This is a genomic window from Streptomyces sp. WAC03905 (assembly GCF_057371075.1).
In genome coordinates this window covers 2,330,001-2,387,671 of record NZ_JBXYDZ010000003.1, presented here as the reverse complement: position 1 = coordinate 2,387,671, position 57,671 = coordinate 2,330,001, and the positions used below count along the sequence as shown (strand labels likewise).

The 57,671-nt window shown below is 72.9% G+C and carries 45 protein-coding genes (1 of these 45 only partly in view); 33 read left to right on the top strand and 12 right to left on the bottom strand.

Annotated elements, in window-relative coordinates; translation table 11 throughout:
* Positions 1-271 carry the beginning of a 4-aminobutyrate--2-oxoglutarate transaminase gene (gene gabT, locus AC2RP6_RS13010; RefSeq protein WP_030651090.1) on the bottom strand. The gene continues 1,076 nt to the left of window position 1, outside the view, so only the first 271 of its 1,347 coding nucleotides appear in the window; its start codon is at positions 269-271; its stop codon lies off the left edge, out of view.
* A 213-nt stretch (positions 272-484) separates the two neighbouring features.
* Here gabT and AC2RP6_RS13005 point away from each other — a divergent pair, with 213 nt between their 5' ends.
* From AC2RP6_RS13005 to AC2RP6_RS12955, 11 genes are all read left to right on the top strand, one after another.
* On the top strand, positions 485-2,578 hold the full coding sequence (locus AC2RP6_RS13005) for an ATP-binding protein (protein WP_486446387.1): 2,094 nt from the start codon (positions 485-487) through the stop codon (positions 2,576-2,578).
* A 128-nt stretch (positions 2,579-2,706) separates the two neighbouring features.
* Positions 2,707-4,287 (top strand): PucR family transcriptional regulator, encoded by a 1,581-nt coding sequence (locus tag AC2RP6_RS13000; RefSeq protein ID WP_486446386.1) that lies wholly within the window; start codon positions 2,707-2,709, stop codon positions 4,285-4,287.
* Positions 4,288-4,428: 141 nt separating this feature from the next.
* Entirely contained in the window at positions 4,429-5,874 is a 1,446-nt protein-coding gene (locus AC2RP6_RS12995; protein WP_486446385.1) for an aldehyde dehydrogenase family protein, read from the top strand.
* Between the two features lie 209 nt (positions 5,875-6,083).
* On the top strand, positions 6,084-8,042 hold the full coding sequence (locus tag AC2RP6_RS12990; RefSeq protein ID WP_486446384.1) for an acyl-CoA dehydrogenase family protein: 1,959 nt from the start codon (positions 6,084-6,086) through the stop codon (positions 8,040-8,042).
* 94 nt (positions 8,043-8,136) lie between these two features.
* The gene (locus AC2RP6_RS12985; protein WP_486446383.1) at positions 8,137-9,465 is read left to right on the top strand and encodes a hypothetical protein; all 1,329 of its coding nucleotides are present in this window, start codon (positions 8,137-8,139) and stop codon (positions 9,463-9,465) included.
* 21 nt (positions 9,466-9,486) lie between these two features.
* Positions 9,487-10,740, top strand: a complete 1,254-nt coding sequence (dxr, locus tag AC2RP6_RS12980) for a 1-deoxy-D-xylulose-5-phosphate reductoisomerase (RefSeq protein WP_486446382.1) — start codon at positions 9,487-9,489, stop codon at positions 10,738-10,740.
* Entirely contained in the window at positions 10,737-12,038 is a 1,302-nt protein-coding gene (locus AC2RP6_RS12975) for a M50 family metallopeptidase (RefSeq protein WP_486446381.1), read from the top strand. The genes dxr and AC2RP6_RS12975 overlap by 4 nt, the downstream gene beginning before the upstream one ends.
* A gap of 176 nt (positions 12,039-12,214) precedes the next feature.
* The gene (gene ispG, locus AC2RP6_RS12970) at positions 12,215-13,372 is read left to right on the top strand and encodes a flavodoxin-dependent (E)-4-hydroxy-3-methylbut-2-enyl-diphosphate synthase (RefSeq protein WP_467278670.1); all 1,158 of its coding nucleotides are present in this window, start codon (positions 12,215-12,217) and stop codon (positions 13,370-13,372) included.
* Positions 13,373-13,656: 284 nt separating this feature from the next.
* Positions 13,657-14,502, top strand: a complete 846-nt coding sequence (locus AC2RP6_RS12965; protein WP_486446380.1) for a GNAT family N-acetyltransferase — start codon at positions 13,657-13,659, stop codon at positions 14,500-14,502.
* Positions 14,503-14,564: 62 nt separating this feature from the next.
* A complete protein-coding gene (locus tag AC2RP6_RS12960) occupies positions 14,565-15,107 on the top strand; it encodes a GNAT family N-acetyltransferase (RefSeq protein ID WP_486446379.1) in 543 nt (180 codons plus the stop codon).
* Between the two features lie 42 nt (positions 15,108-15,149).
* On the top strand, positions 15,150-16,865 hold the full coding sequence (locus tag AC2RP6_RS12955) for a proline--tRNA ligase (RefSeq protein ID WP_486446378.1): 1,716 nt from the start codon (positions 15,150-15,152) through the stop codon (positions 16,863-16,865).
* Positions 16,866-16,891: 26 nt separating this feature from the next.
* Here AC2RP6_RS12955 and AC2RP6_RS12950 read toward each other — a convergent pair whose 3' ends face one another.
* From AC2RP6_RS12950 to AC2RP6_RS12935, 4 genes are read right to left on the bottom strand one after another with little or no spacing between them, the layout of a single operon-like run.
* Positions 16,892-17,860 carry a slipin family protein gene (locus AC2RP6_RS12950; RefSeq protein ID WP_486446377.1) on the bottom strand — a complete coding sequence of 323 codons (969 nt, stop codon included), beginning with the start codon at positions 17,858-17,860 and terminating at the stop codon, positions 16,892-16,894.
* A gap of 42 nt (positions 17,861-17,902) precedes the next feature.
* Entirely contained in the window at positions 17,903-18,805 is a 903-nt protein-coding gene (locus AC2RP6_RS12945; RefSeq protein ID WP_486446376.1) for an aminoglycoside phosphotransferase family protein, read from the bottom strand.
* A 31-nt stretch (positions 18,806-18,836) separates the two neighbouring features.
* Entirely contained in the window at positions 18,837-19,280 is a 444-nt protein-coding gene (locus tag AC2RP6_RS12940) for a ferritin-like domain-containing protein (protein WP_486446375.1), read from the bottom strand.
* The gene (locus tag AC2RP6_RS12935) at positions 19,277-19,822 is read right to left on the bottom strand and encodes a hypothetical protein (protein ID WP_486446374.1); all 546 of its coding nucleotides are present in this window, start codon (positions 19,820-19,822) and stop codon (positions 19,277-19,279) included. Before AC2RP6_RS12935 ends, AC2RP6_RS12940 begins: the two co-directional genes overlap by 4 nt.
* Positions 19,823-19,979: 157 nt before the next feature.
* Between AC2RP6_RS12935 and rimP the strand changes: the two genes are divergently transcribed.
* From rimP to AC2RP6_RS12890, 9 genes are all read left to right on the top strand, one after another.
* Positions 19,980-20,492, top strand: a complete 513-nt coding sequence (gene rimP, locus AC2RP6_RS12930; RefSeq protein WP_486446373.1) for a ribosome maturation factor RimP — start codon at positions 19,980-19,982, stop codon at positions 20,490-20,492.
* A 2-nt stretch (positions 20,493-20,494) separates the two neighbouring features.
* Positions 20,495-21,505: a transcription termination factor NusA gene (nusA, locus tag AC2RP6_RS12925; protein WP_486446372.1), complete on the top strand. Its 1,011-nt coding sequence runs from the start codon at positions 20,495-20,497 to the stop codon at positions 21,503-21,505.
* Between the two features lie 147 nt (positions 21,506-21,652).
* Positions 21,653-21,940 (top strand): YlxR family protein, encoded by a 288-nt coding sequence (locus AC2RP6_RS12920; protein ID WP_486446371.1) that lies wholly within the window; start codon positions 21,653-21,655, stop codon positions 21,938-21,940.
* 149 nt (positions 21,941-22,089) lie between these two features.
* Entirely contained in the window at positions 22,090-25,194 is a 3,105-nt protein-coding gene (infB, locus tag AC2RP6_RS12915; protein WP_486446370.1) for a translation initiation factor IF-2, read from the top strand.
* Positions 25,195-25,379: 185 nt separating this feature from the next.
* Entirely contained in the window at positions 25,380-25,673 is a 294-nt protein-coding gene (locus AC2RP6_RS12910; RefSeq protein WP_030651158.1) for a DUF503 domain-containing protein, read from the top strand.
* 34 nt (positions 25,674-25,707) lie between these two features.
* Positions 25,708-26,166, top strand: a complete 459-nt coding sequence (rbfA, locus tag AC2RP6_RS12905) for a 30S ribosome-binding factor RbfA (RefSeq protein ID WP_486446369.1) — start codon at positions 25,708-25,710, stop codon at positions 26,164-26,166.
* Positions 26,163-27,071, top strand: a complete 909-nt coding sequence (truB, locus tag AC2RP6_RS12900) for a tRNA pseudouridine(55) synthase TruB (protein WP_486446368.1) — start codon at positions 26,163-26,165, stop codon at positions 27,069-27,071. Before rbfA ends, truB begins: the two co-directional genes overlap by 4 nt.
* A gap of 224 nt (positions 27,072-27,295) precedes the next feature.
* Positions 27,296-30,991 carry a serine protease gene (locus tag AC2RP6_RS12895; protein WP_486446367.1) on the top strand — a complete coding sequence of 1,232 codons (3,696 nt, stop codon included), beginning with the start codon at positions 27,296-27,298 and terminating at the stop codon, positions 30,989-30,991.
* Positions 30,992-31,128: 137 nt separating this feature from the next.
* Positions 31,129-32,085, top strand: coding sequence for a bifunctional riboflavin kinase/FAD synthetase (locus tag AC2RP6_RS12890; RefSeq protein ID WP_486446366.1), 957 nt, complete (start codon positions 31,129-31,131; stop codon positions 32,083-32,085).
* A 103-nt stretch (positions 32,086-32,188) separates the two neighbouring features.
* Here the strand turns inward: AC2RP6_RS12890 and AC2RP6_RS12885 are convergent, their stop codons facing one another.
* The 3 genes from AC2RP6_RS12885 to eccE form a co-directional block, all read right to left on the bottom strand.
* The gene (locus tag AC2RP6_RS12885) at positions 32,189-34,585 is read right to left on the bottom strand and encodes an SCO5717 family growth-regulating ATPase (RefSeq protein WP_486446365.1); all 2,397 of its coding nucleotides are present in this window, start codon (positions 34,583-34,585) and stop codon (positions 32,189-32,191) included.
* Positions 34,586-34,710: 125 nt separating this feature from the next.
* On the bottom strand, positions 34,711-35,409 hold the full coding sequence (locus AC2RP6_RS12880; protein ID WP_486446364.1) for a hypothetical protein: 699 nt from the start codon (positions 35,407-35,409) through the stop codon (positions 34,711-34,713).
* Complete coding sequence (gene eccE / locus AC2RP6_RS12875; protein WP_486446363.1) at positions 35,406-36,680, bottom strand: type VII secretion protein EccE; 1,275 nt, start codon at positions 36,678-36,680, stop codon at positions 35,406-35,408. Before eccE ends, AC2RP6_RS12880 begins: the two co-directional genes overlap by 4 nt.
* A 258-nt stretch (positions 36,681-36,938) precedes the next feature.
* Here eccE and eccB point away from each other — a divergent pair, with 258 nt between their 5' ends.
* From eccB to AC2RP6_RS12855, 4 genes are all read left to right on the top strand, one after another.
* Positions 36,939-38,516, top strand: a complete 1,578-nt coding sequence (gene eccB, locus AC2RP6_RS12870) for a type VII secretion protein EccB (protein ID WP_486446362.1) — start codon at positions 36,939-36,941, stop codon at positions 38,514-38,516.
* An 11-nt stretch (positions 38,517-38,527) separates the two neighbouring features.
* On the top strand, positions 38,528-39,778 hold the full coding sequence (gene mycP, locus AC2RP6_RS12865) for a type VII secretion-associated serine protease mycosin (RefSeq protein ID WP_486446361.1): 1,251 nt from the start codon (positions 38,528-38,530) through the stop codon (positions 39,776-39,778).
* 213 nt (positions 39,779-39,991) lie between these two features.
* Positions 39,992-40,339 (top strand): WXG100 family type VII secretion target, encoded by a 348-nt coding sequence (locus AC2RP6_RS12860; RefSeq protein ID WP_387117245.1) that lies wholly within the window; start codon positions 39,992-39,994, stop codon positions 40,337-40,339.
* A 45-nt stretch (positions 40,340-40,384) separates the two neighbouring features.
* Complete coding sequence (locus AC2RP6_RS12855; RefSeq protein WP_486446360.1) at positions 40,385-40,690, top strand: WXG100 family type VII secretion target; 306 nt, start codon at positions 40,385-40,387, stop codon at positions 40,688-40,690.
* Positions 40,691-40,778: 88 nt separating this feature from the next.
* Here AC2RP6_RS12855 and AC2RP6_RS12850 read toward each other — a convergent pair whose 3' ends face one another.
* Together AC2RP6_RS12850 and eccCa are read right to left on the bottom strand one after the other, a co-directional pair.
* Entirely contained in the window at positions 40,779-41,024 is a 246-nt protein-coding gene (locus AC2RP6_RS12850; protein ID WP_189973222.1) for a DUF397 domain-containing protein, read from the bottom strand.
* Between the two features lie 214 nt (positions 41,025-41,238).
* Entirely contained in the window at positions 41,239-45,195 is a 3,957-nt protein-coding gene (gene eccCa, locus AC2RP6_RS12845; RefSeq protein ID WP_486446359.1) for a type VII secretion protein EccCa, read from the bottom strand.
* Between the two features lie 196 nt (positions 45,196-45,391).
* On the opposite strand from eccCa, the gene eccD reads away from it, so the two are divergent.
* From eccD to AC2RP6_RS12815, 6 genes are all read left to right on the top strand, one after another.
* Complete coding sequence (eccD, locus tag AC2RP6_RS12840; protein ID WP_486446358.1) at positions 45,392-46,909, top strand: type VII secretion integral membrane protein EccD; 1,518 nt, start codon at positions 45,392-45,394, stop codon at positions 46,907-46,909.
* A 182-nt stretch (positions 46,910-47,091) separates the two neighbouring features.
* Positions 47,092-47,379, top strand: a complete 288-nt coding sequence (gene rpsO / locus AC2RP6_RS12835) for a 30S ribosomal protein S15 (protein ID WP_030011220.1) — start codon at positions 47,092-47,094, stop codon at positions 47,377-47,379.
* 307 nt (positions 47,380-47,686) lie between these two features.
* On the top strand, positions 47,687-49,915 hold the full coding sequence (locus AC2RP6_RS12830) for a polyribonucleotide nucleotidyltransferase (RefSeq protein WP_486450316.1): 2,229 nt from the start codon (positions 47,687-47,689) through the stop codon (positions 49,913-49,915).
* Positions 49,912-51,291 (top strand): M16 family metallopeptidase, encoded by a 1,380-nt coding sequence (locus tag AC2RP6_RS12825; RefSeq protein WP_486446357.1) that lies wholly within the window; start codon positions 49,912-49,914, stop codon positions 51,289-51,291. Before AC2RP6_RS12830 ends, AC2RP6_RS12825 begins: the two co-directional genes overlap by 4 nt.
* 26 nt (positions 51,292-51,317) lie before the next feature.
* Entirely contained in the window at positions 51,318-52,070 is a 753-nt protein-coding gene (gene dapB, locus AC2RP6_RS12820) for a 4-hydroxy-tetrahydrodipicolinate reductase (protein ID WP_486446356.1), read from the top strand.
* A gap of 15 nt (positions 52,071-52,085) precedes the next feature.
* The gene (locus AC2RP6_RS12815) at positions 52,086-52,538 is read left to right on the top strand and encodes a hypothetical protein (protein WP_486446355.1); all 453 of its coding nucleotides are present in this window, start codon (positions 52,086-52,088) and stop codon (positions 52,536-52,538) included.
* Between the two features lie 51 nt (positions 52,539-52,589).
* On the opposite strand, the gene AC2RP6_RS12810 is transcribed toward AC2RP6_RS12815, so the two are convergent.
* Together AC2RP6_RS12810 and AC2RP6_RS12805 are read right to left on the bottom strand one after the other, a co-directional pair.
* The gene (locus AC2RP6_RS12810; RefSeq protein WP_486446354.1) at positions 52,590-53,159 is read right to left on the bottom strand and encodes a hypothetical protein; all 570 of its coding nucleotides are present in this window, start codon (positions 53,157-53,159) and stop codon (positions 52,590-52,592) included.
* A 48-nt stretch (positions 53,160-53,207) separates the two neighbouring features.
* Positions 53,208-53,447, bottom strand: coding sequence for a hypothetical protein (locus tag AC2RP6_RS12805; RefSeq protein ID WP_030844337.1), 240 nt, complete (start codon positions 53,445-53,447; stop codon positions 53,208-53,210).
* A 257-nt stretch (positions 53,448-53,704) separates the two neighbouring features.
* Between AC2RP6_RS12805 and thyX the strand changes: the two genes are divergently transcribed.
* The 3 genes from thyX (at position 53,705) to AC2RP6_RS12790 (ending at position 57,354) form a co-directional block, all read left to right on the top strand.
* Complete coding sequence (gene thyX, locus AC2RP6_RS12800; protein ID WP_486446353.1) at positions 53,705-54,445, top strand: FAD-dependent thymidylate synthase; 741 nt, start codon at positions 53,705-53,707, stop codon at positions 54,443-54,445.
* A gap of 200 nt (positions 54,446-54,645) precedes the next feature.
* Positions 54,646-55,545, top strand: coding sequence for a 4-hydroxy-tetrahydrodipicolinate synthase (gene dapA / locus AC2RP6_RS12795; RefSeq protein WP_486446352.1), 900 nt, complete (start codon positions 54,646-54,648; stop codon positions 55,543-55,545).
* Positions 55,546-55,668: 123 nt separating this feature from the next.
* Positions 55,669-57,354 (top strand): ribonuclease J, encoded by a 1,686-nt coding sequence (locus tag AC2RP6_RS12790; RefSeq protein WP_486446351.1) that lies wholly within the window; start codon positions 55,669-55,671, stop codon positions 57,352-57,354.
* Positions 57,355-57,671: the final 317 nt, after the last annotated feature.

Here is a 57,671-nt window from a genome sequence, read left to right as displayed (position 1 = left end):
TGTGGGTGAAGTCGGCGAGCTGCGCGGAGGCGCGGCGCACGACGGCCTCGGCGGAGGCGCCGACGGAGGTCACGGCGATGCCGGAGCCGAAGTCGATCAGCTGGTTGCCGTCGACGTCCTCGATGATGCCGCCACCCGCGCGGGCCGTGAAGACGGGCAGCACGGAGCCCACGCCGCCGGCCACGGTCTGCAGACGGCGGGCCTGCAGCTCCTGCGACTTGGGGCCGGGGATCGCGGTGACGATCTTGCGCTCCTGCGGGACAGCGGTCATAGAGGGCTCCTGGGGGGTGTTTTCGGACGCACTTGTCTCTTTGTCCGCAGGCTAGGCCCGGGAGCGACGGTCCTGCATGCTCCGTTCGGTAGTGATCTCAGCGTGTCCTTGTCCGCGACGGCCATAGAGCTTCGTCATTCGCCCCCTTGCCCGCCCGCGGCCACTACATTGAGCGACGCAGCACCGCAGGCACGGTCAGGGGGCAGGGGTTTCATGGACACCGACGGCACGCACGAGACGCGCCCGGGCCGCACCGGGCACATTCCGAGGCCGACCGCCCCGCCCAAGCCGTCCCACGCGCCGACGGCCGGGCCGACCCTGGGGGACTGGCTGCGCCACCCGCGCTCGTCGGACGGACCGGGCGTGTGGACGTACGGGCACGTGCCGCGCGCCGCCGAGGAGCCCGAGGTCACCCCCACCCGCCAGCTCGTGAGCGGCGCCCTGATCGCACTGCTCGCCGGACTGCTGCTCTGGTCCCTGCTGTGGAACGGCTACCTCGGCGGCTTCTGGCTGTGGCCGCTCTACATGTTCACGCCCGACTCCTGGGCGGGGACCTTCCCCTCCGTGGTGGCCTCGTACGTCTGGTACGGCATCGTCGTCGGTGCCCTCGTCTTCGGCTTCGGACGGCTCGGGCGCTGGCCCGAGTTGCTGGGCCGGCTGCTGCGCGGCCGTGCGGCGCGGCTCCTGCACTCCGCCCTACCGGTCCCTGTCGACGGTGGGGGGGAGGACGATCCGCTGCGGTGGGGCGAGGTGCGGGGGGCCGGGATGGGGGACGTGGCCGATCGGCTGGAGGGGGAGGCCGGGAGCGGGCGGATGAACGACGTCGACTTCGCGCGCATCCGCCGCGCCTGGGAGTCCGTCCGCGTCGACCCCTCCCGCATGCGCGCCTTCGCCGACTCCGTCCGCGACAAGGGCGCCGGGGCCTGCGTGCACCCCTCCGGGGACCGGGACCTGCCCGTGCGGGCCGCCCGGCACGACCTGCTGGCCCGGCAGGTGCTCCTCGGCACCGTCGAGGACGGCGCCCGCAACCCGTACGCCCGCCGCGGCACCTCCCTCGCGCTCGACCCCGACGTGCTCGGCACCTCCCTGCTCGCCGTCGGCCCCTCCGGCACCGGCAAGACGCAGCGCCTGGTGCGGCCCGTCGTGGAGTCCCTCGCCCTCCAGGCGCTCGCCGGCCAGGCCGCCGTCGTCGCCGTCGGCGCGGCCGGGGCCCAGCTCGGCCCCGACGCCGCCTACGACGTCGTCGTCCGCATCGGCGACCCCGGCTCCGTCTACGACCTCGACCTCTACGGCGGGGCCACCGACCCCGACGAGGCCGCGACCCTGCTCGCCGAGGCCTTCGTCGGGGACGTCCACGGGATGGACGTACGCCGGGCGGCGACCGCCCTCGCCCAGCTGCTCGGGCCGTTCCGCGCCGCCTACGGCCGCTTCCCCGCCGTGCCCGAGCTGCGCGAGCTGCTCGACCAGGTCCCCGCCGCCTTCGACACCCTGCGCCGCGAGCTCGCCGCCGCCGAGGGCACCGCGCGCCACGCCATGCTGCGCGAGCTCGACGCCCGCACCCGCCAGCACGGGGCGCACGGCGACCCCGGCCCGGCCCTCGCCGACCGGGTGGCCCTGCTGGACCGGCCCGCCTTCGCCGGGTTCTTCGACACCACCGGCCAGGGACGGCCGTTCTCGCTGCGCGCGCTGGAACACCCCATCCGGGTCCGCGTCGACCTCCCCGAGCGGGGGCACGCCGACGCCTCCCGCATGCTGGCCCGGCTGCTGCTCGCCCAGTTCAACGCCGCCGCGGCCGCCCGCGCCGACCGCTCCCTCTTCGCCTTCCTCGCCCTCGACGACGCCTCCCGCACCCTGACCGCCGAGACCGTGCGCGGCGTCCGGCGCCTGCGCTCGGCGCACGCAGGCGTCCTGCTCACCCTGCGCACGCTGGACGACGTACCGGAGGAGCTGCGCACGCCCCTGCTCGGGGCGGTCGGCTGCCGGATGGCCTTCTCCGGGGTCACCACCTGGGACGGCAAGCGGTTCGCGGAGGCCTGGGGAACCGAATGGGTGGAGACCCGCGACGTCACCCACCGCACGGTCTTCGCCGACCAGCCGCTGACCCGGGCCGTCCACGCCTTTCGCAAGCTCGTCACCGGCAAGGCGGTCACCACCGACGCGGTGACCGTGCGGCAGGTGGAGCGGGAGCGGTGGTCCGCCTCGGACCTGGCGCACGCCGTGCCGCCCGGCCACGCCGTGCTGTCGCTGACCTCGGTCGCCGGCGAGCGCGCGGCCCCGCTGCTGGTCCGCCTGGCCGGAACGGCCTGACCCGCGCCCCGACCCGTACGAGGTGGCAGAATCGAGGGGAGTCGTTCGTACGACACGGCGAAATGCGTCGACGGCTGACGAATCTCCGCCGCCACCCCACCCCCTCCCGCTAAGGCCCCTGGTAACCGATGCCGCTGACCCTCGCCTCCCTCGTCCAGCACTCGGCGCTCAAGCTCAGCGTCCGGGCGGGGGAGGGCCGCCTGGACACCCCCGTGCGCTGGGCCCACGTCAGCGAGCTGGCCGACCCCGTCCCCTATATGGAGGGCGGCGAACTGCTCCTGATCACCGCGATGAAGCTGGACGCGGACGACCCGGAGGAGATGCGACGCTACGTACGCCGCCTCGCCGCGGCCGGGGTGGTCGGCATCGGCTTCGCGATCGGCGTCAACTACGAGGCCGTCCCCGACGCGCTGGTCGACGCCGCGCGGAGCGAGGACATGCCGCTGCTGGAGGTGCCGCGCCGGACGCCCTTCCTCGCGATCAGCAAGGCGGTCTCCGCCGCCCTCGCGGCCGACCAGTACCGGGCCGTCACTGCCGGCTTCGAGGCCCAGCGCGAACTGACGCGCGCCGCGCTGTCCGCCGACGGCCCCGCCGAACTGCTGGCGAGGCTCGCGGCGCACGTGCACGGCTGGGCGGCGCTCTACGACACCTCCGGAGCGGTCGTGGCGGCCGCCCCCGAATGGGCCGCGCGCCGCGCCGCCCGGCTGACCCCGGACGTGGAGCGGCTGCGGGAGCGTCCGGCGCCCGCGAGCGCCGTGGTCGGAGGCTCCGAGGACCGCGTCGAGCTGCAGTCCCTCGGCACCGGCCGACGGGCACGGGGCGCGCTCGCCGTCGGCACCGGCGCCCCGCTGGGCACGGCCGAGCGGTACGCCGTGCACTCCGCGGTCGCGCTGCTGACCCTCACCACCGAGCGCTCGCGCTCGCTGCACGACGCCGAGTCCCGGCTGGGGGCGGCGGTGCTGCGGATGCTGCTGGCGGGGGAACCCGAGCACGCCCGGGCGGTGGCGGGGGACCTGTACGGCTCGCTGCTGGACGCGCCGTTCCGGCTGGTCGTGGCCGAGCCGGCGCTGCCGGGGACGGCGCAGCCGGAGGGGCTGGCGCTGCTGGCCGACACCGTGGAGTCCGCCGCCGCCCGCACCGGGGAGGCACTGCTGGTGGTCCCCGAGCCGGGGCGGCTCGTGGTCCTCGCCTCCGACGCGGGCGCGGCCGTCCAGGCGTGCACGGACCACGCGGAGGCGCTGGAGGCCCGGCGCGGCCGGGACGCGGCCGGTCCCGAGCCGGACGAACTGGTGGTCGGGCTGTCCGCGCCCGCCGGACCCGGCGGCGTCGCGGCGGCCCTCAAGCAGGCCGACCAGGCCCTCGCCGTGGCGCGCCGGCGCGGCCGCCCGATGGTGGAGCACGAGGACATGGCGGCGGGCTCGGTCCTCCCGCTGCTCGCCGACGACGCGGTACGGGCCTTCGCGGACGGCACCCTGCGCGCGCTGCGGGAGCACGACGCGACGGGCCGCGGCGACCTGGTGGCCTCCCTCCAGGCCTGGCTCTCCCGCCACGGCCAGTGGGACGCCGCCGCCGCCGACCTCGGCGTGCACCGCCACACCCTGCGCTACCGGATGAAGCGGGTCGAGGAGATCCTCGGCCGCTCCCTGGAGGACCCGGACGTCCGCATGGAACTGTGGCTCGCCCTCAAGGCGACCTCCACCACCTCCTAGGTCCCGTCCGCCTGCGACAGTGACAAACCGGCGCGACCCCGACGGCAGGTACTACACCCCGGATAAACGCCGAATCCCCCGGGGAGTCCTACGGTGGAGGGGTCAGGACCCACCGCACACCACCGAAGGGCCGGGATTCGCATGACTTCCACCCACGCCTTCTGGCTCGCCGGCCGCCAGGCCACCGGCGAGGACAGCTTCGACGTCCACTCCCCGTGGGACGGCCGACTGGTCGGCACGGTCAGCGTGCCCACCGACGAGCAGGTCGAAGAGGCCGTGGCCGCGGCGTACGCCGTGACGGCGGAGTTCTCCGCGACCCCCGCCCACGTACGGGCCGCGGCCCTGGACCACGTGTCCAAGCGGCTCGTCGAGCGCACCGAGGAGATCGCCCGGCTGATCTCCGCCGAGAACGGCAAGCCCGTCAAGTGGGCCCGCGGTGAGGTCGGCCGTGCGGTGTCCGTGTTCCGCTTCGCCGCGGAAGAGGCCCGCCGCTTCAACGGCGGCGAGGCCCAGCGCCTCGACACCGACGCCGGCGGCGTCGGACGCCTCGCGCTGACCCGCCGCTTCGTCAAGGGCCCGGTCCTCGGCATCGCGCCGTTCAACTTCCCGCTGAACCTGTGCGCCCACAAGGTGGCCCCGGCCATCGCCGTCGGCGCGCCGATCATCCTCAAGCCGGCGCCGGCCACCCCGCTGTCCGGCCTGATCCTCGGCGAGCTGCTCGCCGAGACCGACCTCCCGGCCGGCTCCTGGTCGGTCCTGCCGGTCGCGAACGACAAGATGCCCGCCCTGGTCAAGGACGAGCGCCTCCCCGTCATCTCCTTCACCGGTTCCGACACCGTCGGCTACGCCATCCAGCAGTCGGTGCCCCACAAGCACTGCACCCTGGAGCTCGGCGGCAACGCCGCGGCCGTGGTCCTGGACGACTGGTCCTCCGAGGCCGACCTCGACTGGGCCGCGACCCGCATCGCGACCTTCTCGAACTACCAGGCCGGCCAGTCCTGCATTTCCGTGCAGCGCGTGATCGCCGACGCCTCCGTCTACGACCGCCTCGTCGAGAAGGTCGTCGCGAAGGTCCAGGCGCAGGTCACCGGCGACCCGAACGACGACGCCACCGACGTCGGCCCGCTGGTGTCCCAGGCCGCCGCCGAGCGCGTCGAGTCCTGGGTCGACGAGGCCGTGTCCGCCGGCGCCAAGCTGCTCACCGGCGGCAAGCGCGAGGGCGCGTCGTACGAGCCGACCGTCCTGGCGAACGTGCCCGACGGCGTCAAGCTCGCCACCGAGGAGGTCTTCGGTCCGGTCCTGACCCTGCTGCGGGTCGAGAACACCGACGAGGCCTTCGCCGCGGTGAACGACTCCAAGTTCGGCCTGCAGGCCGGCGTCTTCACGCGCGACGTCCAGACCGCGTTCCGCGCCCACCGCGAGCTCGAGGTCGGCGGCGTGATCATCGGTGACGCGCCGTCCTACCGCGCCGACCAGATGCCGTACGGCGGCGTCAAGCAGTCCGGTGTGGGCCGCGAGGGCGTCCGCTACGCGATGGACGACTACACCTACGAGCGGGTCCTGGTCCTGACCGGCCTCGACATCTGATCTCGTACGGCCGAAGAGCCGACGGCCGGAGCCCACTGTGCGGGGGCTCCGGCCGTCCCCCTTTTCCGGGCCGGGGGCGTCCCCCGCACCCGCGATTCCCCCGACTGGTCCGTCCCGGCTTTTCCCGCGGAGCCGGGCGGGGTACGACTCACAGGTAGCACCGGCCAGTAGGCCGGCGCACCGACTCCGGCGGCGAGGTGAGTCCCCGCATGTCCGCAACACAGCCCGTACAGCCCAGCGGCACACAGCCCAAGGTGACCGAGCGCGAGGCACGACAGGTCGCGGAAGCGGCCCGGGAACAGGACTGGCGCAAACCCAGTTTCGCCAAGGAGCTCTTCCTGGGACGGTTCAGGCTCGACCTGATCCATCCCCACCCGCTCCCCGCCGACGAGGACGTCCGCCGGGGCGAGGCCTTCCTGGCCCGGCTGCGCGAGTTCTGCGAGACCCGCATCGACGGCGCCCTCATCGAGCGCGAGGCGAAGATCCCCGACGAGACCGTGCGCGGGCTCAAGGAACTCGGCGCCCTCGGGATGAAGATCGACCCCAAGTACGGCGGTCTCGGTCTCACCCAGGTCTACTACAACAAGGCGCTCGCCCTCGTCGGCTCGGTCAGCCCGGCCATCGGAGCCCTGCTCTCCGCCCACCAGTCGATCGGTGTGCCCCAGCCGCTGAAGATGTTCGGCACGCAGGCGCAGAAGGACACCTACCTGCCGCGCTGCGCCACCACCGCCATCAGCGCCTTCCTGCTCACCGAACCCGACGTGGGCTCCGACCCGGCCCGACTGGCCACCACCGCCGTTCCCGACGGAGACGACGCCTACGTCCTCGACGGCGTGAAGCTGTGGACCACCAACGGGGTCGTCGCGGACCTGCTCGTGGTCATGGCCCGGGTACCGAAGTCGGAGAACCACCGCGGCGGGATCACCGCCTTCGTCGTCGAGGCCGACTCGCCGGGCATCACCGTCGAGCACCGCAACGCCTTCATGGGCCTGCGCGGCCTGGAGAACGGCGTCACCCGCTTCCACCGGGTGCGGGTCCCCGCCGACCAGCGGATCGGCGCCGAGGGGGCCGGTCTCAAGATCGCCCTCACCACGCTCAACACCGGCCGGCTGTCCCTGCCCGCCATGTGCGTCGGCGCCGGCAAGTGGTGTCTGAAGATCGCCCGCGAGTGGTCCGGCGTACGCGAGCAGTGGGGCCGGCCGGTCGCCCGGCACGAGGCGGTCGGCGCCAAGATCTCCTTCATCGCCGCCACCACCTTCGCCCTCGAAGCGGTCGTCGACCTCGCCTCCCAGATGGCCGACGAGGACCGCAACGACATCCGCATCGAGGCCGCTCTCGCCAAGCTCTACGGGTCCGAGATGGCCTGCCTGATGGCCGACGAACTGGTCCAGATCCGCGGCGGACGCGGTTTCGAGACCGCCGAGTCCCTGGCCGCCCGCGGCGAACGCGCCGTCCCCGCGGAGCAGATGCTCCGCGACCTGCGCATCAACCGGATCTTCGAGGGCTCCACCGAGATCATGCACCTGCTGATCGCCCGCGAGGCCGTCGACGCCCACCTCTCGGTGGCCGGCGACCTCATCGACCCCGAGAAGGACCTCGGCGACAAGGCCAGGGCCGGCGCCCGAGCCGCCGGGTTCTACGCCCGCTGGCTGCCCAAGCTCGCCACCGGCCCCGGCCACGTCCCCGGCAGCTACCGGGCCTTCCACCCCGGCGGCCACCCCGACCTCGCCACCCACCTTCGCTACGTCGAGCGCAGCGCCCGCAAACTCGCCCGGTCCACCTTCTACGCCATGTCCCGCTGGCAGGGCCGCATGGAGACCAAGCAGGGCTTCCTCGGCCGGATCGTCGACATCGGCGCCGAACTCTTCGCGATGAGCGCGGCCTGCGTCCGCGCCGAGCACCTGCGCGCCTCCGGAGAGCACGGCCGCGAGGCCTACCAGCTCGCCGACGCCTTCTGCGAGCAGTCCCGGCTGCGCGTCGAGGAACTCTTCGGCCGGCTCTGGTCCAACACCGACGACCTCGACCGCAAGGTGGTCGCCGGCGTCCTGTCCGGGACCTACGCCTGGCTGGAGGAGGGCGTCCTGGACCCGTCGGGCGACGGCCCCTGGATCGCCGACGCCGCCCCCGGCGCCTCGACCCGCAAAAACGTGCACCGCCCCATCCGCTGACCTGCGATCATCGCCGCACGTCGGACAGACGTACGAAGATGAGTGCGCGTACGGAACCGGTACGCGCACGAGCACAGCACGAGGCGGACGAACCATGCCGACGGCCGAGCAGGACCGCACCAGCAGACGGCTGGCCTGGTGCGTGGCGCACCTGCTGCGCCACGCACCGGACCACGTCGTCGTCGACATGACCCGCCGGCTCGACCGGCCGGCCCGCAAGTACCTCTGCCGGGACGAATGGCTGGCGGCCTCCACCGTCACCCTGCTGCTGCGCCACGGGGACGCGGCCGACCGGGGCTACATCGCCCGCAACCCCCGCGTCGTGGGGCGGCCCCTGCCCGGCCTGCCCGGCCCCGCCCGCTACGCCCGCCGCCGCACGCCCCCCGAACTCCTGCCCGTGCTCCGCGCCGAACTCGGCCGCGACCCCGGCGCGCACCCCCTCACCACCGCCGAGCTGCTCGGTCTGCTGCGGCGCCACGGCCGGCGCGGACCGCGGGTCCCCCTGGACGTCCTGGCACTGCCCCACGAGGCCGATCCGCGCCGGCTGCTCGCCGAGCACGTCCGCCGGCCGCTGCCCGCCGGATCCGTCGAGGCCCTGCTGCTCGCCGCCGACCTGCCGCGGGAGACCGTCGTCGGACTGCTCGCCACCACCCCGGCGGCGGCCGACGCCCGGTCCTGGCACCGGCCCGCCGTCCGCGCCGTCCGCATGGGCCGGCTCACGCACGAGGAACTCGTCACCCACCTCGCCCCCGCCCGGCACACCCTGCTCCTCGGCCACCTCCCCGCCCGCCGCGCCCTGCGCTGGACCCTGCCCGAACAGGCCGGCATGCAGACCGCCGTGATGCGGGCCCTGCGCCCGCTGGGGGACGACCCGAGGCTCTGGGCGGAGCTGCTGCGGCACGCCCCCGCCCACCGCGGGCCGCTGCCCGCCCTGGTGGCGGGCGTCGTCGACGGGACCCTGACCGCACCGGACGGTGCCAGGGAGGCGGACCCCGAGCTCGCCCGGGCCGTGCGCCACCTGGCCCCGCCCGCCGCCGAGCCCACCGGCGACGTCGAGCGCGAACTGGCCCTCGCGAGCCTCGCCGTGCCCATGGAGAGCGTCGAGGAGGACGTCCGCTGGGTGCGCGGCTGCCTCGACCGCGGCCTGCTCACCGGCATCGACGTCATCCGGCACAAGCTGCCGGCCTGCTGGGCCCTCGACGAGGACCACTGGCTCGGCGACGTGGACCACCCCGACCGCCACGACCACGCGGACGCCGTCCTCGCCGCCCACGCGGAGGCGTACCGGCTGCTCACCGTGGCCCTCGGCGAGGACCCGGAGGCGTGGTGGCGGACCGCCCGCACGCTCCCCGACTTCGCCGGGACGCTCCCGCACCTGCTCCTGAGGGTCACGGATGGGGGCTCCGTGTCGGGCCGCCCCTGACTTGCGGCAACAATGGGGGGCATGAGCGACCGTCCAGCCCCCCTCGCCGACCCGCACCTCCTCTTCGACGCCGAGGCCGGCCGCCGGGACATCGTGATCCTCGGGTCCACCGGCTCCATCGGCACCCAGGCCATCGACCTCGCCCTGCGCAACCCGGACCGGTTCCGGGTCACCGCCCTGTCCGCCGCCGGCGGCCGGGTGGCGCTGCTGGCCGAGCAGGCCCGGCTGCTGCGCGTCGAGAAGGTGGCCGTCGCCCGCGAAGACGTCGTACCGGCCCTGAAGGAGGCGCTCGGAGCCCAGTACGGCCCGGGCGAGGCGCTGCCCGAGATCCTGGCCGGGCCGGACGCCGCGACCGAACTCGCCGCCTCCGCGTGCCACACCGTCCTCAACGGCATCACCGGCTCCATCGGCCTCGCGCCGACCCTCGCCGCGCTGCGGGCCGGCCGCACCCTGGCCCTGGCCAACAAGGAGTCGCTGATCGTCGGCGGCCCGCTGGTCAAGGCCCTCGCGAAGCCCGGCCAGATCATCCCCGTGGACTCCGAGCACGCCGCGCTCTTCCAGGCGCTGGCCGCCGGAACCCGCGCCGACGTGCGCAAGCTCGTGGTCACCGCCTCCGGCGGCCCGTTCCGCGGCCGCACCCGCGCCGAGCTGGCACGCGTGACCGTCGAGGACGCGCTCGCCCACCCCACCTGGGCCATGGGCCCGGTGATCACCGTCAACTCGGCGACCCTGGTCAACAAGGGCCTGGAGGTCATCGAGGCCCACCTGCTCTACGACATCCCGTTCGAGCAGATCGAGGTGGTGGTCCACCCGCAGTCGTACGTGCACTCGATGGTGGAGTTCACCGACGGCTCCACGCTCGCCCAGGCCACCCCGCCGGACATGCGCGGCCCCATCGCGATCGGCCTGGGCTGGCCCCTGCGGATCCCGGAAGCCGCCCCCGCCTTCGACTGGACCAAGGCCTCCACCTGGGAGTTCTTCCCGCTGGACACCGAGGCGTTCCCCGCCGTGGGCATCGCCCGGCACGTGGGCGCCCTGGGCGGCACGGCCCCCGCCGTGTTCAACGCGGCGAACGAGGAGTGCGTGGAGGCGTTCCTGGCCGGTCGGCTGCCGTTCACAGCAATCATGGATACGGTCTCTGCCGTGGTCGACGAGCACGGGACGCCGGAGTCGGGAACCTCCCTGACCGTCCAGGACGTCCTTGAAGCAGAGGCCTGGGCCAGGGCCCGGGCGCGGGAGATGGCGGCTCGGGCCGCCGCGGAGGCGCGCGCATGACACTTCTGATGACGGTGCTCGGAATCGTGATCTTCGCGGTCGGCCTGCTGGTCTCCATCGCGTGGCACGAGCTGGGGCACCTCTCCACGGCCAAGCTCTTCGGCATCCGCGTGCCCCAGTACATGGTCGGCTTCGGCCCGACCGTCTGGTCGCGCCGCAGAGGCGAGACCGAGTACGGCATCAAGGCCATCCCCATGGGCGGCTACATCCGCATGATCGGGATGTTCCCGCCCGGCGAGGACGGCAAGGTCACCGCCCGGTCCACCTCGCCGTTCCGGTCGATGATCGAGGACGCCCGCTCGGCGGCCTACGAGGAGCTCCAGCCCGGCGACGAGACCCGGCTGTTCTACACGCGCAAGCCGTGGAAGCGCGTGATCGTGATGTTCGCCGGCCCGTTCATGAACCTGGTCCTGGCCGTGGCGATCTTCCTCACCACCCTGATGGCCTTCGGGCTGAACACCCAGACCACCTCGGTCGCCACCGTCTCCGACTGCGTCATCCAGCAGAGCGAGAAGCGCGACAAGTGCCGGCCCGGTGACCCGGCCGCACCCGCCCAGGCGGCGGGCCTCAAGGCCGGTGACAAGATCGTCGCCTTCAACGGCCGCCCGGTCGACGACTGGTCCGCCCTCCAGAAGGACATCCGCGCCACCGTCGGACCCGCCACGATCACCGTGGTCCGGGCCGGGGAGCGCCTCGACCTCAAGGCGAACCTGATCGAGAACAAGGTCGCCAGGACGGACGGCAGCGGCAGGTACGTCAAGGACGAGTACGTCACCGCGGGCTTCCTCGGCTTCGCGCCCGCCTCCGGTTACGTGCAGCAGTCCTTCGGCCAGTCCGTCGAGCGCATGGGCGAGATGATGGAGGCCGGCGTGCAGTCGCTGGTCGCCCTGCCGTCCAAGGTCCCGGACCTGTGGGACGCGGCCTTCAACGGGGCCGAGCGCAAGCAGGACAGCCCCATGGGCGTCGTCGGCGCGGCCCGCGTCAGCGGTGAGATCTTCACCCTCGACATCCCCGCCCAGCACCAGCTGGTGTTCTTCCTGAACCTGCTGGCCGGCTTCAACCTCTCGCTGTTCCTCTTCAACATGCTGCCGCTGCTCCCGCTCGACGGCGGGCACATCGCCGGCGCCCTCTGGGAGTCGCTGCGGCGGGGCGTGGCGCGGATCTTCCGCCGTCCCGACCCCGGCCCGTTCGACGTGGCGAAGCTGATGCCCGTCGCCTACGTGGTCGCGGGCTTGTTCATCTGCTTCACCCTGCTGGTGATGGTGGCCGACGTGGTCAACCCGATCAAGATCACCTAGCGGTCCGGGGGGCATATCCCGGACGTACCGGAGCCGGGCACGGATCGTGCCCGGCTCCCTACGTTCGGGTGGCGCACCCCCTCGGATGCACGGCCCGCCCCTTGGTTGGCGTAATCTCGAAGCCTGGAGCCCGCCGATCTCGGGACCTTGATCCACACCTTGGGGTTGCACAGCAGATGACTGCCATCTCTCTCGGAATGCCGGCCGTGCCGACGAAGCTTGCCGACCGCAGGGTCAGCCGCAAGATCCAGGTCGGCAAGGTGGCCGTCGGCGGCGACTCGCAGATCTCCGTCCAGTCGATGACCACCACCAGGACCTCCGACATCGGGGCGACGCTCCAGCAGATCGCCGAGCTCACCGCCTCCGGCTGCGACATCGTCCGCGTGGCGTGCCCCACCCAGGACGACGCCGACGCGCTCGCCGTGATCGCCAAGAAGTCGCAGATCCCGGTCATCGCCGACATCCACTTCCAGCCGAAGTACGTGTTCGCCGCGATCGACGCCGGCTGCGCCGCGGTCCGCGTCAACCCGGGCAACATCAAGCAGTTCGACGACAAGGTCAAGGAGATCGCGAAGGCCGCGAACGAGACCCGCACGCCGATCCGCATCGGTGTGAACGCCGGCTCCCTCGACGCCCGCCTGCTGAAGAAGTACGGCAAGGCCACCCCCGAGGCGCTGGTCGAGTCCGCGCTGTGGGAGGCCTCCCTCTTCGAGGAGCACGGCTTCGGCGACATCAAGATCTCGGTCAAGCACAACGACCCGGTCGTCATGGTCAACGCCTACCGCCAGCTCGCCGCCGCCTGCGACTACCCGCTGCACCTGGGCGTCACCGAGGCCGGACCCGCCTTCCAGGGCACCATCAAGTCCGCGGTCGCCTTCGGCGCCCTGCTCTCCGAGGGCATCGGCGACACCATCCGCGTCTCCCTCTCCGCCCCGCCGGCGGAGGAGGTCAAGGTCGGCATCCAGATCCTGGAGTCGCTGAACCTCAAGCCCCGCCGCCTGGAGATCGTCTCCTGCCCCTCCTGCGGCCGCGCCCAGGTCGACGTCTACAAGCTGGCCGAGGAGGTCACCGCGGGCCTGGAGGGCATGGAGGTCCCGCTGCGCGTCGCGGTCATGGGCTGCGTCGTCAACGGCCCCGGCGAGGCCCGTGAGGCCGACCTCGGCGTCGCCTCCGGCAACGGCAAGGGCCAGATCTTCGTGAAGGGCGAGGTCATCAAGACCGTCCCCGAGTCGAAGATCGTCGAGACCCTCATCGAAGAGGCCATGAAGATCGCCGCACAGATGGAGGCCGACGGCGTCACCAGCGGCGAGCCGACCGTCGCCATCGGCGTCTGAGTTTTTCGGGCTCGCCTCGCCTCCGGGGCGCCTGTTGCCGGCTCGTGCCGGCGTACGTGCTCGAAAACGCTCGTTCCTCGCGTTTCCTGCGCGCGTTCGCCGTCACTCCCCGGCGCGCCCCTTCGGCTCGCCTCGCCTCCAGCTGGGCGGCCCGCACGTGGCCCCGGCCCCGTTCCCGCAGTTCGGGAGCGGGGCCGGGGCCTTTTCGTGACCTCTGGACGCGGCATCGTCCGGCCCCGCCGGGTACAGTGCGGAGATCAGCAGACTTGCATGGTGAGGCCCCAGTGTTGACGCAGACCACCACCCGGGTCCTTGAGCCCAGTGATCTCGACGCCGCGCTCGACATCCTCGGACGCGAGCCGGTCGAGAACGCCTTCGTCACCTCCCGGGTCCAGGTCGCCGGACTCGACCCATGGCGCCTGGGCGGCGAGATGTGGGGCTGGTACGCCGACGGCGAGTTCCGTTCGCTCTGCTACGCCGGAGCCAACCTGGTGCCCGTCTGCGCCGAGCCCGACGCCGTACGGGCCTTCGCCGACCGGGCCCGCCGCACCGGCCGCCGCTGCTCCTCCATCGTCGGCCCCGCCGAGCCGACCCGACGGCTGTGGCAGCTCCTGGAGCCGAGCTGGGGCCCGGCCCGCGAGGTCCGCGCCCACCAGCCCCTCATGGTCATCGACCGCCCCTCCACCACGGTCGAGGCGGACCCGCAGGTCCGCCGGATCCGCAAGAACGAGATGGACCTGATCATGCCCGCCTGCGTGGCCATGTTCACCGAGGAGGTCGGCATCTCACCCATGGCCGGCGACGGCGGACTGCTCTACCAGGCCCGCGTCGCCGAACTCGTCGCAGGCGGCCGCTCCTTCGCCCGCGTCGATGACGGCAAGATCGTCTTCAAGGCGGAGATCGGTGCCGCCACCGCCCGCGCCTGTCAGATCCAGGGCGTCTGGGTGGCTCCCGAGTTCCGCGGCCGCGGCCACTCCGAGACCGGCATGGCCGCCGTCGTCGCCTACGCGCTGCGCGACGTGGCGCCCGTCGTCAGCCTCTACGTGAACGACTTCAACACCGCCGCGCGGGCCGCCTACCGCCGGGTCGGCTTCCGCGAGGTCGGCGCGTTCATGAGCGTGCTGTTCTGAACCGGCGGCATACTCCGGACGCGGCGTTTCGGCACACCCTTACCCCGAAGTAAGGTCGCCGCATGCTGCCTTCCGGAGTCCGTATCGGCCCCCTCGACCTCGCCGGCCGCGTGGACGAGGCCCTGCGCGTGCAGGCCGTCGCCTTCGGCCTCAGCGAGGAGGAGGTCGGCATCCGGCGCTACATCGTCCAGCGCCACATGGCCTGCAAGGGCGCCCGCGCCCTCGGCGCCTTCGCCGAGGACGGCGCGCTCACCGGATTCGTCTACGGGATGCCCAACGACCGCACCCACTGGTGGTCCACCGTCGTCGAGCCCTACCTGCGGGCCGGCGGACACGAGCACTGGCTCGACGGCTCCTTCGTCATCACCGAACTCCACGTCCACCCCGGCTTCCAGGGCCACGGTGTCGGCCGCGCCCTGATCACCACCCTCACCGACGACGCCGCCGAGCCCCGCTCGATCCTCTCCGCCATCGACACCGAGAGCCCCGCCCGAGGGCTCTACCGGACCCTCGGCTACGTCGACCTCGCCCGCCAGGTCCACTTCCCGAGCGCGAGCCTCCCGTACGCCGTCATGGGCGCCCCACTGCCCCTGACCAGGCCCTGAAATGGTTTCCGGGGTCCTCCGGCCCCCGGTAACCTCCCGGGCATGTCCACTCACCACGTACAGCGCATGTCCCGCCTCATGGCCAAGACCCTCCGCGAGGACCCGGCCGACGCCGAGACCCTCAGCCACCGGCTCCTGGTCCGGGCCGGATACGTCCGGCGCAGCTCGGCCGGCGTGTGGACGTGGCTGCCGCTCGGCAAGCGGGTCCTGGACAACGTCAGCCGCGTCGTCCGCGAGGAGATGGACGCCATCGGCGCCCAGGAGGTGCTGCTCCCGGCCCTGCTGCCGAAGGAGCCGTACGAGGTGAGCGGCCGCTGGACCGAATACGGAGACCTGCTGTTCCGGCTCAGGGACCGCAAGGGCGCGGACTACCTGCTCGGGCCGACCCACGAGGAGATCTTCACCCTGGTCGTGAAGGACCAGTGCACCTCGTACAAGGACCTGCCGGTCATGCTGTACCAGATCCAGACCAAGTACCGGGACGAGGCACGGCCCCGGTCGGGCGTGCTGCGCGGGCGCGAGTTCCAGATGAAGGACTCCTACTCCTTCGACGTCTCCGACGAGGGCCTGGAGGAGTCCTACCGGCTCCACCGCGAGGCCTACGTACGCATCTTCGAGCGGCTCGGCCTGGACCACCGCATCGTCTCGGCCGTGTCGGGGGCGATGGGCGGCTCGGCGTCGGAGGAGTTCCTGGCCCCCGCCGGGGCCGGCGAGGACACCTTCGTGGACTGCCCCTCCTGCGACTACGCCGCCAACACCGAGGCCGTGACCTTCGCGCTGACCCCCGTGTCCGCGGAGCACCCGGCCCTGGAGGAGGTGGACACCCCCGACACCCCGACGATCGAGACCCTCGCCGCGCACCTGGGGGTCCCCGCCTCGGCGACGCTGAAGAACCTCCTGGTGAAGGTCGACGGCGAGATCGTGGCCGTGGGCGTGCCCGGAGACCGCGAGGTGGACCTCGGCAAGCTGGGCGAGCACCTGGCCCCCGCGGTCGTCGAGCTCGTCACCGCCGAGGACTTCACCGGCCGGCCCGACCTCGTACGCGGCTACGTGGGCCCGCAGGGCCTGGAGAAGGTCCGCTACCTCGCCGACCCGCGGGTCGCGCCGGGCACCGCCTGGGTGACGGGCGCCAACAGGCCCGACACGCACGCCCGCAACGTGGTCTGCGGCCGGGACTTCGAGGTCGACCGGTACCTCGACGTGGTGGTCGTGGAGCCGGGCGACCCCTGCCCCTCCTGCGGCGCCGGGCTGCGGCTCGACCGCGCGATCGAGATCGGGCACATCTTCCAGCTCGGCCGCAAGTACGCGGACGCCTTCGGGCTCGACGTACTGGGCCGCGAGGGCAAGCCGGTCCGGGTCACGATGGGCTCCTACGGCATCGGCGTCTCCCGCGCGGTGGCGGCGCTGGCCGAGCAGACGGCGGACGAGCGGGGCCTGTGCTGGCCGGCGGCGGTGGCCCCGGCGGACGTCCACGTGGTCGCGGCGGGCAAGGCCGTACCGCTGGCGCTGGCCGAGCGGGCGGCGACGGCCCTGGCCGCGTCGGGCCTGCGGGTGCTGCTGGACGACAGGCCCGGGCTCTCCCCGGGCGTGAAGCTCACGGACGCGGAGCTGATCGGCGTGCCGTGGATCCTGGTGGCGGGCCGCCGCTCGGCCGACGAAGTCGTCGAACTCCAGAACCGCGCCACGGGCACCCGCGAGGAACTCCCCCTGCCGGAAGCCCTCGCCCGCCTCCGCGAGCCGGTCCCCGCCGACGCCTGAGGGCGGGCCGGGGCCCCGCGCAGCGGCTACGGCGGGGACTCGTCCGGGTGCGGGGACGGCGGCTCGGCGGCCTCCAGGGCCGGCTCCGCCGCCGGTCCGACGGCCGCCGCCCCGTCCCCCTTCGCGGCGTCGACGGCGGCCGGCGCCACCGGCCCGTCGACCTCGACCGGCCCGGGGCCTTCGGAAGCCGGGCCGGCCGAGGCCGGTTCCTCCCGCGCGGGGGCGGCCGCGGGCGGCGGGGCGGCGCGTTCCAGGAAACGCAGCAGCTCCACCGGGAACGGCAGCACCAGCGTGGAGTTCTTCTCGGCGGCGACCGCCACGACCGTGTGCAGCAGGCGCAGCTGGAGCGCCGCGGGCTGCTCGGACATGACCTCCGCCGCCTCGGCGAGCTTGTGCGAGGCCTGCAGCTCCGCGTCCGCGTTGATCACGCGGGCCCGGCGCTCGCGGTCCGCCTCCGCCTGCCGTGCCATCGACCGCTTCATCGTCTCCGGCAACGACACGTCCTTGATCTCGACCCGGTCGATCTGCACGCCCCAGCCCACCGCCGGGCTGTCGATCATCAGCTCCAGGCCCTGGTTGAGCATCTCGCGGTTGGACAACAAATCGTCCAGGTCGGACTTTCCGATGATCGACCTGAGCGAGGTCTGCGCCATCTGCGAGACGGCGAAGCGGTAGTCCTCCACCGCCACGACCGCGTTCGCCGGGTCGACGACCTTGAAGTACACGACCGCGTCGACCCGGACCGTGACGTTGTCCCGGGTGATGCCCTCCTGGGCGGGCACCGGCAGTGTCACGATCTGCATGTTGACCTTCCGGAGCCGGTCGATCACGGGAACGATCACCGTGAAGCCGGGGGGCCGGATCTCCTCCCGCAGCCTGCCGAAGCGGAACACCAGGCCGCGCTCGTACTGCTTCACCACCCGGGCGGCGGCGCCCATGTAGACCACGACGCCCACACCCGCGGCGACCACTGCTGTCAGCAGTTCCTCGACCATGACGGCCCCCTGCCGGACATACCGTTGTATTTACGGTATGCCCTACAGCCAGGCGGCGAACTCCAGGAGGAGTTCCGCTTCGCGGCGGCGTCCGGCCGTCAGGGCGCGGTGGCCCGATTCCACCGCCCGGAAGAGGGTCCAGCCGCGCAGCCGGTCCCGGTCCACCTCCAGGGCGTCGGCGAGCTTGTTCACCCGGCGCCGGGCGCCCGCCGCCCCCGCCGAGGAGGCCACCTGGTCCTCCAGCCGGTCCCGGACCAGCCGCGCCAGGTCGTAGGCCCGCTCCCCGACCAGCGGGTCGGGGCCCACGGTCAGCCACGGGGCCCGTTCGCCCGCCAGGACCTTGCCCTGCCGGAAGTTCCCGTGCAGCAGCAGGGCCTCCGGCGGGGCCGCCAGCAGTTCCTCGCGCGCCGCCAGCGCCGCCCCGGCCAGCGCCCGCACCTCCTCCGGGGCCGCCTCCAGGGCCGCGGACCGGGCCCCGGTACGCTCCGCCACGGTCTCCCAGCCGTGCCCGGCGGGAGGCGCCACCCACAGCCGGCGCAGCGTGCCGCTCGCCTCCAGCAGGGCCTTCGCCTCCGGCAGGGAACGCAGCGACACCTCCGGGTGCAGCCGCTCCAGCAGCAGGGCCCCGTCGTCCTCGTGGTGGCGGGTGTCCAGGACCCGTACGGCGCCGAAGCCGCCCCAGTGCGCCAGCGCGGCCAACTCCCGGTCGGGCCGGGCGTGCGGGGGCGCCAGTTTCAGCGCGGCCGGGGTCCCGTCCGCGTAGGCGGCGAGGACGACCAGACTGCTGCGGCCGCCCGGGGCCTGCACCCGCCGGGCCCGGAGGCCCCGCCGGGAGAGCGCGGCCTCGGTGAGCCCGGGCAACTGCCCCAGCCACTCCGTGTCCTGCGCCGTTCCCGGCATCTCGCCGAGCGCCCGTACAAGCCGCTGCGGCGGTTCGAAAGCCATGCGTGCGTGGTCCCTTTCAGCTGGTGAGGGCTCACTGTGCGCGTTCGGTGAGCCCAGGGAAGGCTACGCCGACACCGCGCCAGCGTGCCGCGCGCACGGCCGCGGCGCTCAGCGCGTCGGCCGCCTCGCGGCGCAGCGGGCCCTCCGCCGCCCGCACCAGATCGGAGTACGCGCCGGCCACCCGGTCCTCGATCACCGCGGCCAGCCGCTCGGCGTCGGCGGGGCCGCGCACCTCGAACGGCAGGGCGTACGCCGCCTCCGAGGGCCGGGGCGAGCCGCCCAGCTCGCGCACGGTCCGGGCCAGTGCGTCCCGCCTCCCCAGGTGGCTGCCGTACGCCTCCCGGGCCTCGGTGGCGCGGGCGCCGGTGGTGCGCGCGCCGATGACCCCGTACCCGTACGCGGCCGCGTGCTCGGCGGCGAGGGCCGCCTGGGCGGCCTCCAGGGCCCGTCCGGCGGGGGAGGGTTCGGGCTTCACGGCGTGGCTCCGGGGGTCGAGGTCAGCAGGTGGACGTGCACGGCGCCGCAGGCGGCGACCGAGGCCAGCAGCCGGGCCAGTTCCCCGGGCGCCCCGGCGAGGTCGATGGTCCGGGCCTCGGACAGGCTCCGCTCGGCGTCCGCGAGGGCGGTGACGGCCTCGGCGGGCTTCGCGGGCACCGGCTCGCCGCTCGCGGCGGGCGCTGCCGCCCCCGTACCGCCGGACGGAGACGCAACCGGGGACGGCCGGCCCGACACGGCGGCGGGGGACAGGGCCGTCGCGTGCGCGGCGACCGCGGCCCGCAGCGGCGCCAGCCGCGCCGCCAGGTCCGGATGGGCGGCCGCGGTGGCGTCGTAACGTTCCAGCAGTCGAGCGCTGTCACGAACGGCGGCCTCCCGCATCCGCCGTTCGAGTGAAATCGCCGGGTCGGAGGCCGCCGAGCGGTCGTCGGTGCACCCGGTCAGCAGCGCGGCGCCGGCCGCACCGGCGGCCCCGGCGAGCAGGCTCCTGCGCGAAGGTCTCGAAGGCGGAGTCCAGGGCACGGCGTCGTCCTCGGGGGTGTGGGGCGGGGCAGGGTGTGATCACGGTACCCGGGGCCCTCGTGGGAGGGCGGACGGCAACACCCTCCGACACCGGATACCCTTTGACCTGACACACGACGGAAACCACAACAGCACACGCGGCCGAGGAGTCACCCGGATGAGCACCACCCAGAGCGACAGGCTGCGCGGACTGCTGGAGCCGCTCGTCGCCGCCAAGGGCCTGGACCTCGAAGAGATCGAGCTGTCGCGGGCGGGCAAGCGCCGGATGCTGCGGATCATCGTGGACTCCGACGAGGGCGTGGAGCTGGACGCGTGTGCCGAGCTGAGCCGTGAGGTCTCCGACAAGCTCGACGACTCCGACGTGATGGGCGAGGACGAGTACGTCCTCGAGGTGAGCTCCCCGGGCGCGGACCGCCCGCTGACCGAGCACCGCCACTACGTACGGGCCATCGGCCGTCTCGTGAAGTTCCAGCTGTCCGCCGAGGACGCGAAGGGCGCCGGGGAACTGGTCGCCCGCATCCTCGACGTCGACGACGAGGGCATGGACCTCGAAGTACCGGGCGTGAAGGGCCGCAAGGCCACCGCCCGCCGCATCGCGTTCACCGACATCGCCAAGGCGCGTGTCGAGATCGAGTTCAACCGCAAGGACAAGAAGGAAGAGGAGGCGTAGCCATGGACATCGACATGAGTGCCCTGCGGGGTCTGGTCCGGGAGAAGGAGATCTCCTTCGACCTGCTCGTCGAGGCGATCGAGTCGGCCCTCCTCATCGCGTACCACCGCACCGAGGGGAGCTTCCGCCGCGCCCGCGTCGTGCTGGACCGCACCAACGGTCACGTGGTCGTGTGGGCGACGGAGGACCCGAGGGACCTCGAAGAGGGACAGGAGCCGAAGGAGTTCGACGACACGCCGTCGGACTTCGGCCGGATCGCCGCGACGACCGCCAAGCAGGTGATCCTCCAGCGTCTGCGCGACGCCGAGGACGACCTGACCTTCGGCGAGTTCGCCGGCCGTGAGGGCGACGTCATCACCGGCGTCGTGCAGCAGGGCAAGGACCCCAAGAACGTCCTCGTCGACATCGGCAAGCTGGAGGCCATCCTGCCGGTGCAGGAGCAGGTCCCCGGTGAGGACTACCCGCACGGTCTGCGCCTGAAGGCATACGTCGTGCGGGTGGCGAAGGGTGTCCGCGGCCCGTCCGTGACCCTCTCGCGCACCCACCCGAACCTGGTGAAGAAGCTGTTCTCGCTGGAGGTCCCGGAGATCGCCGACGGCAGCGTCGAGATCTCGGCGATCGCCCGTGAGGCCGGTCACCGCACCAAGATCGCCGTCCGGTCCACCCGTTCGGGCCTGAACCCCAAGGGCGCCTGCATCGGCCCGATGGGCAGCCGCGTGCGCAACGTCATGGCCGAACTGCACGGCGAGAAGATCGACATCGTCGACTGGTCGGACGACCCGGCGGAGATGGTCGCGAACGCCCTGTCACCCGCCCGGGTGAGCAAGGTCGAGGTCGTCGACTGGGACTCCCGTTCCGCCCGGGTGACCGTGCCCGACTACCAGCTGTCCCTGGCCATCGGCAAGGAGGGGCAGAACGCCCGCCTCGCCGCGCGGCTCACCGGCTGGCGCATCGACATCCGCCCCGACACCGAGGCGTCCCCGGACGCCGACCGGGACCGGGACGGGGAATAAACCGGTACCGGCCGGGGCTACCCCGACGGTAGACAGGGTCGGGACGGCCGCTGCCGAGGGCAGCGGATCAAGACAACACGACAGCCGTTCGATTTTTACTCCGACACTCGTCGGGGGAGAGGTCGGTACGGGGAGGTAGACTTAGGCGTGTCTGGCCGGACGCAAGCCCGCGCACGCCCCGAACGCACCTGTGTGGGGTGTCGGGAGCGAGCGGCCAAGAGCGATCTGCTGCGGATCGTGGCGGTCGAGGACGAATGCGTCCCCGATCCTCGCGGTACGCTGCCCGGCCGGGGTGCGTACGTGCACCCCGCCGTGGTCTGCCTCGACCAGGCGGTCCGCCGCCGGGCGTTCCCCCGGGCCCTCAGGTCCGCCGGAGCGCTCGACACGGCGAACCTGCGCAATGCCGTGGCCGGGAAAGCCGGGACCACAGCGTAGAGAAGTAGTACGGCACGGATACCCCGTGCGGTCAGGTACCTCGCGAGTTGGAAGTAGGTCGAGATTGCGATGAGCACTCGATGAGTACGCGATGAGTACGCCCATGAAGTAGCGACGGTCCGGCGTAACCCGGACCTAAAAGGAGCGAAGTGGCTAAGGTCCGGGTATACGAACTCGCCAAGGAGTTCGGGGTGGAGAGCAAGGTCGTCATGGCCAAGCTCCAAGAACTCGGTGAATTCGTCCGTTCGGCGTCCTCGACGATCGAGGCGCCGGTTGTACGCAAGTTGACTGACGCACTGCAGGGGCCCGGCGGCAACGCCGGCAAGTCCGCTGCAAAGCCCGGCGCGCCCCGCAAGGCCGCGCCCGCCAAGCCCGCAGCGCCGTCCCCGGCCGCTGCGGCACGTCCTGCTGCCCCGAAGCCCGGCGCACCGGCCCCCAAGCCGGCCGCCGCCGAGGCCCCGGCCGCAGCACCCGTGACGCCGGCCGCCCCCGGCCCGCGTCCCGGCCCCAAGGCTCCGGCCGCCCCGAAGCCCGCTCCGGCGGCGCCCGTGGCGACCGAGTTCTCCGCGCCTCCGGCGGCCCCGGCCGCCCCGGCGCGTCCCGCCGCGGCCCCGGGCCCCCGTCCGGCGCAGCAGCGTCCGGCCGGCCCCGGCCAGGGCGGTGCCCGACCCGGCGCCCCGCGCCCGACCGGTGCCACCCCCGGTGCCCCGGCCCGTCCGGCCGGCACCCCCGGTGCCCAGGCACCGCGCCCGCAGGGCGCCCGTCCGGCCGGTCCCCGTCCGGGCAACAACCCGTTCACCTCCGGTGGCTCCACCGGCATGGCGCGCCCGCAGGCGCCCCGTCCGGCCGGAGCCCCGCGTCCCGGCGCCCCCGGCGCCGGCGGCGGCCAGGGTGCTCCCCGTCCGCAGGGCGGTCCCGGCGGCGCTCCGCGTCCGCAGGGTCCCGGCGGCGCCCGTCCGACCCCGGGCGGCATGCCCCGTCCGCAGGGCGGCGCCCCGCGTCCGGGCGGTGCTCCCGGCGGCAACCGTCCCAACCCGGGCATGATGCCGCAGCGTCCCGCTGCCGGTGGTCCCGGTCCCCGTCCCGGCGGCGGCCCCGGTGGCCGTGGTCCCGGTGCGGGCGGTCCCCGTCCCGGTGGCGCCGGTCGTCCCGGCGGCGGCGGCTTCGCCGGCCGTCCGGCCGGTCCCGGCTCCCGTCCCGCGGGCGGCGGCGGCTTCGGCGGTCCCCGTCCGGGTGGCGGCGGCTTCGGCGGCGGCCCGGCCGGCGCCGGTGGTGGCGGTCGTCCCGGCTTCGGCGGGCGTCCCGGTGGTCCCGGTGCCCGTGGTGGCACGCAGGGTGCCTTCGGCCGTCCCGGCGGTCCGGCCCGTCGCGGCCGCAAGTCGAAGCGTCAGAGGCGCCAGGAGTACGAGGCCATGCAGGCCCCGTCCGTGGGCGGCGTGATGCTGCCCCGCGGCAACGGCGAGACTGTTCGCCTGTCGCGCGGCGCGTCCCTCACCGACTTCGCCGAGAAGATCAACGCCAACCCGGCGTCGCTGGTCGCGGTCATGATGAACCTCGGCGAGATGGTCACTGCCACGCAGTCCGTCTCCGACGAGACCCTCCAGCTCCTCGCGGGCGAGATGAACTACGAAGTTCAGATCGTCAGCCCGGAGGAGGAGGACCGCGAGCTCCTGGAGACCTTCGACATCGAGTTCGGCGAGGACGAGGGCGGCGAGGAGTACCTCCTGCCGCGTCCGCCGGTCGTGACCGTCATGGGTCACGTCGACCACGGTAAGACCCGACTGCTCGACGCCATCCGCAAGACGAACGTCGTCGCGGGCGAGGCCGGCGGCATCACGCAGCACATCGGTGCGTACCAGGTCTCCACCGAGGTCAATGACGAAGAGCGTCGCATCACCTTCATCGACACCCCGGGTCACGAGGCGTTCACCGCCATGCGTGCCCGTGGTGCCAAGTCGACCGACATCGCGATCCTCGTGGTCGCGGCCAACGACGGCGTCATGCCGCAGACGATCGAGGCGCTCAACCACGCCAAGGCCGCCGGCGTCCCGATCGTCGTCGCGGTCAACAAGATCGACGTCGAGGGTGCCGACCCGACCAAGGTCCGCGGTCAGCTGACCGAGTTCGGTCTGGTCGCCGAGGAGTACGGCGGCGACACGATGTTCGTCGACATCTCCGCCAAGCAGGGTCTGCACATCGACTCCCTGCTGGAGGCCGTCGTCCTCACCGCCGACGCCTCCCTCGACCTGCGCGCCAACCCGGAGCAGGACGCTCAGGGTATTGCGATCGAGTCCCACCTCGACCGCGGCCGCGGTGCCGTCGCCACCGTCCTCGTCCAGCGCGGTACCCTCCGCGTCGGCGACACGATGGTCGTGGGCGACGCCTACGGCCGCGTGCGCGCCATGCTCGACGACAAGGGCAACAACGTCGAGGAAGCGGGTCCGTCGACCCCCGTCCTGGTCCTGGGTCTCACCAACGTCCCCGGCGCCGGCGACAACTTCCTCGTCGTCGACGAGGACCGCACGGCCCGTCAGATCGCCGAGAAGCGTGCTGCGCGCGAGCGCAACGCCAACTTCGCCAAGCGCGTCCGTCGCGTGTCCCTCGAGGACCTCGACTCCGTGCTCAAGGCCGGTCTGGTCCAGGAACTCAACCTCATCATCAAGGGCGACGCGTCCGGTGCGGTCGAGGCCCTGGAGTCCTCGCTGCTCCAGCTCGACGTCGGTGAAGAGGTCGACATCCGGGTCCTGCACCGCGGTGTGGGTGCGGTCACCGAGTCCGACATCGCCCTGGCGATGGGCTCCGACGCCATCGTCATCGGCTACAACGTCCGTGCTGCCGGCCGCGCCGCGCAGATGGCGGACCGCGAGGGCGTCGACGTCCGCTACTACTCGGTGATCTACCAGGCCATCGAGGAGATCGAGGCGGCCCTGAAGGGTCTCCTCAAGCCGGAGTACGAAGAGGTCGAGCTCGGTACGGCGGAGGTCCGCGAGATCTTCCGCTCGTCCAAGCTGGGCAACATCGCGGGTGTCCTCATCCGGTCCGGCGAGGTCAAGCGCAACACCAAGGCGCGTCTGCTGCGCGACGGCAAGGTCATCGCGGAGAACCTCACCATCTCCGGTCTGCGCCGCTTCAAGGACGACGTTACCGAGATCCGCGAGGGCTTCGAGGGTGGTATCAACCTCGGTTCCTTCAACGACATCAAGATCGACGACGTCATCGCGACGTACGAGATGCGCGAGAAGCCCCGCGCGTAAGCGCGAGGCGGTTCGCACCGTGTCGTAACGCGTCACACCGGGGCCGGTCGGCGGAATATCCGTCGATCGGCCCCGGCCGTTGCGTGTACGGTTCTGGTGACCCGGCCGCGCGAGCGCCGGGTGATCCTGCCGGGCGACGGCCCGGCAGGCCACCGAACCCGCACCGGCGGGACATCCGGAACTGCATGTACGTGGGGACTCTGTCCTTCGACCTGCTCCTCGGCGACGTCCACTCGCTGAAGGAGAAACGCTCCGTCGTCCGGCCCATCGTCGCCGAGCTCCAGCGAAAGTTCTCCGTGAGCGCGGCAGAGGTGGGCGACCAGGATCTGCACCGCAGGGCCCGCATAGGGGTCGCGCTGGTGAGTGGGGACGCGGGGTTCCTCTCGGACGTACTGGACCGCTGCGAGCGGCTGGTCGCGGCACGTCCGGAAGTGGAGCTGCTGTCCGTACGACGGCGCCTCCACGGTGATGAAGACTGATTGCTTGTCTGCAAGAAAAGAAGGAGACGGACCAGTGGCCGACAATGCGCGGGCGAAGAAGCTGGCGGACCTCATCCGGGAGGTGGTGGCGGAGAAGCTGCAGCGCGGTGTCAAGGACCCCCGCCTCGGTACGCACGTGACCATCACCGACACCCGGGTCACCGGCGACCTGCGGGAGGCCACGGTCTTCTACACGGTCTACGGCGACGACGAGGACCGCGCCAGCGCGGCAGCGGGCCTGGAGAGCGCCAAGGGCGTCCTGCGCTCCGCGGTCGGCCGGGCGGCGGGCACCAAGTTCACGCCCACCCTCACGTTCGTCGCGGACGCCCTCCCGGAGAACGCCAAGACCATCGAGGACCTCCTGGAGAAGGCGCGGACCTCCGACGCCCAGGTGCGCGAGGTCTCCTCGGGCGCCCAGTACGCCGGCGACGCCGACCCGTACAAGAAGCCGGGCGAGGACGACGACTCCGACGAGGACGCAGCCGCGGAATGAGCACCGAAGCAGGGAAGACGCCGGACGGCCTTGTCATCGTCGACAAGCCGTCCGGCTTCACTTCGCACGACGTGGTCGCCAAGATGCGCGGGATCGCCAAGACCCGCCGCGTCGGCCACGCCGGCACTCTCGACCCCATGGCGACGGGCGTGCTCGTCCTCGGCGTGGAGAAGGCCACCAAGCTCCTCGGCCACCTCGCACTGACCGAGAAGGAGTACCTCGGCACGATCCGGCTGGGCCAGAACACCCTGACGGACGACGCCGAGGGCGAGATCACCTCCTCCACGGACGCCACCGGGGTCACCCGGGACGCCGTGGACGCGGGCGTCGCCAAGCTGTCGGGCGAGATCATGCAGGTCCCGTCCAAGGTCAGCGCGATCAAGATCAAGGGCGTTCGCTCCTACAAGCGGGCCCGCGACGGCGAGGACTTCGAGATCCCGGCCCGGCCGGTGACCATCTCGTCGTTCCAGGTGTACGACATGCGGGAGGCGGAGGCCGAGGACGGCACCAGGGTCGTCGACCTCGTCGTCTCCGTCGTCTGCTCCAGCGGCACCTACATCCGCGCCCTCGCCCGTGACCTGGGCGCCGACCTCGGCGTCGGCGGACACCTGACGGCGCTGCGCCGCACGCGCGTGGGCCCGTACAAGCTCGACCGCGCGCGCACCCTGGACCAGCTCCAGGAGGAGCTGACCGTCATGCCGATCGGCGAGGCGGCGGCCGCCGCCTTCCCGCGCTGGGACCTGGACGCCCGGCGGGCCTCGCTGCTCGCCAACGGCGTGCGGATCGACATGCCGGAGGAGTACGGGGACGGCCGTACCGTCGCGGTCTTCGGACCGCAGGGCGTGCTCCTCGGACTCGTCGAGAGCAAGAACGGGAAGGCGAAGTCCCTCGCGGTCTTCGTCTGATCCTTGACGTGGAGCGGTGAGCGCACCTGCCGTGCCGCTCACCGCTCCACGACCCCCCTCGGGTAGGTCTCTATCCACCCGGACCCCGCTATTCACCCGTCCGAGCAGGCGCTCGGAGTGAATGGAGGGAGCGTAAGGGGGCGCGTTCGCCACGTGTGCTTTTCGTGCTGATCTTCAGCTGCCTACCGTCGTGAGCACGGGGCGTTGCGGGGAGTGGTGCGGCCATGGCGGAACTCGTCAAGATCTGCGATCCGGCCGGGCGGGAGCGCGGCAGCGGGTTCGTCGCGGACGACCGCGGAACGGTCGTCACCAGTCACGAGGCCGTCGACGGCCTGACCCGGGTGCTGCTGCACGCCCCCGGGCGGACCTGGTCGGCCGAGGCGGCCGACGTGACCCCCCTGCCGCACCTCGCACTGGCCCTCGTGCGCACGGACGGCCTCGGGGTGCGGCCCCTGCCGGTGGCGCGGCGCGAGTCGATCGAACCGGGGACCTACGTACGGCTCCCGGCGCGTGGCTGGCGCCAGGCACGGGTACTGGGGGCCGCCCACGTCGCGTACGGGCCGGCCGGCGCGCTGCCCGCGGTGGAGCTGGCGATCGGCACCGACGGACGCGACGCCCTCGCCCAGGGCCGTGAGGCCTGCGGAGGCCCGGTCCTGGACGCCACCACCGGAGCGGTGCTCGCCGTCCTGTGCACCGCCCTGCGCACGGAGCACCGCTCCGGCGGCTTCGCGGTGGCGCTGCGGGCGGCCGCCGACGCCGATCCGCGGGGCCCGCTCGCGGCGGTGCTCGCACGCAACGCCGCGACCGTGCCGGGCCGGGGCGCCGACCTGAACCTCGCCGGGGCGCTGGAACTGACCGCGACCACCCTGGGCGCGGCACGGCCGTCCGAGCCGGTGGAACGGCCCCGCATCGCCGCCGAACTGGACGCCTTCACGGCCGGCGACCGCCCGGTGCTCGGCCTCGTGGGCACCCCCGGCACCGGCCGCACGACGGAGCTGACGGCCCTCAGCCTCCGCCGGGCCCGCGGAGCCCGTCCCGCCCCGACCCTCTGGCTCCGGGGCGCCGACCTGCACGCCACCGACGCCTCGCTGGCCGACGCGGCCACCCGGGCCCTGACCCGGGCGACCCGCATCGTGGAGGCGGCCCCGGACGATCCCGACGGTGCCGGGTGCGTGCCGGAGCGCTCCCCGCAGGGCGCCGCACGCACCTCCGCCGCACCGTCCGCCTCCGCCGCACCGTCCGCCTCTGCCGCACCGTCCGCCCCCGCCGCACCGTCCGCCCCCGCCGACCGTACGGCGCCCGACCGTACGGCGCCCGAGGGGGCGGCCCGGCGCGCGCCCGGCCCCGCCGGGACCCCGCCGACCGGGCGGCACCTCCTGCCGGACCCCGGCCGGGGCGGTGCGAGGCCGGCCCGGCAGCGCAGCGGACCGGAGCCGGGCCCCGGCGGGACATCACCGGCCGGGTGGCCCGCCGGACCGGAGCCCGGCCGGGGCCCCGCCGGGACGGCGACCGACCTCGCCCGCCTGGTGGCCCGCGCCGGGCGCCCGCTCCTCGTCGTCCTGGACGCCCCCGAGGAGATGCCGCCGGGGCTCGCCCACCGCCCCGGACCCTGGACCGCGGCCACCGCCGCGTGGCTGCGCGCGACCGGGGCCCGGCTCGTCGTCGCCGCCCGCCCCGAGTACTGGGAGCGGGCCGGCGCCCTGTACCCGCCCGACGCGCTGTACGTCCCGGCCCGCCCGGCCCGTCGGCTGCCGCCGGCCCTCCCCGTCCCGGACCTCACCGCCGCCGAGGCCGAGACCGCCCGCGCCCGGCTCGGTATCCCAGCCGACGCAGTCCGCGAGGCCGACGCCCGCCACCCGCTCACCCTGCACCTGCTCGCCGGGATCCGCGCCGCCGAGGTCACCGCCGGCCGACCCGGCCGCGACGAGGTCTTCGCCGCGCACCTGGACCTGCTGTGCCTGCGCACGGCCGTCCGCATCGCCGCCGCGTCCCCCGGGGCCGGGGCGGGGGCCGGGGCGGGGGCCGCAGCCGGGGGATACGGGGCCGCAGCCGCCCCCGTGCACGGCCCCGGCGTCCGCCGGCTCGCCGCCCGCGTCGCCGGCCGGGTGCACGAGGCCGCGCGGCGCTGCCTGGGACCCGGGCAGGGGCAGCTGGACCGGGCCGCCTTCGAGGAACTCTTCCCGTGGCGCACCGGCTGGGCCTCCGCCGTCCTCACCGAAGGGCTGCTGGTGCCCGCCGGGTCCGGCTACCGCTTCGCCCACGAGGAGCTGTCCGACTGGATCCAGGCCGGCCACCTCGACGTGCCCCCGGCCCTCGACGTCCTCGTCCACGGCCCGGCCCGGCCGGAGCCGCCCGTCCCGCGGCACCGGATCGGGCCCGTCCTGGAAGCCCTGGCCCGACTCGCCCCGGACCGGCTCCGCGAGGAGCTCACCCGGCTCGTCCACGCCCTGAACGACTGCGCCGAGGACCCGGCGGGCGCCGACGCGGACCGCAAGTGGTGGGCCGCCCGGCTGCTGCGCGAGTCCCTGCTCCGCCTCCCCGACGCGCACCCCCAGCTCCCCGTCCTGCACGCCCTCGCCGAGCACGTGTCCCGGGCCGGCCCGGGGGAGTTCGGCGGCTGGTTCTGGAACGCGCTCCGGCTCGCCGAGGCCGACCGCCTCGACCTGCTGCGCCGCCTGCTGCCCGCCGACCCCGCCGAGGCGGTCCCCGGTGACCGCTGCCTCGACGTGGTGGCCCGCCGGCTGGCCCGGGACCCCCGCCGCGTGCAGCCGCTGCTCTGCGCCTGGTTCGGCGACGGCCGCCGGCTGCGCGGCCGGCCCGGCGCCACCGTGGCCACCGCCGCGCAGGCCCTGCTGCACACCCACCGCCGCCTCGCCCCGGACGACCTCACCGAGGCCCTCGTCAACGCCGCGCACCCCCACGCCGACGAGCTGCTCGCCGTACTCGCCGAGGAGGAGCCGTCCGTCCTGTGCCGTGCCGTGGACCGCTGGGCCCGCGACGAACGGCCCGGGCGCCGGGTCGCGGCCGCCGCCTACGGCCTCGCCGCCGCCCCGCACGTCCGCACCGCCGCCGACCGGGAGCTGCTGCGCCGCGCCGCCGGGGCGCTGCTCGCCCGGCCCGCCGACGTCACCCTGCACGGCAGCGCCCTGGCCGTGCTGCTGCGCGACCCACAGGTGCGCGCCCGCTGCCTCCCCGACGCCCTGGCCTCCTTCGCAGGCGCCGATCCGGGCTCCCGGCTGCCCGCCGCGGCGCTGGTTGCGGCCCTGCCCGTACTCCCGGAACAGGACGAGGTGTTCGCCGCCCTGCGGGCCCGCGCCGACGGGGAGGTGCTCCGCGCCCTGGCCGCCCTGACCACCCCGGGTCTGGCCCGGCGCGCGGCCGAACTCGTACGGGAGCACCTCGCGCGCACCCCCGGTGACGCGCCGCACGCCGCTGCCTTCGTGGACCGGCGGCTGGAACAGGGACCGGCCGCGGCACCCGCGCTGCGCCCGCTCGTGCTGGACCTGCTGCGGACCGCGCCGCCCGGGGTGCGGGCCGAGCTCGCGAAGGTACTGGCCGCCCCGGGCGGGGAGGCCTCGTACGCGCTGCGCGCCGATCTGGCCGCGGTACTGCTGCGCGAGGAGACCGACCCGCGCGTGCTGGACGCGTTCCTCGGGGCGGTCGCGGCGGGGGCCGCGGCGCGCCCGGAGGAGCGTACGCGGGAGCTGCTGCGGCGCACCGGGCGGCAGCTGCTGCGGGCCCCCGGCGGCCCTGCGGTCTTCGAGCTGCGCACGGTGGAGCTGTCCCGGGCCCGGCCGGCCTTCGGGGCACTGGTGGCCCGCTGGCTGGCGCAGTCGGTCACCGAGGCCACGGCCCTGCTGGGACCGAGCGCCCGGCGCACCGTGGAGACCCTCGGCAGGGCCGCCGCCGATGTGACGTGAAGGCCGGCGACGGCGGCCCGGCGGGGCCGCCCGGCCCGGACGCCGATGCGTGGCAGCGGCCCCCGGCATGGCAGTCTTAGACCTGCAATCGGCAATCAGTTCAAGGACCAAGCGGGTTCGGGCGAGGAGCGGTCACAGTGCAGCGCTGGCGTGGCTTGGAGGACATCCCCCAGGACTGGGGACGCAGCGTCGTCACCATCGGCTCCTACGACGGCGTGCACCGGGGACATCAGCTGATCATCGGCCGGGCCGTGGCCACCGCGCGCGAGCTCGGCGTCCCGTCCGTCGTCGTCACCTTCGACCCGCACCCGAGCGAGGTCGTCCGCCCCGGCAGCCACCCGCCGATCCTGGCCCCCTACGACCGGCGGGCCGAGCTGATGGCCGGACTGGGCGTGGACGCGCTGCTGATCCTGCCGTTCACCGCCGAGTTCTCGCAGCTGTCCCCGGCGGACTTCATCGTCAAGGTGCTCGTCGACAAGCTGCACGCCCGGGCCGTCATCGAGGGTCCGAACTTCCGCTTCGGACACCGGGCCGCGGGCGACGTCGACTTCCTGCGCGAGCTGGGCTCCACGTACGACTACCAGGTCGAGGTCGTGGACCTGGTGGAGCGCGGCACGGCGGGCGGCGGCGTGCCGTTCTCCTCGACGCTGGCGCGCCGGCTGGTCGCCGAGGGCGACATGGACGGTGCGGCCGAAGTCCTGGGCCGCCCGCACCGGGTCGAGGGCGTGGTGGTGCGCGGAGCGCAGCGCGGCCGCGAGCTCGGCTATCCCACGGCGAACGTCGAGACCCGCCCGCACACGGCGATCCCGGCGGACGGGGTCTACGCGGGCTGGCTGACGGCGGACGGCGAGCGGATGCCCGCGGCGATCTCGGTGGGGACGAACGTGCAGTTCGACGCGACCGAGCGGACGGTGGAGGCGTACGCCATCGACCGGGTCGGGCTGGACCTCTACGGCAAGCACGTGGCCGTCGACTTCCTCGCCTACGTGCGCGGGATGGCGAGGTTCGAGTCGCTGGACGGGCTGCTGGAGGCGATCGCGGACGACGTGAAGCGGGCGCGGGTGCTGACCGACGCCTACGACATGAAGCGCTGACGCGCCTGCGCGCGTGCGGGCGAGGGCCCGTACCGCCCCGGATCCGGATCGGATCCCCGGGTGGTACGGGCCCTCGCCCGTTGTGTCCGGCGCGCGGCGGCCGTCAGCCGAGACGCGGGTCGCGCGGCGGCTGCTGGGGCTGCTGCGGGGCGGCGGGGGGCTGCTGCCAGGGCTGCCCCGGCTGGGGGTAGGGCTGGCCGTACGGTCCCGGCTGCTGCGGCTGGGGCGGCTGCTGGTACGGGGGCTGGCCCTGGGGCTGACCGTACGGCTGGGGCGGCGGCTGCGGCTGGTGGTGCTGCGGCTGCTGGGGATGGGGCTGTGCCTGGGGCTGGTGGGGCTGCTGCGGCGCCCCCCAGTGGGTCTGCGGGGCCTGCTGCTGGGCCCGCAGGAAGTCCTCGGCCACGAGGGCGGAGAGGTTGAAGTACGCCTCGCGGGTCTTGGGGCGCATCATGTCGAGGTCGACCTCGGCTCCGGCCGCGAGGTGCTCGTCGAAGGGCACCACGACGACACCGCGGCAGCGGGTCTCGAAGTGCTGCACGATGTCCTCGATCTTGATCATCTTGGCGGTCTCGCGGACGCCCGAGATGACGGTGAGGGAGCGGGAGACGAGGTCCGCGTAGCCGTGGGCGGAGAGCCAGTCGAGGGTGGTGCTGGCGCTGCTGGCGCCGTCCACGGACGGGGTCGAGATGATGATCAGCTGATCGGCCAGGTCCAGGACGCCGCGCATGGCGGAGTACAGCAGCCCGGTGCCCGAGTCGGTGAGGATGATCGGGTACTGGCGGCCCAGCGTCTCGATGACGCGGCGGTAGTCCTCGTCGTTGAAGGTCGTGGAGACCGCGGGGTCCACGTCGTTGGCGATGATCTCCAGACCGGAGGGCGCCTGCGAGGTGAACCTGCGGATGTCCATGTACGAGTTCAGGTACGGGATCGCCTGGACCAGGTCCCGGATCGTCGCGCCGGTCTCGCGGCGGACGCGGCGGCCGAGGGTGCCGGCGTCGGGGTTCGCGTCGATGGCCAGGATCTTGTCCTGGCGCTCGGTGGCGAGGGTGGCGCCGAGCGCGGTGGTCGTCGTGGTCTTGCCGACGCCGCCCTTGAGGCTGATGACGGCGATGCGGTAGCAGGACATGACCGGGGTGCGGATCAGCTCCAGCTTGCGGCGCCGCTCGGCCTCGGCCGCCTTGCCGCCGAAGCGGAAGAGGCCGCCGCCCGCGCCGTTGTTGTTGCTCTTGGGCTTCTGCTTGTTGCGCAGCAGCCGGTCCGAGGACAGCTCGACGGCGGCGGTGTAGCCGAGCGGCGCGCCGCCGCCGGTGGGCGGGGCCGCGTACCGGGGGTCGTGCGGCTGCGGCTGCGGCTGCGGCTGCGGGGGCTGCGGCTGGGGAGGCTGCTGGCCCGGGCCCGCGCCCCACTGACCGGCGGCGCGCGGGTCGTACGGCGGCTGTGGCTGCGGGGGCTGCGGCTGCTGGGGGGCGGGCGCGGGGCCGGGCGGCGGGAAGCCGTAGCCCTGGTTCGCGAATGCGGGCGGCAGCGGCGGCAGTTCACCGGGAGGCGCACCGAAGGGGCTCTCGGCGGAAGCCGGTGCCGCCGCCTGCTCGGCGGGAGGCGGTACGGGGATCCCCTCGGCGGGAGCGGGCGGCAGGTCCGCGAACGACGCGGGCACGGCGTCGGCCGGCTCCGGGACCGGGGTGGGGGCGAACGGGGGCGCGGCGTCGGAGGGCGCGTGCTCGGGCGCGGGCGCCGCGGGGGCCGCGTCGACGGGGCCCGGAGCGGCGTACGGCGGCTCGGGAGCCGGAACCGGCAGCGGGACCTGGGACACCGCGGGGGCGGGCTCGACGGGGGCCGGGGCCGGCTCGGGAACCGGAGCCACGACCGGCTCGGCGGCGGCCGGGGCGGGGGCTGACGGGGCCGCCGCGTACGGCAGCTCGGGCGGCACGACCGGCTCCGGGGCCGGGGGCGCGGGCGCGTCAGCCGGAGCCACGACCGGCTCGGCGGTGGCGGGGGCGGGGGCTGACGGGGCCGCCGGGTACGGCAGCTCGGGCGCCACGACCGGCTCCGGGGCCGGGGGCGCGGGCGCGTCAGCCGGGGCCACGACCGGCTCGGCGGTGGCGGGGGCGGGGGCCGACGGGCCCGCCGCGTACGGGGCCGGCGGCGCAGCCGTGTACGGCGGCTCGGGGACCGGCGACGGTGCCGGAGCCGGGTCGGCCGCGAGCGGGAACGGCGGGGCCGCGCCGATGCCGTCGGACGGGGTCCGCGGCGCCGGCGGAGCGATCCGCATCGTCGAGGGCGACTCCAGGTCCGACGGGCGGTGCGGCTCGAAGCCGCTCCCCTCGGGCAGCCCCGGCACCTGCGCGGCCGGCGGCGCCGGAGGCGCGCTCTGCGTGTACCAGGCCGGCGGGGTGTAGTCGATGGTGAACTCGCCCGTCATCTCGGGCTCCGCGTCGGACTGATCGTCCGTCGGGACGTCCCACGTCCCGCCGCGCCTCTCGTTCCGATCGCCGCTCACTGGTCCTCCTGGTCTGTCGAACACTGCTCCGGCGCCCACCCACGCCGCGCCGACGTCCAGCCTAATCGGGGCGCGTCGCCCCTGTCCGCCGCGTCCCGCTCCACGGGGGAGGGGGCGCCGACGCGTCAGTCGATCCGGCGCGCCGCGCCCAGCAGGCCGGTCTCCGCCTCGGTCCCCTGCGTCATCACGAACTGCCGGTCCCGCGGGGTGCACCACAGCGTCACCCCGTCGCCCAGGGTCGGCAGGGAGGCGACCGCCTGACGCGGCAGCCGCATCAGGCGGCCGATCTGCTCGGCCTCGTCGGGGGACACGCGCTGCACGCCCACCAGCGACGACTGCTGGAGCAAGCGCGGCGCCGTCGGGCTCAGGTACGGCAGCAGCGTCAGCACCGACTGCCACGGCCCGGCGACCACCCGGCCGCGCGGCGGCCGCATCCCGCAGTCACGCACCACCAGGACCGGGCTGCCCGCGGAGGCGCCCTGCGGCGGGATCCGGCCCACCTCGTGCAGGGTCACGCACTGCTGCCCGCCGCCCGCGGCCTGGGCCAGCCCCGACCACACCTGCCCGCGCCCGGTCTCCACCGCGACCCGCGCACCCGTGGCGGCCGCGCGCAGCGCCAGCACCTGCGCCGTCCACAGGCCGCCGATCAGCGTCACCTCGTACGGGGTGGGCCGGTTGATGCCGAGCACCGCCGACCGTCCTTCGGCGTCCACGCCGATGACGACCCCGTCGTCCCCGACGGGCACCGCCAGCGCGTCCAGGTCCGCCGCGGGCACCACGTGCCGCTCCCGCCGCGGGCCGACCAGACCGAAACCGCCCCTCATCGCGCGCCCCCCAGCGGCAGCGAAGCCAGCAGCCCCGGCACCTGTTCGCGGTCGAGCCGGACCAGTCCCGTCTTCACGCCCCGCGCCGTCCTCTCCAACTCCCGGCGTGCCGTGATCAGTTCCTCGTCGCTGCGACCTGTCACCCGTACGTGTCCGGTGAGGGTCACGCCCTGCCGCTCCGCCGGGGCCATGGTCAGGCTGAAGTTCGTCGCCAGTGCGGGCAGGGAGGTCAGCAGCGCCACGAACTGCGGCAGCGCCGCGGCACCCGCACCGCCCAACTGCGGCCAGCGGCCTATCCAGTACGTCGTGTGCCGGCGGTCGTCGCAGCGCCACGTCCGCGAGGTCTCCTCGGTGCGCCGCCCGGTGCCCGCGGACCGGCCGGCCTGGGTGATCGCCATCGGGTTCGCGCAGGAGGACGTGGCCAGGGCCGCCGTCAGCTCCTGCTCGGTCAGCACGGTGGCCTTGAAACCGGCGCCGGCCAGCCGGCTGGCCAGCTGGTCCGCCGCGCGCACCACGCAGCGCTGCGCGCCCGCCAGACCGCCGCCGCGGGCGGTGACCGCCTCGGGGCACAGCTCCGGGTCCAGCTTGAGCGCGATCCACGTCAGCCGCACGGCGGGCGTGCCCGTACGGGCCTGCAGTGGGGCGTAGTTGCGCGTGGCCATCGAGCGCTCCGGCAGGTGCGGCGCCGGCGCCGGCTGGGTGTGCTGCACCAGCTGCGCGGACTCCAGCCGGATGCCGTCCACTTCGAGGATGTCGCGTACGACGCCGAGGGGCAGCGGCCGCGCCGCCCGGTCGGGCCGCAGCGCGGTGGCGTCCGTGTCCACCTGGACCACCGCGGTCAGGAAGGTGCCGTCGCCGACCATGCCGACGGGCCGCCGGTCACGGTCGCTGAAGGTCAGGGTGCGCAGGGCCTGATCGGCCTCCACCAGCGGGGCCAGGCCCGGTTCGGTACCGGCGGGCACCGTGGAGGACGAGGCCCTGCGCCGGCGTGCGCGCAGGGCGAGCGCGCTGCCGATCCACTCCGGCAGGGAGCGCTGGTGGCGGCGGACGACCGCGAGCACCACCAGGACGAGCGCGAGCACGCCGGCGGGGACCAGGAGCAGGGGCTCGACGACCCACGCCACGAGCAGTCCGGCCACCGCGACCTGGAGCAGTACGAGTTGTTGCAGTCGGAACGGTCCGAAGCGGCCGGGGCTCGACTTCGGGTGCGGTGTCACCCCGCCGCGTGCGGGTGCGGGCGCGCCGGTCCGTGGCTCCGCCGCCGTGGCCATCACTCGCGCACTTCCCCTCTCCAGGGCCAGACATCATGGGTTCCGGCGGTGCGCGACACCCGTCGCGGGACCCCGGAACCTCCCCAATCCACCCCAACAAGCCCTGATTGCCCCGGTGCGGGAGGCGCGGAGCGGCTGGCTCACCCTACCCGGCCCCTGCATACCGTCCGTCAAGAGGCATAGTAGGTGCCCGGTCCGACAATCGAGGCCCGGGGACCGTACTCACCGGCCGGGCCGTGCGGGGGGAAGCAGACGGTCATGGCATCACGACGTGATGAGCTAAACGCGTACACCTTTGCGAAGCGGCGGACGGTGGCCGCGTTCCTCCAGCCCTCCGCCACGGGTACCGAGGAGGGTGCCCCCCGCCCGCTGCGCGCGGTCCTCCCGGGGATGGTCGTCGGGGCCCTGGTCCTGGCCGGGTTCGGGGCCTGGGGCATGTTCAAGCCCACCGCCCCCAAGGGCTGGGACGAACCCGGCACGAAGGTCATCGTCGGCAAGGACTCCACGACCCGCTACGTGGTCCTCACGACGAAGGTGGGCGGCAAGGACCAGACGCGCCTGCACCCGGTGCTGAACCTCGCCTCCGCCCGACTCCTGCTGGACCCGCAGAAGTTCAAGGTCGTACAGGTCGAGGACAAGGTCCTCGACGCGGGCAGGCCGCCCCGCGGACCCATCATCGGCATCCCCTACGCCCCCGACCGGCTCCCCTCCAAGGCCGAGGCGGCCAAGGCCAAGCGCTGGGCCGTCTGCCAGCAGCCGGGCGGCAACGGCCGCGGCGTGCAGACCGCCACCTTCGTCCTCGCCGACCGCGAGGCGTCCGTGACGGACGACGCCCGCAGGCTCACCGACACCCAGTCGCTGTACGTGGAGAGCACCGGCCCCGGCAAGGAGCGCTACCTGGTCGACGCGACCGGTACGAAGTACAAGTTCCCCGAGGGCACCCCGGCCGCCGGAACGATGACCAACGCCCTGGTCGGCACCGGTGCCACTGCGCAGCAGGTCGGCCCGGAATGGCTGGGAACCCTCAACTCCGGCGCCGACCTGGCCTTTCCCGCGCTCCCCGGCAGGGCCGGCGCCGACGCCGGCGTCAAGGGCCTGAACACCGCCGACAACAAGGTCGGCATGGTGCTCAAGGCCCAGACCGGCTCCGGCGCACAGCACTACGTGGTCCTGCCCGGCAAGGTCGCACCGGTATCCGACTTCGTCGCCTGGCTGCTGATCTCGGCCCCCGCGACCGACGGCCTCAACATGCACGGCAAGCCCCGCGAGGTCGACCTGCAGTCGCTCGACCCCGACGCCACCGCGTTCGCCGGCGACGTCAAATGGCCGCAGAGGAAGACCGAGCGCATCAACCGGACGACACCGCCCGCGGGTACGCAGACGAGCGGCTCCAACAACCGCGACACCGTCTGCAACGTCCTGCGCTCGGTCGACGGACAGGGCAACCAGACGCTGAGCACCTGGGCGGGCACCGGCTACCCCGTCGACATCACCGCCAGCGGCACGAGCGCGTACGTCACCCCGGGCTCCGGCCTGCTCTACACCCAGGTGCAGGGCAAGCAGACCACGGCCGGCGGCTCCCTCTTCCTGGTCACCGACACCGGCCTGCGGTACGCCGTCCAGGCCAACGGCGACAGCGACAGCGAGCAGTCGAAGATCGGCGCCCCCGACCAGACCAAGACGGGCGGCGACGGCCGCCCCGAGGCCAGTCAGGCGCAGGTCCGGCTCGGCTACGGCGGGGTCACCCCGGCCATGGTGCCCATCGCCTGGTCGGAGTTCCTCTCCAAGGGCCCCCGGCTGGACACCAACTCCGCCCGTCAGCCCCAGGGTTCGTGAGGAAGCCGCCGATGCTCCAGCACCGCGTCCCCCGGCGCGCGCTCCTCGCCGCCGCCTTCGCCCTCACCCTCTCCGCCGGCGGCGCGGCCGGGACGGGGTCCGCCGCCGCGCCGCAGCCGCCGCACCCCCTGCGGCTCGACGGCGCGGGGGAGTGCACCTTCCCGATGAAGAAACAGATCGCGGACCGCCCCTGGGCCCTCCAGCGCCTCCTCCTCGACGAGCTGTGGGCGCAGACCAAGGGCAAGGACAAGAACGGCGCCGGCATCCGGGTCGCCGTCATCGACACCGGTGTCGACCGGGCGAACCCGCAGCTCAGTGGAGCCGTCGACGTCGGAGCGGGCAAGGACTTCGTCGACCCCAAGGGCGGCGACGGCACCACCGACACCATCGGCCACGGCACCAAGGTCGCCGGGCTGATCGCCGCCCGCCCCCAGGAGGGCACCGGCTTCGTCGGCCTGGCCCCGGACGCCACCATCATCCCCATCCGGCAGAACGACGGGCAGGGCAAGGGCAACGCCCTCACCCTGAGCCAGGCCATCGACCACGCGGTGGCCAAGGGCGCCCAGGTCATCAACATCTCCCAGGACACCGACGTCCAGCTGTCCGCGGACTCCGAGCTCGGCAAGTCCGTCCAGAAGGCCGTCGCGGCCGACATCGTGGTCGTGGCCTCGGCGGGCAACGACGGCATGAGCGGCCAGAAGCGCAGGACGTACCCGGCCGCCTTCCCCGGAGTCCTCGCCGTCGGCGCCTCCGACCGCAACAACGAGCGCGCCGTCTTCTCCCAGCCGGGCGACTTCATCGCGGTGGCGGCGCCCGGCGTCGACATGGTCTCCACCGTCCCGGGTTTCGGCCAGTGCATCGACAACGGCACCAGCTTCTCCGCCCCCTACGTCGCCGGACTCGCGGCCCTGCTGCGCGCCGAACACCGGGACTGGTCCGCGCAGCAGATCATCTGGCAGATCCAGAACACGGCCGAACGTGCCGTCAACGGCCGCGACGACTACGTCGGTTGGGGCGTCGTCGACCCGGTCCGCGCCGTCAGCCAGGACCAGCAGCCGCCCACGGCCCCCGTCCCGGACCCGGGCCCGCCCCCGGCGGCGGCCCCGCAGGCAGCGCCCCTCCGGCTCACCGAGACGGCCCAGGAACGCCAGGAGCGCTACGGCACGTACGCTCTCGGCATCGGCGCCGTCCTGATCGCCGTCATCGCGGGAACCGCCACGGTGGTCCGGGACGCCCGGAGCCGCCGACGTCGTTTGCAGTGAACAGGCACAGTTCGTCCGCGGAAGCGGGCCACCGGTGTTGGGGCCGGTCCATGAACTGACTAGAGTGACACCAGGCTTCACGAGTGTGATCGGGGGATCGCGTGAAGCGGAGGGGGACGGTCCGGAGCGCGTGGCACACATCCGCGCCAGGCACGCCCGCCCCGCTGCGCAATCCGCCGGTTCTGCCGGCGAATTGAGAAGTGAGGAGCTTCGATGAGCACGAACACCTTCGGACTTGCGGACGATCCGGTCGTCCAGGCGAAGAACAAGATCCAGGAGACGGGAACCGCCGTCTCCAAGCAGGCCCGCGAGCTTGCCGACATCATCGCCACCGTGAGCGCCGGCTGGACCGGTGTGGGCGCGTCGGGCTTCATCACGGCCCAGACGACGCTCAACGACAGCCACGACGAGATCCGCCGGCTGCTCGGCGTCCTGCACAACGCGGTGGCGCAGACCAAGAACCTCAGCAACGCACAGGACGAGGAGGTGCGGGCCGCGTTCAAGAACGCCGTCCAGCCGACGTCCGGCTCCGGCCCCCGCTCGGGCCTCGACGGCATCTGATCAGCGCCCCCCTTTCCATTCGGCCGTAGCGACAAGGAGAAGAACATGACGGCGAACGACGGGACCCGGGTCCGGTACGAGACCGTTCAGCAGATGGCGGACCGCATCCGGGTCGTCTCCGGGAACATCCTCAAGGACCTGGCCGAGATGGAGCAGGCCGTGAAGGTCGTCACGGACACCTGGGACGGCGAGGCGCACCGCGAGTACGTCACCCTGCAGAAGAAGTACAAGGCCAAGGCCGACACCATGCACGCGGAGCTGGAGAAGGTCGCCAAGCTGATCGAACGCGGCAAGGACGACTACCGCGCCACCGACAAGCGGGCCTCGACGCTCTTCACCGAGGCCTACTGAGCCCGGCCGGGGACCCGGCCCCCGGGTCCCGCAACGCCGATGGGGCGCGCCCGTGCCGGGCGCGCCCCATCGGCGTCCGCTCAGCCCCTCAGGGCTGGTGGCGGTCCAGGTCGAACTCGCCGTCCCTGGCTCCGAGCACGAAGGCCTCCCACTCGGCGGCCGTGTAGCGCAGCACCGTCTCCCGGTCCAGCGAGGACCGCATCGCCACCGCCCCCTCGGGGAGCCGCGCGATCTCCACCCGCTCCTCGTCCGGGCTGGTCCCCGGCGGCCCTTCCCACTCCACACCGCTGATGTCGAGCGCGTACAGCTCGTCCTTCTCCTGCTGGGTGCCCATGGGTGGCCCTTCCCTCGGTGGTGCGGTCTTCCCCGCCGATTATCGGGGCTGCGCCGCCGGCCGGGACGGTTTTCCGGCCGAAGCCCGAGGCCGGCTGCGTGCCCCCCCCCCCCGGCGCGAGGGGCCCTGCGTGAGGGGCCGGGCACGTGCTCCCCCGCGCGAGGAGCCGGGCCCGGCCCGCCCGGAGCGGCGGCCGCCGGCCCCGGGCCGCGGCTCACATACCGCCCGGCATCCGGCCGAGCTGGACCAGCGAGGTGCCCCGCCGCCGCGAGACGAAGTAGCCCCGGCCCGGCGGCATCGGACGCGGCCGGACGGTACCCACCAGATCGCCCTCCGCCGGGTCGCCGGACAGGACGACGCCCTGCGCGCCCAGCTCCTTGATCCGCTGCATGAACGACTCGTACATCGAGCGGGAGGCACCCGCGGAGCTCCGCGCGATGATGAAGCGGACACCCGTGTCGCGGGCGAAGGGCAGGTACTCCACCAGCGGCGCCAGCGGATTGCCCTGGCTCGTCGCCACCAGGTCGAAGTCGTCGATGATGATGAACACGTCCGGGCCCGTCCACCAGCTGCGGTCGCGCAGCTGCTGCGGGGTGACGTCCGCCGGCGGCTGCCGCCGCGAGAACACCCCGCCCAGCGCCTCCATGTGCATCTGCAGGGAGCTCGCCATCGGCGCGTACTCCAGCAGGTGCTCCTCCGGCAGCGCCCCGAGCAGGGTCCGCCGGTAGTCGCCGACCACGAGACGCGCCTGGTCCGGCGTGTACCGCTGCGCGATCTGCTGGGCGATGAGCCGCAGCAGGTTCGTCTTGCCCGACTCGCTCTCACCGAAGACCAGCAGGAAGGGGTCGCTCTCGAAGTCGACGAACACCGGCTCCAGAGCGGTCTCGTCGATGCCGATCGCGATACCGCGCTCGGGGAACTCCCCGCCCTTGGGCAGCTGGTCGGCGTGGAGCAGGCGCGGCAGCAGCCGTACGCCCGGAGCCGCCGGCCCCGACCAGTTCTGCCGGACCGCCTCCACGAAGGACGCCGTCGCCTCCGACAGGTCACCGGCCTCGTGGCTGCCGTCGATCCGCGGCAGCGCGCCCAGGAAGTGCAGCTTCTCCGCCACCTGGCCGCGGCCCGGCATCCCCGTGGGCACGTTCGCCGCGACCTTCCGGTCGAACTCCGAGTCCATCGTGTCGCCGAGCCGCAGCTCCACCCGGCTCAGCATCTGGTCCTTCAGCGCCGCCCGGACCTCCATGTACCGGCCCGCCGTGATCACCACGTGGACGCCGTAGCCGAGACCGCGCGCCGCGATGTCCGTGACGACCTGCTCCAGCACCTCGTACTCGCCGCGGAAGTTGCCCCAGCCGTCGACGACGAGGAACACGTCGCCCCACGGCTCGTGCGGCAGGTCGCCCGCAGCCCGCCGGCGCCGGTAGGTACCGATCGAGTCGATGTTGTTCGCCCGGAAGAACTCCTCGCGGCGGTTGAGGATCCCGCCGACCTCCGCGACCGTGCGCCGCACCCGCTCCGGGTCCAGACGCGAGGCGATGCCGCCCACGTGCGGCAGGTCAGAGACCGCCGACAGGCTGCCACCACCGAAGTCCAGCCCGTAGAACTGCACCTCGCGCGGGGTGTGCGTGAGCGCGAAGGCGGAGATCAGCGTCCGCATCAGCGTCGACTTGCCCGACTGCGGACCGCCGACCACCATCATGTGGCCCGCCGCACCCGAGAAGTCCCGGTAGAGCACCTCGCGCCGCTGCTCGAACGGCTTGTCGATGAGACCGAGCGGCACGACCAGCCCGCCCGGCCGCGTGTACCCCTCCGCGTGCAGCCCGCGCTCCGCGCTCGGCGCCAGCGCCGGAAGCAGCTGGTCCAGCGGCGGCGCCTGGTCGAGCGGCGGCAGCCACACCTGGTGCGCCGGCACGCCCTGGCCCTCCAGCCGGCTCACGATCACGTCCAGGACGGTGTCCGCGAGCGCGTCGTCCTCCCGAGCGGACCGCGCGGCCAGGTACGCCGGGTCCGGCGCCGCGTACACCACCGGCACCGGCGCCGCCGTGAACAGCGCGGGCCGCCGCTCCACCGGGAACTGCCCCACCGAAAGGTCCGGACCGCCCGAGCGGTAGGTGCCCGACACGTACGCCGCCTTGAAGCGGGTCATCTCGTCCGTGCCGAACTTCAGATAGCCGGAACCGGGCACCGACGGCAGGTGGTAGGCGTCCGGCACACCGATCGCCGTCCGCGACTCCGCCGCGGAGAAGGTCCGCAGACCGATCCGGTACGACAGGTACGTGTCCAGCCCGCGCAGCTTGCCCTCCTCCAGTCGCTGCGACGCCAGCAGCAGGTGCACGCCCAGCGAACGGCCGATGCGGCCGATCTGGATGAACATGTCGATGAAGTCCGGCTTGGCCGTCAGCAGTTCGGAGAACTCGTCGATGACCAGCACCAGCGACGCCAGCGGCTCCAGCGGGGCACCGGCCGCACGGGCCTTCTCGTAGTCGTGGATGTTCGCGTAGTTGCCCGCCGAACGCAGCAGCTCCTGACGGCGCTGCAGCTCACCGCGGATCGAGTCGCCCATGCGGTCCACCAGCGTCAGGTCGTCCGCGAGGTTGGTGATCACCGCCGCGACGTGCGGCATCTGACCCATGCCCGTGAAGGTCGCACCGCCCTTGAAGTCGGCGAGCACGAAGTTCAGCGTCTCCGAGGTGTGCGTGACCGCCAGTCCCAGCACCAGCGTGCGCAGCAGCTCCGACTTGCCCGAACCGGTCGCGCCCACGCACAGGCCGTGCGGGCCCATGCCCTCCTGCGCCGCCTCCTTCAGGTCCAGCATGACCGGCGCCCCGTCCTCGCCGACGCCGATCGGTACGCGCAGCCGCTCACCGGCAGACCGCGGCCGCCACGTCCGCGCCACGTCGACCGCCGCCGCGTCGCCCAGGTTCAGCAGGTCCGTGAAGTCCAGGTTCGCCAGCAGCGGCTCGTCGTCGTCCCCGCCGCCCGTGCGCAGCGGCGCCAGCTGCCGGGCCAGGGCCTCCGCCGCGGGCAGCGAAAGGGTGTCCGGCACACCCTCGTACGCCACCCCGCCGCCCGACTCCAGCCGCAGCCGGCCCGGCCGCACCACGACCGACAGGCCCCCGCGCGGCTCGTCCAGCTCGCCCGCCACCACCTCGATGATGGTGACGCCCTGCAAACCCTCCGCCGCCGCGAACACCGAGTCCGGGGGCACCATCCCGCCGTCCAGCACCACCACCAGGTGCGGCTGGTCCAGCACCGGGGACACCTCCCGGCTGAACCGAGGCCGGCCCTCCAGCCGGGACGCCAGCAGCCCCTCCAGCTCGGCCAGGTCGTCGCCGAACAGCCGCTTCGTACCGGCCCCGTCGACCTGCCCCGGCAGCTGCGTGTGCGGGAGCCACTTCGTCCAGTCCCACGAGGACACCGCGCCCGGCGCGGCCACCACCGCCACCATCAGGTCCTCGGGGGAGTGCAGCGTCGCCAGCTGCGCGACCACCGCCCGCGCCGCGCCCCGCGCCGACTCCGGCTCCCCGGACACCGCCACGTGGTAGAAGGCCCGCATCGACACCGCCATCGGCAGCCCGTCCAGCGAGGAGTGCACCTTCAGGAAGCGCTGCATCGCACCCGCCGTCAACGGCTCCAGCTCGTCCACCGGCGCGGTCTCCGGCGCCACCAGCGGCGTCGAAAGGCGCTGCGCGCCCAGCCCCAGCCGGGCCTGGCCGAAGTCCGGGTCACCGACCCGCCGCTCCCACAGCCGCGAACCGTCCGCCACCACCGACCACAACTGCTCCGGAGACGGGTGAAGGTACAACTGCGCGTCCCGCTGCGCCCGTGCCGTACGCCGCACCTGACGGCGCGTCTGCGCCAGGTACTTGAGGTAGTCCCGCCGCACGTCGGCCATTTGCCCCTGCGTACCGCGCCGGTGGCGGACCAGCTGCGCCACGACCATGGCCACCGTCGACGCCAGCATCAGCACACCCATGATGCGCATGAAAGGGGCCGCGCCCGGCATGAAGAAGAAGACGACGGACGAGCCCATGCCGAGCATCGGCAGGAGCTGCATCAGCATGCCCTCCTGCTGCCCGCGCGGAAGTTCGGGAGGAGCTTCCAGCCTCAGCTCCTCCGAGGGAACCTCGGGCGGCAGGGACCGCGGCGGGCGTTTGACGACGATCTGGCTCACCGGAGCATCAATCCCTCGAAAACGGACGGGACGTCGCAACCGGCGCCCCCAAGTCCCGGGCGCGCAGGGGGTATCCCCAGCGCGACGGTGATCCTACTTGCCGACTGTCGCTCATACGCCCGGTAGGGTGGCGCGCGCAGCATGCGCATCCGCGAATCGAGCACGGGCGCGGACACCAACCAAGGGGGTCACGCAGGTGAGTACGGCCGGCACGACGGGTTTCTGCAGGGTCACCGTCGTGGCCCCCGACAGCCGCATCGACGTCGCCCTCCCCGAGGACATCGCGGTCGCCGACGTCTACCCCGAACTGCTGCGCCTCACCGGCCAGACCCAGCCCGTCGGCGCCCCGACCGGCTTCCACCTCGTACGCCGTTCCGGGACCGTCCTCGACGGCGCCCGCACCCTCGCCGCCCAGCAGGTCCTCGACGGCGAGGTGCTGAGCCTGCGCCCCTTCGCCGAGTCCCTGCCGCCGGCCGTCTTCGACGACGTCTCCGACGCCGTCGCCTCCGCCGTCGTCCGCGACCGGCACCGCTGGAGCGACGACATGCTGCGCGGCGCGGGCCTCGCCGGAGCCGCCGTCCTGCTCGTCATGCTGGGCTTCGTCCTCTGGTACGCCGACCCCGTCCGCCACGACATGCACGGCCTGCCCGGAATCATCGCCGGCGCCGTCGGCGTGCTGCTCACCGCATTCGCCGGCGTGCGCGCCCGCGTCTACCGCGACCGCCTCTCCGCCGTGGCCCTGGGCCTCGGCGCCCTCCCGCACCTGCTGATCGCCGGATCCGGGATCATCGGCCCCGCCGTCGGCGACGGACCCGGCCGGCTCCAGTTCCTCCTGGGCTGCGTCTGCGTCCTGGTCGCCTCCGTCGCCCTGGTCGCGCTCACCCCCAGCGGCGACGCCCCCTTCGTCGCGGCCACCTTCGTCGCCGCCACCGGCACCCTCGCCACCTTCGCGGCGATCGCCACCGAGGCCTCCGCGACCTCCACCGCCGCCGTCTGCGCCCCCGTCGCCATCGGCCTCGTCGCCTTCCTCCCCGGCCTCTCCGCGCGCTTCGCCCGGCTGCCTATCGGCTACGCCGCCCCGCAGAGCGCCACCGACGAGTACGTCGACCACGCCACGACCCCGGACCGCCACGACACCGAGCCGTACGGCGACCAGCCCGGCGCCGACCAGAACGAGCCCGGCATCCCCCTCGACGCCGAGGCCATCGCCACCCAGGCCCGCCGCGGCCACGAGATGCTGCTCGGCCTGGTCGGCGGCTGCGCGGCGGTCGCCGTCGGGGCCGCCGCCGTCCTCGGCTTCTCCGACAACACCTGGGGCCGCCTGCTGGCCCTGGCCACCGGGCTCGCCATGCTGCTCCGCGCGCGCCTCTTCCGCTACACCTCCCAGGTGGTGTGCGCCCTGACCGCCGGCCTCGCCGCGGTCGCCCTGCTGATCCTGGGCCTCTCCCTGCACCCGCCGCAGGGCCTGCTCGAAGCCCTGGTCCTGGAACAGGACCGCAGCGGCCTGGACCTCCGTACGATCTGGCTCACCGCCGCGGTCGCCGCCGGCGCGGCCCTCCTCGCCGGAATTGCGCTTGTCATCCCCCGCAAGGGCCTGTCACCCTTCTGGGGACGGCTGCTCGACCTCACCGAGGCGGCGGTCCTGCTCAGCCTGGTGCCCCTGGCCCTGGCCGTGCTGGACGTCTACGCCCGGGCCCGCGCTCTCACCAGCTGAGACGGGGCCGAGCGGCAGCCTGGTACGCTGTGTGACGGCCGTTTGTGTACGCGTCCCCCGGATTCCCTGCGAAGGGGTCTGTGGACTGCGCTCAGCGGACCCCGCCTCCCGAGTAACGGAAGCTCCCCAGAGACTCAGACCTGGGGCACTCGGTGGCAACGAAGACCAAACGAGGAGTACGCGTGCCGCTCGACGCCGCTACGAAGAAGCAGATCATCACCGAGTTCGGTGCCAAGGAGGGCGACACCGGCTCCCCCGAGGTCCAGGTCGCGATGCTCTCCCGCCGCATCTCGGACCTGACCGAGCACCTCAAGACCCACAAGCACGACCACCACTCCCGTCGTGGTCTGCTGATCCTGGTCGGCCAGCGTCGCCGCCTGCTGCAGTACCTGGCCAAGAAGGACATCCAGCGCTTCCGTACGCTGGTCGAGCGCCTCGGCATCCGCCGCGGTGCGGCCGGCGCCAAGTAAGACGCCGTGAAGGGAGCGGTTCCCACATCCGGGGGCCGCTCCCTTTGCTGTACGTGCGATACGGACCGGTCCCTTTGTAGGCTGGGACGGACGCACGTGTACGTCCGACGACGAGACGTGCACAACTGAAGAGGAGGAGCGCCCTCCCTAGCCGCCGGTCCTCGGTAGTGGCACCCGGAATGCCCCCGGAGGGCAACGAACCGGATGCTTCGATCGAAGACCGGCCCGCACGCCAGGAGCGCTTCTCCGCAACCGTCCACCGCCACACGGGCGGCGGACGGAGACGACGAAAATGGAGAAAACGCTAGTGGAGAACGAGACCCACTACGCCGAGGCCGTCATTGACAACGGTTCCTTCGGCACCCGCACCATCCGCTTCGAGACGGGCCGCCTGGCCCGCCAGGCCGCCGGCTCCGCCGTTGCCTACCTGGACGACGACACGATGGTGCTGTCCGCCACCACCGCGTCGAAGAAGCCCAAGGACCAGCTCGACTTCTTCCCCCTCACGGTGGACGTCGAGGAGCGGCAGTACGCGGCCGGCAAGATCCCCGGCTCCTTCTTCCGTCGTGAGGGCCGGCCCTCCGAGGACGCGATCCTCACCTGCCGCCTGATCGACCGCCCGCTGCGCCCGTCCTTCAAGAAGGGCCTGCGCAACGAGATCCAGGTCGTCGCCACCGTCATGGCGCTCAACCCGGACCACCTGTACGACGTCATCGCGATCAACGCCGCGTCCGCGTCCACGCAGCTCGCCGGCCTGCCCTTCTCCGGCCCGATCGGCGGCGTCCGCGTCGCGCTGATCCGCGGCCAGTGGGTGGCGTTCCCGACGCACACCGAGCTCGAGGACGCCGTCTTCGACATGGTCGTCGCGGGTCGCACCCTCGAGGACGGCGACGTCGCGATCATGATGGTCGAGGCCGAGGCCACCGAGAAGACCATCGCCCTCGTCAAGGGCGGCGCCGAGGCGCCGACCGAGGAGATCGTCGCCGCCGGTCTCGAGGCCGCGAAGCCGTTCATCAAGGTCCTCTGCAAGGCCCAGGCCGACCTGGCCGCCAAGGCCGCCAAGCCCGAGGGCGAGTTCCCGGTCTTCCTGGACTACCAGGACGACGTGTACGAGGCCCTCGCGGCCGCCGTCAAGGGCGAGCTCTCCCAGGCGCTGACCATCGCGGGCAAGCAGGACCGCGAGGCCGAGCTGGACCGCGTCAAGGAGATCGCCGCCGAGAAGCTCCTCCCGGCCTTCGAAGGCCGCGAGAAGGAGATCTCCGCCGCGTACCGCAGCCTGACCAAGGCTCTGGTCCGCGAGCGCGTCATCAAGGACAAGGTCCGCATCGACGGCCGCGGGATCACGGACATCCGTACCCTCGCCGCCGAGGTCGAGGCCATCCCGCGCGTGCACGGCTCGGCGCTGTTCGAGCGTGGCGAGACCCAGATCCTGGGCGTCACCACCCTCAACATGCTCCGCATGGAGCAGCAGCTGGACACCCTCTCCCCGGTGACCCGCAAGCGCTACATGCACAACTACAACTTCCCGCCGTACTCCGTCGGCGAGACCGGCCGCGTCGGTTCGCCGAAGCGCCGCGAGATCGGCCACGGCGCGCTCGCCGAGCGCGCGATCGTGCCGGTCCTCCCGACCCGCGAGGAGTTCCCCTACGCGATCCGCCAGGTGTCCGAGGCCCTCGGCTCCAACGGTTCGACGTCCATGGGCTCGGTCTGCGCCTCCACCATGTCGCTGCTGAACGCGGGTGTGCCCCTCAAGGCCCCCGTCGCCGGTATCGCCATGGGTCTGATCTCCCAGGAGATCGACGGCAAGACGCACTACGTCGCCCTCACCGACATCCTCGGTGCGGAGGACGCCTTCGGCGACATGGACTTCAAGGTCGCCGGCACCAAGGAGTTCGTCACCGCGCTCCAGCTGGACACCAAGCTGGACGGCATCCCGGCCTCCGTCCTGGCCGCGGCCCTCAAGCAGGCCCGCGACGCCCGCCTCCACATCCTCGACGTGATGATGGAAGCGATCGACACGCCGGACGCGATGTCCCCGTTCGCCCCGCGGATCATCACCGTCAAGATCCCGGTGGACAAGATCGGTGAGGTCATCGGCCCCAAGGGCAAGATGATCAACCAGATCCAGGAGGACACCGGCGCCGAGATCACGATCGAGGACGACGGCACCATCTACATCGGTGCCTCCGACGGCCCGGCCGCCGAGGCCGCCCGCGCCACGATCAACTCGATCGCCAACCCGACCATGCCGGAGGTCGGCGAGCGCTACCTGGGCACGGTCGTCAAGACCACCACCTTCGGTGCCTTCGTCTCCCTGCTCCCGGGCAAGGACGGCCTGCTGCACATCTCGCAGATCCGCAAGCTCGCCGGTGGCAAGCGCGTGGAGAACGTCGAGGACGTGCTCGCGGTCGGCTCCAAGGTCCAGGTCGAGATCGCCGAGATCGACCAGCGCGGCAAGCTCTCCCTGATCCCCGTGATCGAGGGCGAGTCCGACGCCGCATCCGAAGACGCTGACAAGGACGACTCCGACAAGTGACGTCGCGTAGTTCCCGTGTGACGGCCCGCCCCTCTTCGGAGGGGCGGGCCGTCGCCCGTACCCAAACCCTGCTCAAGGGGCAGAACGGCGTCGGCACCGTCCGGCGCACCGTCCTGCCCGGCGGACTGCGCGTCGTCACCGAGACGCTGCCCTCCGTCCGCTCCGCCACCTTCGGCATCTGGGCGCACGTCGGCTCCCGCGACGAGACGCCCACCCTGAACGGCGCCACGCACTACCTGGAGCACCTCCTCTTCAAGGGCACGCACCGGCGCAGCGCCCTCGACATCTCCTCCGCGATCGACGCGGTCGGCGGCGAGATGAACGCCTTCACGGCGAAGGAGTACACCTGCTACTACGCACGGGTGCTCGACACCGACCTGCCGCTCGCCATCGACGTGGTCTGCGACATGCTCACGGGCTCGCTGATCCGCGAGGAGGACGTCGACGCCGAGCGCGGGGTCATCCTCGAAGAGATCGCGATGACCGAGGACGACCCGGGCGACATGGTCCACGACCTGTTCGCGCAGACCATGTACGGGGACACCCCGCTGGGCCGCCCCGTCCTCGGCACCGTCGACACGATCAACGCCCTCGGCGCCGACCGGATCCGCCGCTTCTACAAGAAGCACTACGACCCCCGCCACCTGGTGGTCGCCGCGGCCGGCAACGTCGACCACAACAAGGTCGTACGCCAGGTCCGCGCCGCCTTCGAGAAGGCCGGGGCCCTCACGCACACCGACGCCGAGCCGATCGGCCCGCGCGCCGGCACCCGCCGCATCCGCACCTCCGGCCGCGTCGACCTGGTCAGCCGCAAGACCGAGCAGGCCCACGTGGTCCTCGGCATGCCCGGCCTCGCCCGCACCGACGAGCGCCGCTGGGCACTCGGCGTGCTGAACACCGCCCTCGGCGGCGGGATGTCCTCCCGCCTGTTCCAGGAGATCCGCGAGAAGCGCGGCCTCGCCTACAGCGTGTATTCGTACACCTCGGGCTTCGCCGACACCGGCCTCTTCGGCGTGTACGCGGGCTGCCGCCCCAACCAGGTCCACGACGTGCTCCGGATCTGCCGCGACGAGCTCGACAAGGTCGCGGCGGAAGGCCTCGCCGACGACGAGATCAAGCGGGCCGTCGGCCAGCTCTCCGGATCCACCGTCCTCGGACTGGAGGACACCGGCGCGCTCATGAACCGCATCGGCAAGAGCGAGCTGTGCTGGGGCGACCAGATGTCGGTCGACGACATGCTGGCCCAGATCGCCGCGGTCACCCCGGACGACGTCCGCTCGGTCGCACAGGATGTACTGGCCCAGCGGCCCTCGCTCGCGGTGATCGGCCCGCTCAAGGAGAAGCAGGCCGCCCGCCTCGACGAGGTCGTCGCCTAGTTCCGTACGTATCGAAGGAAAAGACTATGAGCAAGCTGCGCGTGGCAGTCCTCGGCGCCCAGGGCCGCATCGGCTCCGAGGCGGTCAAGGCGGTCGAGGCCGCCGAGGACATGGAGCTGGTCGCGGCGCTCGGCCGCGGCGACAAGCTGGAGACGCTGGCCGAGGCCGGTGCCCAGGTCGCGGTCGAGCTGACCACCCCCGCCTCGGTGATGGAGAACCTCGAGTTCCTCGTCCGTCACGGCATCCACGGCGTGGTCGGCACCACCGGCTGGACCGAGGACCGCCTCGCCCGGCTGGACACCTGGCTCGCCGCCTCTCCCGGCACCGGTGTGCTCATCGCGCCGAACTTCTCGATCGGCGCCGTCCTCACCATGAAGTTCGCCGCCCAGGCCGCCCGGTACTTCGAGTCCGTCGAGGTCGTCGAGCTGCACCACCCCCACAAGGTCGACGCCCCCTCCGGCACCGCGACCCGTACCGCGCAGCTCATCGCGGCCGCCCGCGCCGAGGCCGGCCTCGGCGCGCAGCCCGACGCCACCGCCACCGCGCTCGACGGAGCGCGCGGAGCGGACGTCGACGGCGTCCCCGTCCACGCCGTCCGGCTGCGCGGCCTGCTCGCGCACCAGGAGGTCCTCCTCGGCGGTGAGGGCGAGACCCTGACCATCCGTCACGACTCGCTGCACCACAGCAGCTTCATGCCGGGCATCCTGCTCGGCGCGCGCCGCGTGGCGCAGACCCCGGGCCTCACCTTCGGCCTGGAAAACTTCCTCGACCTGGGCTGACCGGACTGATTCACGATGCGCGCGAAGATCACCTACTTCATCACGGCCGCCGTCCTGGTGGTCTACTTCGTCCTGGTCGGCAGCCGAGGCCTGCTGCTGATCCGGCAAGGCACCCCGCTCACGGTGACCTTCGGGGTGGCCGTGCTGATCCTGCCGCTCATCGGCATCTGGTTCCTGTGGAAGAACACGCAGTTCGTCACCAGGGCCAACCAGCTCGCCGGTGAGCTGGAGGCCGAGGGCGGACTGCCCGTGGACGAGCTGGAGCGCGACGGGTACGGCCGGATCCTGCGTGACTCGGCCGACGAGGTCTTCGCGCGCCGCAAGGCCGAGACCGAGGACGCGCCGGGGGACTGGCGCAGCTGGTTCCGGCTGGCCGTCGCCTACCACGACGCCCGGGACACCCCGCGGGCGCGCAAGGCCATGCAGCGGGCGATCGCCCTGCACGACAAGAAGCCCGTACAGGTCTGACCTGTACGGGCTCCCCGTCGAGCGTCCCGGCACGCGCCGGGACCCCACATGTCAGGCGGACACGGGCCGGTACTCGTCGGCCCAGGCCCCGACCGTGTCGGCGGCCCGGTCGAAGGCCTCGGCCCGCGACAGGAAATCGGCGCTGTGGTCGGTCAGCAGCACCGCGGGCTCCTCGACGCCGCGGGCGGACACCGTCAGCGCCTGGCCCTGCACGGTCCTCGGCAGCCCGAGCCAGCGCACCGGCTGCTGCACCGTGCGGATGTCGGAGATGGCGTTCCACGGGATCGTGCGCGTCACGAAGAACCCGACCCGGCGCAGCCCCGTACGGCTGACCCACACGCCCACCCGCAGCATCTGCAGCGCCGACGCGAGGACGGCGAGCGCGGCGACCAGACAGGCGCCCGCGCCGGCCCAACCCCCGCCGGCGAAGGCGATGATCATGGTGGCCAGCAGCATGAAGGCGGACAGCAGGAGCAGCACCGCGGCGAGGGCCACGCGCCAGGGGCCGGGCCGGTAGGGCCGCCGCCAGCGCTCGTGGTCGTCTTCGGCATGGGCCAGGACCTCGTCGCCGACGTCATCCGCATCGGACACGCCGTCGGCCGTCAGGAAGGGCAGGGGCACGGCTGGACCTCACTCACATGCACGTTCGGTAGGGCTGTGCCCGTGAGGCTACCGCCCCTCGGACGCAGTCGACTGCTGCGACTTCTCCGGTGCCTTGTTCGGCTGCAGCGCCGGTATGCCGAAGAGCAGTGAGCCGGCCAGCCCCGCGACCACGGTCAGCCCGACCAGACTACGGGCGGCCAACTGGGCCCTGCCCAGGCGCTCGCGCGGCGGTGGAGTGACGTTGCTGCGGAATCGGTCGGCCTCGGCGACGAAGGCGAACGGAACGGGTTCGCGCCGGCGGAACATGAGAGCGAATCTCCTCGGGCTCGATGCGGGTGCGTTCTGCCCTGTAGGACGAACGGGCCGCTCAATCGGTGCCGGATTTCGGGACATTCACCAAAATTCGTGGCGGCAGGTCAGCTCTGCGTCAGCTCTGCGTCGAATCTGCGGCAGCCGCGCGAGGGCCACCCGGAAGCCCCGGCGGACGGAGCGCGTGCGCGGGGACCCGCGGGGCGCGCCGTAGAGTGGGCGCGCCCCAGGACGCACGTTTGGAAGGACCCCCGGTGAGCGAGACCGCCGCTTCAGATCTGAAACCCAGCTTCCGCAGTGATGTGACGGTGGAGCTGGTGAAGCACTCCGCCGCCGACTCCGACGTGCTGTGGGCGGCCCGCGTCTCCACGGCCGGCGAGCAGTCCCTGGACGAGCTCCAGAAGGACCCGGAGCGCTCCAAGGGTCTGATCAACTACCTGATGCGGGACCGTCACGGCAGCCCCTTCGAGCACAACTCGATGACCTTCTTCATCAGCGCCCCGATCTTCGTCTTCCGGGAGTTCATGCGTCACCGCGTGGGCTGGTCGTACAACGAGGAATCGGGCCGCTACAGGGAGCTCGAACCGGTCTTCTACGTCCCGGACGCCGAGCGCAAGCTCGTCCAGGAGGGCCGTCCCGGCAAGTACGTCTTCGTCGAGGGCACCGGCGCGCAGCAGGAGCTGACCGCGCGCGTCATGGAGGACTCCTACGTGCGGGCCTACGAGGCCTACCAGGAGATGCTCGCCGCGGGCGTCGCCCGCGAGGTGGCCCGTTCGGTCCTGCCGGTGGGCCTCTTCTCCTCGATGTACGCCACCTGCAACGCCCGCTCGCTCATGCACTTCCTCGGCCTGCGCACCCAGCACGAGCTGGCGGCCGTCCCCTCCTTCCCGCAGCGGGAGATCGAGATGGTGGGCGAGAAGATGGAGCAGCACTGGGCGAAGCTCATGCCGCTGACGTACGCGGCGTACAACGCCAACGGTCGCGTTGCCCCGTAAGGGCCGTAACACCCACGGCGTACAGATGTACGGAGTCAAGTCCGAAGTGTCCGTATTGCGGCGTTTCGTAAAGTTCATCTAGGCTGATCAAACGGACCCGGCACTGCTTGAACCCCCGAGCAGGCAGTGCCGGCGTCCAACACCCCGTTGACGTCCCCCGAGGGGACACCGCGAGCATGGCAGCGAGTAGCGTGTTACCCATGGCTCCGATCTCGACTCCGCAGACCCCCTTCGGGCGGGTCCTCACCGCCATGATCACGCCGTTTACGGCGGATGGCGCACTCGACCTCGATGGCGCGCAGCAGCTCGCCGTCCACCTGGTGGACGCAGGCAACGACGGCCTGATCGTCAACGGCACCACCGGTGAGTCGCCGACCACCACCGACGCGGAGAAAAACGACCTCGTACGAGCCGTCCTCGAAGCCGTCGGAGACCGCGCCCACGTGGTCGCCGGCATCGGTACCAACGACACCCGGCACACGCTGGAGCTGGCCCGCGAGGCCGAGCGCACCGGCGCCCACGGCCTGCTCGCCGTCACCCCGTACTACAGCAAGCCGCCGCAGGAGGGCCTCTACCGGCACTTCACGGCGATCGCCGACGCCACCGGGCTGCCGGTCATGCTCTACGACATCCCCGGCCGCAGCGGTGTCCCGATCGAGACCGAAACCCTGGTCCGGCTGGCCGAGCACCCCCGTATCGTGGCCAACAAGGACGCCAAGGGCGACCTCGGCCGTGCCAGCTGGGCGATCGCGCGCAGCGGCCTCGCCTGGTACTCGGGCGACGACATGCTGAACCTGCCACTCCTGTCGGTCGGCGGCGTCGGCTTCGTCTCCGTCGTGGGCCATGTGGTCAGCCCGGACCTGCGCGCCATGCTGGAGGCCCACCTCGCCGGGGACGTCCAGAAGGCCGCCGAGATCCACCAGAAGCTGCTGCCCGTCTACACCGGCATGTTCCGCACGCAGGGTGTGATGACCACCAAGGCCGCACTCAACCTGCAGGGTCTGCCCGCCGGCCCGCTCCGGCTCCCGCTGATCGAACTGACCGACGAAGAGACGGCCCGGCTCAAGCTCGATCTTGCTGCGGGCGGGGTACAGCTCTGACAACAGACTTCACAACTCAATAAGCAGCACCGAACAAATACACAGCAGACAACAGCAAGTGCACGAATGACATGCGCGCCACGTGCCTTCCGGGTACGTGGCGTGCGTGGTGAGGAGACACTTTTGAGCCATCCGCATCCGGAACTCGGTCCGCCGCCGAAGCTGCCCAAGGGCGGCCTCAGAGTCACCCCCCTGGGTGGCCTCGGTGAGATCGGCCGCAACATGACGGTCTTCGAGTACGACGGCCGTCTTCTGATCGTCGACTGCGGCGTCCTCTTCCCCGAGGAGGAGCAGCCGGGCATCGACCTGATCCTGCCGGACTTCTCGTCCATCCGGGACCGCCTCGACGACATCGAAGGCATCGTGCTCACGCACGGTCACGAGGACCACATCGGAGCTGTCCCGTACCTCCTGCGGGAGAAGCCGGACATCCCGCTGATCGGCTCCAAGCTGACGCTGGCCCTCATCGAGGCCAAGCTCCAGGAGCACCGCATCCGCCCCTACACCCTTGAGGTGAAGGAGGGCGAGCGCGAGGGCCTCGGTCCCTTCGACTGCGAGTTCATCGCGGTCAACCACTCCATCCCGGACGCGCTGGCCGTCGCGATCCGCACCGGCGCGGGCCTGGTTGTCGCCACCGGCGACTTCAAGATGGACCAGCTGCCGCTCGACCGGCGCCTCACGGACCTGCACGCCTTCGCGCGTCTCAGCGAGGAGGGCATCGACCTCCTGCTGTCGGACTCGACGAACGCCGAGGTCCCGGGCTTCGTCCCGCCGGAGCGGGAGATCTCCACCGTCCTGCGGAACGTCTTCGCGAACGCCCACCACCGGATCATCGTGGCGAGCTTCGCCAGCCACGTGCACCGCATCCAGCAGATCCTCGACGCCGCACACGAGTACGGCCGCCGGGTCGCCTTCGTCGGCCGCTCGATGGTCCGCAACATGGGTATCGCGCGGGACCTGGGCTACCTCCGGGTCCCGGCGGGCCTCGTCGTGGACGTCAAGACCCTCGACGACCTGCCGCCCGAAGAGGTCGTGCTGGTCTGCACGGGCTCCCAGGGCGAGCCCATGGCGGCCCTGTCCCGCATGGCCAACCGCGACCACCAGATCCGGATCGTGCCCGGCGACACCGTGATCCTGGCGTCGTCCCTGATCCCGGGCAACGAGAACGCGGTCTACCGCGTGATCAACGGCCTGACCCGCTGGGGCGCCAACGTCGTCCACAAGGGCAACGCCAAGGTGCACGTCTCGGGCCACGCCTCGGCCGGTGAGCTGCTGTACTTCTACAACATCTGCAAGCCGCGGAACCTGATGCCGGTCCACGGCGAATGGCGCCACCTGCGCGCCAACGCCGAGCTCGGCGCCCTGACGGGCGTCCCGAAGGACCGGATCGTCATCGCCGAGGACGGCGTGGTCGTCGACCTGGTCGACGGCAAGGCCCGGATCTCCGGCAAGGTGCAGGCCGGCTACGTGTACGTGGACGGCCTGTCGGTCGGCGACGTCACGGAGTCCTCGCTGAAGGACCGGCGGATCCTCGGCGACGAGGGCATCATTTCGGTCTACGTCGTGGTGGACAGCACCACCGGCAAGGTGGTCAGCGGCCCGAACATCCAGGCCCGTGGCTCCGGCATCGACGACGCGGCCTTCGGCCCGGTCGTGGCCAAGATCGAAGAGGCCATCGCCCGCGCGGCGGCCGACGGCGTCGCGGAGCCGCACCAGATCCAGCAGCTCATCCGCCGCACGATGGGCAAGTGGGTCTCGGACAGCTACCGCCGCCGCCCGATGATCCTCCCGGTCGTCGTCGAGGTCTGATCAGGACCCCGTCGTAGCGCCGTCACCGGAGCGGGGCAACCGGATTTGCATCCGGGGGCCCCGCTCCAGTACGTTTACGTCTCCACCCCGCACGACACCCCGGCACACACGTGTGTCCGGGCCGAGTCATGCGGGCGGGTGGGGAAATCGGACCCGGGGAAACCTGATAACGTCTGATCCGCCCGAAAGGGAATGGCTCTCCAACGGCCACCGAATTCAAATCCAAGTCGGCAACGACACGGAAATGGTCTGGTAAGGTTGGAACCGCCGGAAAGGGAAACGCGAAAGCGGAAACCTGGAAAGCGCCGAGGAAATCG

Bases quoted from the DNA above. Each gene is read 5' to 3' on its own strand.
- ispG (WP_467278670.1), top strand. From the start codon at position 12,215: ATGACTGCCATCTCTCTCGGAATGCCGGCCGTGCCGACGAAGCTTGCC.
- eccE (WP_486446363.1), bottom strand. From the start codon at position 36,680: ATGGCCACGGCGGCGGAGCCACGGACCGGCGCGCCCGCACCCGCACGC.
- AC2RP6_RS13000 (WP_486446386.1), top strand. From the start codon at position 2,707: ATGCCGCTGACCCTCGCCTCCCTCGTCCAGCACTCGGCGCTCAAGCTC.
- nusA (WP_486446372.1), top strand. From the start codon at position 20,495: ATGGACATCGACATGAGTGCCCTGCGGGGTCTGGTCCGGGAGAAGGAG.
- AC2RP6_RS12880 (WP_486446364.1), bottom strand. From the start codon at position 35,409: ATGAGGGGCGGTTTCGGTCTGGTCGGCCCGCGGCGGGAGCGGCACGTG.
- AC2RP6_RS13005 (WP_486446387.1), top strand. From the start codon at position 485: ATGGACACCGACGGCACGCACGAGACGCGCCCGGGCCGCACCGGGCAC.
- AC2RP6_RS12805 (WP_030844337.1), bottom strand. From the start codon at position 53,447: ATGTTCCGCCGGCGCGAACCCGTTCCGTTCGCCTTCGTCGCCGAGGCC.
- AC2RP6_RS12995 (WP_486446385.1), top strand. From the start codon at position 4,429: ATGACTTCCACCCACGCCTTCTGGCTCGCCGGCCGCCAGGCCACCGGC.
- AC2RP6_RS12815 (WP_486446355.1), top strand. From the start codon at position 52,086: ATGCGCGCGAAGATCACCTACTTCATCACGGCCGCCGTCCTGGTGGTC.
- AC2RP6_RS12955 (WP_486446378.1), top strand. From the start codon at position 15,150: ATGTCCACTCACCACGTACAGCGCATGTCCCGCCTCATGGCCAAGACC.
- AC2RP6_RS12850 (WP_189973222.1), bottom strand. From the start codon at position 41,024: ATGGGCACCCAGCAGGAGAAGGACGAGCTGTACGCGCTCGACATCAGC.
- AC2RP6_RS12860 (WP_387117245.1), top strand. From the start codon at position 39,992: ATGAGCACGAACACCTTCGGACTTGCGGACGATCCGGTCGTCCAGGCG.
- AC2RP6_RS12945 (WP_486446376.1), bottom strand. From the start codon at position 18,805: ATGGCTTTCGAACCGCCGCAGCGGCTTGTACGGGCGCTCGGCGAGATG.
- AC2RP6_RS12960 (WP_486446379.1), top strand. From the start codon at position 14,565: ATGCTGCCTTCCGGAGTCCGTATCGGCCCCCTCGACCTCGCCGGCCGC.
- dapA (WP_486446352.1), top strand. From the start codon at position 54,646: ATGGCTCCGATCTCGACTCCGCAGACCCCCTTCGGGCGGGTCCTCACC.
- AC2RP6_RS12990 (WP_486446384.1), top strand. From the start codon at position 6,084: ATGTCCGCAACACAGCCCGTACAGCCCAGCGGCACACAGCCCAAGGTG.
- AC2RP6_RS12855 (WP_486446360.1), top strand. From the start codon at position 40,385: ATGACGGCGAACGACGGGACCCGGGTCCGGTACGAGACCGTTCAGCAG.
- eccB (WP_486446362.1), top strand. From the start codon at position 36,939: ATGGCATCACGACGTGATGAGCTAAACGCGTACACCTTTGCGAAGCGG.
- AC2RP6_RS12950 (WP_486446377.1), bottom strand. From the start codon at position 17,860: ATGGTCGAGGAACTGCTGACAGCAGTGGTCGCCGCGGGTGTGGGCGTC.
- AC2RP6_RS12985 (WP_486446383.1), top strand. From the start codon at position 8,137: ATGCCGACGGCCGAGCAGGACCGCACCAGCAGACGGCTGGCCTGGTGC.
- AC2RP6_RS12895 (WP_486446367.1), top strand. From the start codon at position 27,296: ATGGCGGAACTCGTCAAGATCTGCGATCCGGCCGGGCGGGAGCGCGGC.
- rimP (WP_486446373.1), top strand. From the start codon at position 19,980: ATGAGCACCACCCAGAGCGACAGGCTGCGCGGACTGCTGGAGCCGCTC.
- dxr (WP_486446382.1), top strand. From the start codon at position 9,487: ATGAGCGACCGTCCAGCCCCCCTCGCCGACCCGCACCTCCTCTTCGAC.
- dapB (WP_486446356.1), top strand. From the start codon at position 51,318: ATGAGCAAGCTGCGCGTGGCAGTCCTCGGCGCCCAGGGCCGCATCGGC.
- mycP (WP_486446361.1), top strand. From the start codon at position 38,528: ATGCTCCAGCACCGCGTCCCCCGGCGCGCGCTCCTCGCCGCCGCCTTC.
- AC2RP6_RS12910 (WP_030651158.1), top strand. From the start codon at position 25,380: ATGTACGTGGGGACTCTGTCCTTCGACCTGCTCCTCGGCGACGTCCAC.
- truB (WP_486446368.1), top strand. From the start codon at position 26,163: ATGAGCACCGAAGCAGGGAAGACGCCGGACGGCCTTGTCATCGTCGAC.
- AC2RP6_RS12975 (WP_486446381.1), top strand. From the start codon at position 10,737: ATGACACTTCTGATGACGGTGCTCGGAATCGTGATCTTCGCGGTCGGC.